This window comes from Curtobacterium sp. Leaf154, assembly GCF_001424595.1.
GTDB lineage: Bacteria > Actinomycetota > Actinomycetes > Actinomycetales > Microbacteriaceae > Curtobacterium > Curtobacterium poinsettiae.
The window spans coordinates 624,187-681,114 of record NZ_LMOS01000004.1; the positions used below are offsets into that span (position 1 = coordinate 624,187).

The 56,928-nt window shown below is 70.9% G+C and carries 55 protein-coding genes and 1 pseudogene (2 of these 56 cut by a window edge); 35 read left to right on the forward strand and 21 right to left on the reverse strand.

Features of this window, described 5'->3' with window-relative positions; genetic code table 11:
* From ASF75_RS09450 to ASF75_RS09470, 5 genes are all read left to right on the forward strand, one after another.
* Nucleotides 1–169 carry the 3' end of a BLUF domain-containing protein gene (locus ASF75_RS09450; protein ID WP_071251891.1) on the forward strand. Its footprint begins 272 nt before the window's first position, so only the last 169 of its 441 coding nucleotides appear in the window; its start codon lies beyond the left edge, outside the window; its stop codon occupies nt 167–169.
* A 150-nt stretch (nt 170–319) separates the two neighbouring features.
* Complete coding sequence (locus tag ASF75_RS09455) at nt 320–1,315, forward strand: Gfo/Idh/MocA family protein (protein ID WP_056070769.1); 996 nt, start codon at nt 320–322, stop codon at nt 1,313–1,315.
* A 73-nt stretch (nt 1,316–1,388) separates the two neighbouring features.
* The gene (gene dacB, locus ASF75_RS09460) at nt 1,389–2,900 is read left to right on the forward strand and encodes a D-alanyl-D-alanine carboxypeptidase/D-alanyl-D-alanine-endopeptidase (protein ID WP_056070772.1); all 1,512 of its coding nucleotides are present in this window, start codon (nt 1,389–1,391) and stop codon (nt 2,898–2,900) included.
* Between the two features lie 23 nt (nt 2,901–2,923).
* Entirely contained in the window at nt 2,924–3,544 is a 621-nt protein-coding gene (locus ASF75_RS09465) for an isochorismatase family protein (RefSeq protein WP_056070775.1), read from the forward strand.
* A gap of 56 nt (nt 3,545–3,600) precedes the next feature.
* The gene (locus ASF75_RS09470; protein WP_056071068.1) at nt 3,601–4,965 is read left to right on the forward strand and encodes an NAD-dependent succinate-semialdehyde dehydrogenase; all 1,365 of its coding nucleotides are present in this window, start codon (nt 3,601–3,603) and stop codon (nt 4,963–4,965) included.
* A gap of 52 nt (nt 4,966–5,017) precedes the next feature.
* Here the strand turns inward: ASF75_RS09470 and ASF75_RS09475 are convergent, their stop codons facing one another.
* The 10 genes and pseudogenes from ASF75_RS09475 to ASF75_RS09520 form a co-directional block, all read right to left on the reverse strand.
* Nucleotides 5,018–6,871, reverse strand: coding sequence for an ABC transporter ATP-binding protein (locus ASF75_RS09475; RefSeq protein ID WP_017888717.1), 1,854 nt, complete (start codon nt 6,869–6,871; stop codon nt 5,018–5,020).
* A 7-nt stretch (nt 6,872–6,878) separates the two neighbouring features.
* On the reverse strand, nt 6,879–7,094 hold the full coding sequence (locus ASF75_RS09480; protein ID WP_017888718.1) for a helix-turn-helix domain-containing protein: 216 nt from the start codon (nt 7,092–7,094) through the stop codon (nt 6,879–6,881).
* A 321-nt stretch (nt 7,095–7,415) separates the two neighbouring features.
* Entirely contained in the window at nt 7,416–8,795 is a 1,380-nt protein-coding gene (locus ASF75_RS09485; protein WP_056070778.1) for an MFS transporter, read from the reverse strand.
* A gap of 219 nt (nt 8,796–9,014) precedes the next feature.
* Nucleotides 9,015–9,644, reverse strand: a pseudogene (ribA, locus tag ASF75_RS09490) (GTP cyclohydrolase II); the annotation flags it as partial.
* 29 nt (nt 9,645–9,673) lie between these two features.
* Entirely contained in the window at nt 9,674–10,753 is a 1,080-nt protein-coding gene (gene ribD, locus ASF75_RS09495; protein WP_235517607.1) for a bifunctional diaminohydroxyphosphoribosylaminopyrimidine deaminase/5-amino-6-(5-phosphoribosylamino)uracil reductase RibD, read from the reverse strand.
* A 91-nt stretch (nt 10,754–10,844) separates the two neighbouring features.
* Nucleotides 10,845–11,399 carry a GNAT family N-acetyltransferase gene (locus ASF75_RS09500; RefSeq protein ID WP_052481769.1) on the reverse strand — a complete coding sequence of 185 codons (555 nt, stop codon included), beginning with the start codon at nt 11,397–11,399 and terminating at the stop codon, nt 10,845–10,847.
* Nucleotides 11,400–11,401: 2 nt separating this feature from the next.
* Nucleotides 11,402–12,412 (reverse strand): tryptophan--tRNA ligase, encoded by a 1,011-nt coding sequence (trpS, locus tag ASF75_RS09505; protein WP_056070784.1) that lies wholly within the window; start codon nt 12,410–12,412, stop codon nt 11,402–11,404.
* 41 nt (nt 12,413–12,453) lie between these two features.
* Nucleotides 12,454–13,296: an exodeoxyribonuclease III gene (locus ASF75_RS09510; RefSeq protein ID WP_017888724.1), complete on the reverse strand. Its 843-nt coding sequence runs from the start codon at nt 13,294–13,296 to the stop codon at nt 12,454–12,456.
* Nucleotides 13,297–13,424: 128 nt separating this feature from the next.
* Nucleotides 13,425–13,697 carry an HPr family phosphocarrier protein gene (locus tag ASF75_RS09515; protein WP_017888725.1) on the reverse strand — a complete coding sequence of 91 codons (273 nt, stop codon included), beginning with the start codon at nt 13,695–13,697 and terminating at the stop codon, nt 13,425–13,427.
* A 69-nt stretch (nt 13,698–13,766) separates the two neighbouring features.
* Nucleotides 13,767–14,537 carry a DeoR/GlpR family DNA-binding transcription regulator gene (locus ASF75_RS09520; protein WP_017888726.1) on the reverse strand — a complete coding sequence of 257 codons (771 nt, stop codon included), beginning with the start codon at nt 14,535–14,537 and terminating at the stop codon, nt 13,767–13,769.
* A 251-nt stretch (nt 14,538–14,788) separates the two neighbouring features.
* Between ASF75_RS09520 and ptsP the strand changes: the two genes are divergently transcribed.
* The 9 genes from ptsP (at nt 14,789) to ASF75_RS09565 (ending at nt 23,273) form a co-directional block, all read left to right on the forward strand.
* On the forward strand, nt 14,789–16,447 hold the full coding sequence (ptsP, locus tag ASF75_RS09525) for a phosphoenolpyruvate--protein phosphotransferase (protein ID WP_017888727.1): 1,659 nt from the start codon (nt 14,789–14,791) through the stop codon (nt 16,445–16,447).
* Nucleotides 16,448–16,514: 67 nt separating this feature from the next.
* Nucleotides 16,515–18,062 (forward strand): PTS mannitol transporter subunit IICB, encoded by a 1,548-nt coding sequence (locus ASF75_RS09530; RefSeq protein WP_056070787.1) that lies wholly within the window; start codon nt 16,515–16,517, stop codon nt 18,060–18,062.
* Between the two features lie 88 nt (nt 18,063–18,150).
* On the forward strand, nt 18,151–18,588 hold the full coding sequence (locus ASF75_RS09535; protein WP_017888729.1) for a PTS sugar transporter subunit IIA: 438 nt from the start codon (nt 18,151–18,153) through the stop codon (nt 18,586–18,588).
* Entirely contained in the window at nt 18,585–19,742 is a 1,158-nt protein-coding gene (locus tag ASF75_RS09540; RefSeq protein ID WP_056070791.1) for a mannitol-1-phosphate 5-dehydrogenase, read from the forward strand. Before ASF75_RS09535 ends, ASF75_RS09540 begins: the two co-directional genes overlap by 4 nt.
* A 90-nt stretch (nt 19,743–19,832) precedes the next feature.
* Nucleotides 19,833–20,765, forward strand: coding sequence for a quinone oxidoreductase family protein (locus tag ASF75_RS09545; RefSeq protein WP_056070794.1), 933 nt, complete (start codon nt 19,833–19,835; stop codon nt 20,763–20,765).
* A gap of 103 nt (nt 20,766–20,868) precedes the next feature.
* Nucleotides 20,869–21,414 carry a DUF805 domain-containing protein gene (locus ASF75_RS17350; protein WP_082509586.1) on the forward strand — a complete coding sequence of 182 codons (546 nt, stop codon included), beginning with the start codon at nt 20,869–20,871 and terminating at the stop codon, nt 21,412–21,414.
* Between the two features lie 82 nt (nt 21,415–21,496).
* Nucleotides 21,497–22,063 (forward strand): DUF805 domain-containing protein, encoded by a 567-nt coding sequence (locus ASF75_RS09555; protein ID WP_017888733.1) that lies wholly within the window; start codon nt 21,497–21,499, stop codon nt 22,061–22,063.
* Entirely contained in the window at nt 22,060–22,584 is a 525-nt protein-coding gene (locus ASF75_RS09560) for a DUF805 domain-containing protein (RefSeq protein ID WP_056070796.1), read from the forward strand. Before ASF75_RS09555 ends, ASF75_RS09560 begins: the two co-directional genes overlap by 4 nt.
* Nucleotides 22,581–23,273, forward strand: coding sequence for a DUF805 domain-containing protein (locus tag ASF75_RS09565; RefSeq protein ID WP_056070800.1), 693 nt, complete (start codon nt 22,581–22,583; stop codon nt 23,271–23,273). The genes ASF75_RS09560 and ASF75_RS09565 overlap by 4 nt, the downstream gene beginning before the upstream one ends.
* Before the next feature lie 64 nt (nt 23,274–23,337).
* Here ASF75_RS09565 and ASF75_RS09570 read toward each other — a convergent pair whose 3' ends face one another.
* The 6 genes from ASF75_RS09570 to ASF75_RS09595 form a co-directional block, all read right to left on the reverse strand.
* Nucleotides 23,338–23,979, reverse strand: coding sequence for a TNT domain-containing protein (locus ASF75_RS09570; protein ID WP_031260557.1), 642 nt, complete (start codon nt 23,977–23,979; stop codon nt 23,338–23,340).
* Nucleotides 23,980–24,029: 50 nt separating this feature from the next.
* A complete protein-coding gene (locus tag ASF75_RS09575) occupies nt 24,030–24,803 on the reverse strand; it encodes a succinate dehydrogenase iron-sulfur subunit (protein WP_017888736.1) in 774 nt (257 codons plus the stop codon).
* 1 nt (nt 24,804) lies between these two features.
* A complete protein-coding gene (sdhA, locus tag ASF75_RS09580) occupies nt 24,805–26,598 on the reverse strand; it encodes a succinate dehydrogenase flavoprotein subunit (RefSeq protein ID WP_042538838.1) in 1,794 nt (597 codons plus the stop codon).
* 49 nt (nt 26,599–26,647) lie between these two features.
* Entirely contained in the window at nt 26,648–27,094 is a 447-nt protein-coding gene (gene sdhD, locus ASF75_RS09585) for a succinate dehydrogenase, hydrophobic membrane anchor protein (RefSeq protein ID WP_056070803.1), read from the reverse strand.
* Between the two features lie 11 nt (nt 27,095–27,105).
* Nucleotides 27,106–27,555 carry a succinate dehydrogenase, cytochrome b556 subunit gene (gene sdhC, locus ASF75_RS09590; protein WP_017888739.1) on the reverse strand — a complete coding sequence of 150 codons (450 nt, stop codon included), beginning with the start codon at nt 27,553–27,555 and terminating at the stop codon, nt 27,106–27,108.
* Between the two features lie 78 nt (nt 27,556–27,633).
* Nucleotides 27,634–28,869 carry a glycosyltransferase family 4 protein gene (locus tag ASF75_RS09595; protein ID WP_056071072.1) on the reverse strand — a complete coding sequence of 412 codons (1,236 nt, stop codon included), beginning with the start codon at nt 28,867–28,869 and terminating at the stop codon, nt 27,634–27,636.
* A 187-nt stretch (nt 28,870–29,056) separates the two neighbouring features.
* Here ASF75_RS09595 and ASF75_RS09600 point away from each other — a divergent pair, with 187 nt between their 5' ends.
* The 14 genes from ASF75_RS09600 to ASF75_RS09665 all read left to right on the forward strand — a co-directional run bounded on the left by ASF75_RS09600 (nt 29,057) and on the right by ASF75_RS09665 (nt 44,086).
* On the forward strand, nt 29,057–30,172 hold the full coding sequence (locus ASF75_RS09600) for a mannose-1-phosphate guanylyltransferase (RefSeq protein ID WP_017888741.1): 1,116 nt from the start codon (nt 29,057–29,059) through the stop codon (nt 30,170–30,172).
* Between the two features lie 76 nt (nt 30,173–30,248).
* Entirely contained in the window at nt 30,249–30,806 is a 558-nt protein-coding gene (locus tag ASF75_RS09605; RefSeq protein WP_214518752.1) for a hypothetical protein, read from the forward strand.
* Nucleotides 30,807–31,040: 234 nt separating this feature from the next.
* On the forward strand, nt 31,041–32,105 hold the full coding sequence (locus ASF75_RS09610; RefSeq protein WP_017888742.1) for a BMP family lipoprotein: 1,065 nt from the start codon (nt 31,041–31,043) through the stop codon (nt 32,103–32,105).
* A 194-nt stretch (nt 32,106–32,299) separates the two neighbouring features.
* Complete coding sequence (locus tag ASF75_RS09615) at nt 32,300–33,820, forward strand: ABC transporter ATP-binding protein (RefSeq protein ID WP_056070810.1); 1,521 nt, start codon at nt 32,300–32,302, stop codon at nt 33,818–33,820.
* Between the two features lie 114 nt (nt 33,821–33,934).
* A complete protein-coding gene (locus ASF75_RS09620; protein WP_017888744.1) occupies nt 33,935–35,302 on the forward strand; it encodes an ABC transporter permease in 1,368 nt (455 codons plus the stop codon).
* Complete coding sequence (locus ASF75_RS09625) at nt 35,299–36,588, forward strand: ABC transporter permease (protein WP_017888745.1); 1,290 nt, start codon at nt 35,299–35,301, stop codon at nt 36,586–36,588. The genes ASF75_RS09620 and ASF75_RS09625 overlap by 4 nt, the downstream gene beginning before the upstream one ends.
* Nucleotides 36,589–36,697: 109 nt before the next feature.
* Nucleotides 36,698–37,180, forward strand: coding sequence for a cytidine deaminase (locus ASF75_RS09630; RefSeq protein ID WP_082509590.1), 483 nt, complete (start codon nt 36,698–36,700; stop codon nt 37,178–37,180).
* Between the two features lies 1 nt (nt 37,181).
* Nucleotides 37,182–38,480: a thymidine phosphorylase gene (locus ASF75_RS09635; protein ID WP_056070813.1), complete on the forward strand. Its 1,299-nt coding sequence runs from the start codon at nt 37,182–37,184 to the stop codon at nt 38,478–38,480.
* 120 nt (nt 38,481–38,600) lie between these two features.
* Nucleotides 38,601–39,713 (forward strand): adenosine deaminase, encoded by a 1,113-nt coding sequence (locus ASF75_RS09640; protein ID WP_056070815.1) that lies wholly within the window; start codon nt 38,601–38,603, stop codon nt 39,711–39,713.
* 3 nt (nt 39,714–39,716) lie between these two features.
* Nucleotides 39,717–40,163, forward strand: coding sequence for a PTS sugar transporter subunit IIA (locus ASF75_RS09645; RefSeq protein ID WP_056070818.1), 447 nt, complete (start codon nt 39,717–39,719; stop codon nt 40,161–40,163).
* Nucleotides 40,160–40,438, forward strand: coding sequence for a PTS sugar transporter subunit IIB (locus ASF75_RS09650; RefSeq protein ID WP_017888750.1), 279 nt, complete (start codon nt 40,160–40,162; stop codon nt 40,436–40,438). Before ASF75_RS09645 ends, ASF75_RS09650 begins: the two co-directional genes overlap by 4 nt.
* Before the next feature lie 29 nt (nt 40,439–40,467).
* Nucleotides 40,468–41,310, forward strand: coding sequence for a purine-nucleoside phosphorylase (locus ASF75_RS09655; protein ID WP_056070821.1), 843 nt, complete (start codon nt 40,468–40,470; stop codon nt 41,308–41,310).
* Nucleotides 41,307–42,983 carry a phospho-sugar mutase gene (locus ASF75_RS09660; RefSeq protein WP_056070823.1) on the forward strand — a complete coding sequence of 559 codons (1,677 nt, stop codon included), beginning with the start codon at nt 41,307–41,309 and terminating at the stop codon, nt 42,981–42,983. Before ASF75_RS09655 ends, ASF75_RS09660 begins: the two co-directional genes overlap by 4 nt.
* 383 nt (nt 42,984–43,366) lie before the next feature.
* Nucleotides 43,367–44,086, forward strand: a complete 720-nt coding sequence (locus ASF75_RS09665) for a hypothetical protein (protein ID WP_156463837.1) — start codon at nt 43,367–43,369, stop codon at nt 44,084–44,086.
* Between the two features lie 88 nt (nt 44,087–44,174).
* Here ASF75_RS09665 and ASF75_RS09670 read toward each other — a convergent pair whose 3' ends face one another.
* Nucleotides 44,175–45,962, reverse strand: coding sequence for an acetyl/propionyl/methylcrotonyl-CoA carboxylase subunit alpha (locus tag ASF75_RS09670; RefSeq protein ID WP_056070830.1), 1,788 nt, complete (start codon nt 45,960–45,962; stop codon nt 44,175–44,177).
* 79 nt (nt 45,963–46,041) lie between these two features.
* Complete coding sequence (locus ASF75_RS09675) at nt 46,042–46,836, reverse strand: Maf family protein (RefSeq protein WP_056070832.1); 795 nt, start codon at nt 46,834–46,836, stop codon at nt 46,042–46,044.
* 14 nt (nt 46,837–46,850) lie between these two features.
* Here ASF75_RS09675 and ASF75_RS09680 point away from each other — a divergent pair, with 14 nt between their 5' ends.
* The 4 genes from ASF75_RS09680 to ASF75_RS09695 all read left to right on the forward strand — a co-directional run bounded on the left by ASF75_RS09680 (nt 46,851) and on the right by ASF75_RS09695 (nt 51,311).
* On the forward strand, nt 46,851–48,110 hold the full coding sequence (locus tag ASF75_RS09680; protein ID WP_056070835.1) for a class I SAM-dependent RNA methyltransferase: 1,260 nt from the start codon (nt 46,851–46,853) through the stop codon (nt 48,108–48,110).
* A 176-nt stretch (nt 48,111–48,286) separates the two neighbouring features.
* Nucleotides 48,287–49,006 (forward strand): response regulator transcription factor, encoded by a 720-nt coding sequence (locus ASF75_RS09685; protein ID WP_017888757.1) that lies wholly within the window; start codon nt 48,287–48,289, stop codon nt 49,004–49,006.
* Between the two features lie 5 nt (nt 49,007–49,011).
* Complete coding sequence (locus ASF75_RS09690) at nt 49,012–50,265, forward strand: sensor histidine kinase (RefSeq protein WP_017888758.1); 1,254 nt, start codon at nt 49,012–49,014, stop codon at nt 50,263–50,265.
* The gene (locus ASF75_RS09695) at nt 50,262–51,311 is read left to right on the forward strand and encodes a hypothetical protein (protein ID WP_056071078.1); all 1,050 of its coding nucleotides are present in this window, start codon (nt 50,262–50,264) and stop codon (nt 51,309–51,311) included. Before ASF75_RS09690 ends, ASF75_RS09695 begins: the two co-directional genes overlap by 4 nt.
* Nucleotides 51,312–51,911: 600 nt before the next feature.
* Here the strand turns inward: ASF75_RS09695 and ASF75_RS09700 are convergent.
* On the reverse strand, nt 51,912–52,145 hold the full coding sequence (locus ASF75_RS09700; protein WP_235517597.1) for an acyl-CoA carboxylase subunit epsilon: 234 nt from the start codon (nt 52,143–52,145) through the stop codon (nt 51,912–51,914).
* Nucleotides 52,146–52,165: 20 nt separating this feature from the next.
* The gene (locus ASF75_RS09705; RefSeq protein WP_017888761.1) at nt 52,166–53,761 is read right to left on the reverse strand and encodes an acyl-CoA carboxylase subunit beta; all 1,596 of its coding nucleotides are present in this window, start codon (nt 53,759–53,761) and stop codon (nt 52,166–52,168) included.
* A 74-nt stretch (nt 53,762–53,835) separates the two neighbouring features.
* Here ASF75_RS09705 and ASF75_RS09710 point away from each other — a divergent pair, with 74 nt between their 5' ends.
* The 3 genes from ASF75_RS09710 (at nt 53,836) to ASF75_RS09720 (ending at nt 56,567) form a co-directional block, all read left to right on the forward strand.
* Nucleotides 53,836–54,636, forward strand: coding sequence for a biotin--[acetyl-CoA-carboxylase] ligase (locus ASF75_RS09710; protein WP_056070837.1), 801 nt, complete (start codon nt 53,836–53,838; stop codon nt 54,634–54,636).
* Nucleotides 54,637–54,640: 4 nt separating this feature from the next.
* Nucleotides 54,641–55,189, forward strand: a complete 549-nt coding sequence (locus ASF75_RS09715) for a PH domain-containing protein (RefSeq protein WP_017888763.1) — start codon at nt 54,641–54,643, stop codon at nt 55,187–55,189.
* A gap of 70 nt (nt 55,190–55,259) precedes the next feature.
* Nucleotides 55,260–56,567, forward strand: coding sequence for a UDP-glucose dehydrogenase family protein (locus ASF75_RS09720; RefSeq protein ID WP_042538819.1), 1,308 nt, complete (start codon nt 55,260–55,262; stop codon nt 56,565–56,567).
* Nucleotides 56,568–56,638: 71 nt separating this feature from the next.
* Here ASF75_RS09720 and ASF75_RS09725 read toward each other — a convergent pair whose 3' ends face one another.
* Nucleotides 56,639–56,928, reverse strand: the final stretch of a protein-coding gene (locus ASF75_RS09725) for a glycosyltransferase (protein WP_056070839.1). Its footprint extends 913 nt past the window's final position; the window shows 290 of its 1,203 coding nt (coding positions 914–1,203); its start codon lies beyond the right edge, outside the window — the gene reads right to left on this strand; its stop codon occupies nt 56,639–56,641.

Sequence of the window (56,928 nt, forward strand, 5' to 3'; positions counted from 1 at the left end):
GATGGCGTTCCACCGCGAGGTCGATGGCGACCTGCCCGACGGCTTCGACACGTTCCTCGCCCAGGGCGACGCGAGTGCGGACACCAGCCGCGCGCGCGAGCTCCTGCGCTGGTTCCGGAACCACCCGCTGGCCGCTCCCGACGCCGCGCTCGGCAAACACCGCCGCTGACGCACGGCACCGGCCGCACCGCGCAGCAGCCCAGCACCGCGCAGCACCGGCAGCCCCGCGCAGCAGCCCAGCACCGCGCAGCACCGGCAGCCCCGCGCAGCAGCCCAGCACCGCGAGGCGCCACCGCCGCGGCGCTGGTAGACAGGACCCATGACGGTTCGCTGGGGAGTCATCGGTACAGGCGGCATCGCACGCTCCTTCGTGGGTGACTGCACCGCGGCAGGCGTCGTGTTCACGGCTGTGGGCAGTCGCACCGGCGCGCACGCCGAGGCCTTCGCCGCCGAGTTCGGCGTCGAGCGGGCGCACGGGTCGTACGAGGACCTCGTCGCGGACGACCAGGTCGACGCGGTCTACGTCGCGACCCCGCACGTCCGGCACGCCGAGGACGCCCTGCTCGCGATCCGCGCGGGCAAGCACGTCCTGGTCGAGAAGGCCTTCACGATGACCGCGGCCGAGGCCCGGACGGTCGTCGACGCCGCGAGGCAGGCGGGTGTCGCGGTGATGGAGGCGATGTGGACGCGGTTCCTGCCCCAGATGGCGATGATCCGCGAGGTCGTCGCCGAGGGCCGCATCGGCCGCCCGATGGTCGTCGAGGCGACCCACCACCAGGCCCTGCCGACGGACCCCGACCACCGGCTGCGCGACCCGGCACTCGGTGGGGGAGCGATGCTCGACCTCGGGATCTACCCGGTGTCCTTCGCGGTGGACGTGCTCGGGGTGCCGACAGCGCTGGTCGCGGCGGGCACGCTGAGCGAGCAGGGCGTCGACGAGCAGATGGGCCTGGTGATGACGCACGAGGGCGGCGCACAGTCGATGATCCACTTCGGCATGGACCTGCGCAGCCCGAACACGGCGTCGGTCATCGGTGAGTCCGGCCGCATCGACATCGACTCCACCTGGTACACGCCGACCACCTGGCGGATCCGCGATCGAGACGGCATCGTGGTCGAGGAGTTCGACGGTCGCGAGGAGCTCGCCGGCTACGCGCACGAGGCGCGCGCCTTCGAGTCGATGATCACGTCCGGCCGCCACGACGGCGGCCCGATGGACCCGGACGAGACGGTCGCGATCATGGCCGTGCTGGACGAGGCACGTCGCCAGGTCGGGGTCCGCTACCCGGCCGACGGTCCCGTCTCGGCTCCCTGATGCGGCTCCCGTCCGCCACGGATCCCGGATCCGGCCTGGAGGCTCCTGCCGCAGTTCCGTAGGATCGGTCGCGATGTCCGAGCAGCAGCCCACCCCGCCTTCCGTCCCGGAGCGGTTCCGCGCCGCCGTCGCCGCGGTGCGTGCCTCCGCGGCGCGACGCCCGGTGCCCTGGATCGCGGGTGGGCTCGCGGCGCTCCTCGTGGTCGGCTCCGGTGGCGCCGTCGCCGTCGCGGCGGCCACGACCTCGGCCTCCCGGTCGGCCGCCGCGCCGAGCCCGACCCGGGGCGGGTCCTCGGCGCCGGACTCGACGACCACCACGAAGCGCCCGACGACGAAGCCGTCCCCGACCCCGACCGCGGCCGCCCGTGCGGTGCCGAAGGACCTGGCCGGCCCGTCCGCACTCCGGACCTGTTCGATCGCCACCGCCGCGTCGGCGAGCGGCCTCGGTGACTTCGAGGGGTACGTGATGGACGCGAAGACGGGCAAGGTCCTGTTCTCGAAGAACGGGGAGCGGGCTGCCCAGACCGGCAGCGTCATGAAGACCCTCACCTCGGCGACCGCGCTCTCGGTGCTCGGGGGCGACCACCGCATCCCGACGACGGTCGCACGGGAGTCCGCGAACACCGTCGCCCTGGTCGGCCACGGGGACGCCACCCTGTCCGCCGGTGGTGGCACGGTCTACCCGGGCGCCCCGACCCTCGCGCAGCTCGCGCAGCAGGTGAAGGCCAAGGTCGGCGACACCCCGATCACCACCATCGTCACCGACGACTCCTACTGGAGCGACGCCGACGCCTGGGACCCCACGTGGCCGGTGTCCGAGCGCACCATCGGGTACCAGCCGGAGGTCACCGCGCTGATGGTCGACGGTGACCGGGCGAACCCCGCCGCGGCGACCTCGCCCCGGTCGGAGGACCCCGTCGGTCGTGCCGGCGCCGCGTTCCGGACAGCACTGGCCAACGCGGGCGTCGCGGGCGCAGGTTCCGCGCAGATCGTCAAGCGTGCGACCACGGGTACCGAGACGATCGCGACGGTGAACTCGCAGCCGGTGTCGACGCTCATCGGGCAGATGATCCCGAACTCGGACAACACCCTGGCCGAGATGCTCGCCCGGATCTCGTCGAAGGAGTCGGGGTCGAACGGCTCGGCGGCCTCACTGACATCGGTGTACCAGTCGGCGCTCCGCTCGTACGGCCTCGACCCGGCCGGCATCACGATCAAGGACGGCTCGGGCGAGAGCGCCGCGAACGCCGTGTCGCCGGAGTTCGTCGCGCACCTCATGGTGCAGGTCGCCTCGGGCGCGAAGGGCCTCGGGACGCTCGCGAACGCCCTGCCGGTGTCCGGGCAGTCCGGCACCCTCGCCAGCCGGTTCACCGGGGCGAACGCCGTCGCGCGCGGCAAGGTGCACGCGAAGACCGGCTGGATCGACAGCGCGAACACCCTCGGCGGCTACATCGATGCTGCTGACGGCTCCCGGTTGACCTTCGCCTTCTACGCCATCGGTTCACCACGCGCGGCCGCCCTGCCGGCACTGGACGCGGTGACGGCCGCCACCTACTCGTGCGGGAGCAAGCTCACCGGCTCCTGAGCCGACGGGTGTTGGATGGATCCATGGCAAGAGCACTGCTCGTCGTGGACGTCCAGAACGACTTCACCGAGGGCGGTGCGCTCGCGGTCACCGGGGGAGCGGCGCTCGCGGAGCGCATCACCGCGTTCCTCGGTCGGCACGGGGACGAGTACGACCTGATCGTGGCGTCCCGTGACTGGCACCACGGCGACGACGACAACGGCGGGCACTTCGCCGGACCCGAGGGACCCGACTTCGTGGACACCTGGCCGGTGCACTGCGTCGCCGGCTCGCCGGGTGCTGACCACCATCCCGATCTCGACACCGCTCTGGTCGACGTCGAGGTCTTCAAGGGCCAGGGCACGCCGGACTACTCGGCGTTCCAGGCCCGGACCGAGGCGGGTGTCCCGCTCGCCGCAGTACTCGCCGAACGCCGCGTGCACACGGTCGACGTCGTCGGGATGGCGACCGACCACTGTGTCCGGGCATCGGCACTCGACGCCCGTGCCGCGGGCCTCGACGTCGCCGTGTACCAGGACCTGGTGGCCGGCGTCGACGCTGAGCGCAGTGCCCGGGCGCTGGACGAGATCCGGGCGGCCGGCGGACACGTCGACCGCAGCGACATGGACGAGGGCCTCGCGAACCCAGGAGGAGCACGACTGTGACCGAAACCACCACGAACGACACCCCCACCACCGACGCCGCGGACGACGCGCGTCTCGTGACGACCGTCGCGGACGAACACGTCCGCGTCCAGGGCGTCCCCACCGGCCTGTTCATCGGCGGCACCTGGCGTGCCTCGTCGAGCGGGTCCACCTTCGCCGTGCACGACCCGTCGACCGGCGCCGTGCTGGCCGAGGTCGCCGACGCCAGCGCCGAGGACGGCATCGCCGCGCTCGACGCCGCGGCCGCAGCGCAGGAGTCCTGGGCGGCAACGGCCCCGCGCACGCGTTCCGACATCCTCCGCCGGGCCTTCGACCTGGTGCACGAGCACACCGACGACCTGGCGGCCCTCATGTCGCTCGAGATGGGCAAGCCCCTGGCCGAGGCCCGGGGTGAGGTCGTCTACGGCGGCGAGTTCCTGCGCTGGTTCTCGGAGGAGGCCGTCCGCATCACCGGCGACTACCGCACGAACCCCGAGGGCACCGGCCGGGCGATCGTGCTGAAGCGTCCGGTCGGCCCCGTCTACGCCATCACGCCGTGGAACTTCCCGCTCGCGATGGCGACCCGGAAGATCGGCCCGGCGCTGGCCGCCGGTTGCACCGTGGTCGCGAAGCCTGCCGACCTGACCCCGCTGACGACCCTGTTCCTGGTCGAGCTGTTCCGCCGCGCGGGGCTGCCGGACGGTGTGCTCAACGTGATCCCGTCGAGCGACGCCAAGGGACTGTCCGGACCCATCATCGCCGACCCGCGCCTGCGCAAGCTCACGTTCACGGGTTCGACCCCGGTCGGGTCGGCACTGCTCAGGCAGGCGGCCGACAACGTGCTCAAGACGAGCATGGAGCTCGGCGGCAACGCCCCGTTGCTCGTGTTCGACGACGCCGACCTCGACACGGCTGTGGACGCCGCGATGCTCGCGAAGTTCCGGAACACGGGCGAGGCCTGCACCGCTGCGAACCGGTTCTTCGTGCAGGACGGCATCGCCGACGCGTTCGTCGACGACGCCGTCGGCCGGGGTGCGCGGCTCGTCACCGGCGGACACCGGATCGACCGTCCGGGCACGTTCTACGAGGCGACGGTGATCGACGACGTGCAGCCCGGCTCGGAGATCATGACGACGGAGATCTTCGGACCGGTCGCGTCGGTCACGCGCTTCAGCACCGAGGACGAGGGCATCCGGCTCGCGAACGACACCGAGTACGGCCTCGTCGCCTACGCCTTCACGACCGACTTCCGGCGTGGTCAGCGGCTCGCCGAGCGTCTGGAGACCGGCATGCTCGGCCTGAACACGGGCGTCGTGTCGAACGCGGCGTTCCCGTTCGGCGGCGTGAAGTCGTCCGGCCTCGGCCGTGAGGGGGCACATGAGGGCATCGAGGAGTACCTCGAGACCGTCTACGTGCTCACCCCGGACCCGTTCGCCGCCTGAGCCTGCGTGTGGTCCCACGGTGCGGCCGCGGTGGACGCGGCCGCACCGACGCTCACACCAGCAGCTGGTGCTTCGCCAGGTCGCGGTAGAGCGGGGTCGACTGCACGAGCTCGGAGTGCGTGCCGCTGCCCACGACGCGGCCGCGCTCGAGCACGACGATCACGTCGGAGTCGACCACGGTCGACAGCCGGTGGGCGATGACGAGGAGCGTGCGGTCCTCGGCGACGGCGTCGATCGCGAGCCGCATCTTCTGCTCGTTGACCCCGTCGAGGGACGACGTCGACTCGTCGAGCAGCAGGATCGGGGGAGCGGCGAGCAGCGCACGGGCGATGGCCAGGCGCTGCCGTTCCCCGCCGGAGAGCATCACGCCGTCCTCACCGACCTGCGCGTCGAGGCCGCGGGGGTCGCGGTGCAGGACCTCGCCGAGGTTGACCGCCTCGAGCACGCGGACGCAGTCGTCCTCGGTGGCGTCGGGCGACCCGAGCAGCAGGTTGGCGCGGATCGTGCCGGCGAGCACGGGTGCGTCCTGCTCGACGTAGCCGATCTGGGCACGGAGCTCGTCGCGGTCCATGCCGCGCACGTCGATGCCGCCCAGGCGGATGACGCCGTCGGTGGGGTCGTAGAACCGCTCGATCAGCGCCAGGGTCGTCGACTTGCCGGCACCGGACGGACCCACGAGTGCGACGCGCGACCCGCGCGGCACGCGGAACGACACGTCGTGGAGCACCACGTCGTCGACCGGTCGCTCGTCGTCGACGCGATCCGGGCCTCCTGGGTGATCCGCGGCGTCGGACGCGACCGCGCCGTCGGCACCCGAGGCGTCCGCCTGGCCGCGGTACCGGAACGACACGTGCTCGAACGCGATGGCGTCGTCGGTCGCGACCGCCGCAGCCGGCCGGACGGACGCGTCGTCCTGGGACTCGGTCGGCAGGTGCAGGATCTCCTCGATGCGGCCGAGGGCGCCGAGCGCCTGGGCGACGGCGACGACCGCGCCCATCGCCTGGCCGAGCGGCATGATCATCATGAAGAGCAGCAGGATGAACGTGATGAGCGTCGCGATGGTGATGGTGCCGGCCGCGACCTGCGCGCCGCCGACGCCCAGGACGGCGATGAACGCGACCTGCATGACGATGCTCGCGACGGGGACGACGAAGGCGGACATCTTGGCGATGTCGAGCCCCCGCTTGTACGCCTCGGTCGCGTGGCCGTCGACCTCGTGCACCTCGCGCTCGGTCGCGCCGGCTGCACGGATGGTGCGGACCGCGCCGATCCCGCGTTCGACCGCGGCGGTGAGGTCGCCGACCTTCTCCTGCGCGCGCTTCGACGCGACCCGGATGCGACGGCTCAGTCCGCCGACGACGACGATCGCGACCAGGACGATGACCACGACGATCACGAGCAACAGCGGGTCGATGACGGCCATCGCGATGACGGCGCCGACGAACGTCAGCGCGCCGCCGATCGACTCGATGAGCCCCTGGGTCAGGACGGCGCGCAGGAGCGTGGTGTCGCTGCCGACGCGGGACACCAGGTCGCCGGTGCGGCGGGTGTCGAACTCCGAGATGGGCAGGTTGAGGATGCGCGCGATGAGCTTGCGGCGGGTGGAGAGCACCACGCCCTCACCCGCGCGCTGCAGCAGGAAGTGCTGCACGCCGTTCAGCACGCCCGCGATCATGACGAGCCCGACCAGCAGCCACACGAGCGTGCTGAGGGTGTTGCCCTGCTGCACCGCCGTGATCACCTGGTTGACCAGCAGCGGCTGGGCGAGCGACGCCCCCGCGCCGAGGACGCTCAGCACGATGATGACCACCATCGCGGGCTTGTTCTCGAACAGGTAGGACAGCAGGCGACCGAACGTGGCGCGGGGGCCGTCGGAGGTCTTCGGGCGTGCGAAGGGGAAGCTCATCGTGCTCCTAGTTTCTGCCGTACTTCTTGTGCACTGCCTGTCGGCTGACACCGAGCAGCGTCGCGATCTCCTGCCACGATGCGCCGGCGGTGCGTGCACGGCGTGCGGCGAGTTCCTCGGCCCGGTCGAGCTCACGACGCAGCTCCCGCACGCTGGCGAGGGCGGAGAACGGGTCGTCCCCCGAGGCTCCGGCCGCGAGGCTCGTGATGGTCGGTCGGTCCACGCCTGTCAACGTACATTGACGCACCGACACTCGTCAATCTGGGTTGACGAGTGCTGGGTGCGGTGCGCAGACGCCGGCGTCTTCGTTCGACGCCGTCACTCGCGCGAGACGCCGCCGGATTCGGCGGCGTCTCGGCGGGCTTGCGGCGCCTTGCCGGTACGACGGCGTGTTGCGCAGGGCGGGGGCGCGAGGCACGCACACGACGGACGGGAGGCCCGGTGCCAGCTGGCACCCCTCCCTCGCAGGCTCGGTCGGCGCGCCCCGCGCAACGCTTCGCGTCGCTGCTGAGCGGGGGCCTCCCGTCCGTCAGGTGGTCGCCGATCAGGCGTCGGCGATGTCCTTCGACTTCGTCTCGCGCACGAAGAGCAGCGCGACCAGCGTCACGACCGCGGCGATCGTCAGGTACAGGCCGACGAAGAAGATGTCGCCGTCCGGCCGCCAGAGCGCTAGCGCGACCGTCGGCGCGAGCGACGCACCGAGGATCGACGCGACGTTGTAGGCGATGGCCGAGCCGGTGTACCGGACGTTCGTCGGGAACAGCTCGGGCAGCAGCGCACCCATCGGGCCGAAGGTCAGACCCATCAGGGAGAGCCCCACGATGAGGAACGTCACCACCGTGATCGGCCCGCTCGACGCCGCGAACCAGAACTGGAACGTCAGGCCGAACAGCGCGATGCCGATCGTGGTCGGGATGAGGGTCTTGCGGCGGCCGAACCGGTCGGCGAGCAGGCCCGCGATCGGCGTGAAGATCCCGAAGAACACGACGCCGATCATCAGCAGCGTCAGGAACTCACCGCGGGAGTACCCGAGACCGACCTTCGGCACGAGCGCGCTGTTCACGGTGCCGGTGGTGCCGTACTGCAGGGTGAACGTCGTCAGGAAGTAGAAGAGCACGTAGGTGGCGACCATGCCGAAGGTGCCGACGATGACGGCCTTCCACGAGGTGCGGAACACCCGGCCGAGCGGGACCTTCGCGACCGTGCCGGACTCCTGCACCCCGCGGAACACCGGCGACTCGACGAGCTTGAACCGCACGTACAGACCGATGATGACGAGCACCGCGGACAGCAGGAACGGGATGCGCCAGCCCCACGCCTGGAAGTCGGCGTTCGGGGTGCCGTCGGCACTGGCGGGCATCGCCGCGTTGATGGCGATGAACAGGCCGTTCGCGAGCAGGAAGCCGATGGGGGCACCGAGCTGCGGCATCGAGCCGAACACGCCGCGCTTGCCCTTCGGCGCGTTCTCGGTCGCGAGCAGCGCCGCACCGGACCACTCGCCGCCGAGGCCGACGCCCTGGGTGAAGCGCATCACGGCGAGCAGGACCGGAGCCCACACCCCGATGGTGTCGAACGTCGGCAGGCAGCCGATCAGGAACGTGGCCGTGCCCATCACGAGCAGCGACGCGACGAGGGTGGTCTTGCGGCCGATCCGGTCACCGAAGTGCCCGAAGATGATCGACCCGACCGGTCGGGCGAAGAACGCCAGGGCGAAGGTGACGAACGACGACAGCTGCGAGGCCGTCGGGTCCTCGTTGGGGAAGAACAGCGTGGGGAAGACGAGCACCGCGGCGGTCGCGTAGACGTAGAAGTCGTAGAACTCGATCGACGTGCCGACGAGGCTGGCGATGACGACGCGGGAGCGCGGGTTGCCGGCGGGGGCCGGAGCGGAGGTGGGCGTTGCGGGTGCCGGAGCGGCGGTCATGACAGGGCGGGGTCTTCCGTGCTGCGTGCTCCCGGGGGAGAGCACGAGGGTCCGGACGGCGGACACCGATCGGTTCGCGCGGGGTGGCGCGGGCACCGATCGGGTGCGTTCGGCTGAGGGGGACCGCTTGTGACGGAAGCCCGATCATACGACAGATGTCGTCTGGCTGCGAATCAGCCCAGAGTCAGCTGGTCGCGGCCGTCCGTTGCCCGTGCGCGCTCAGGCGCCGGCGCCGGCCCCGGCTTCGAGGTGCTCGGGCAGCTGGTGGCCCATCCGGTCGCGCTTGGTGTCGAGGTACCCGGCGTTCTGCGCCGAGATGCCGACGACGAGCGGCACGAGGGAGTCGACGGTGATGCCGTGCTCCTCGAGCTGGCGGCGCTTCTCGGGGTTGTTCGACAGCAGCCGGACGCGGGTGATGCCGAGGTCGGCGAGGATGCCCGCGGCACCACCGTAGGCACGGGAGTCCGCAGGCAGCCCGAGCGCGAGGTTGGCGTCGAGCGTGTCGAGACCGTCTTCCTGCAGGCGGTAGGCCTTGAGCTTGTTGATGAGACCGATGCCGCGGCCCTCGTGCCCGCGCAGGTAGATCACCACGCCGCCCTCGGCCGCGATGGTGTCGAGCGCCGCGTCGAGCTGGGGGCCGCACTCGCACTTCAGCGAGCCGAAGGCCTCGCCGGTCAGGCACTCGGAGTGCACGCGGACGAGCGCGCCGTCGGCGGGCAGCGAGCCGTCGGGCAGGGCGCCGATGATGGCGACGTGCTCCGCGCTCGTGACGAGGTCGCGGTAGGCGCGCATCTGGAAGGTGCCGTGGGTGGTCGGCACGTTCGTGGACACCTCGAAGTGGACTGGGCTCCCCGGCGTGGGCGAGGTCAGCGCGTCGGTCATGTGGTGCTCCGGTCGTTCGTGGGCCCGTCGTTCCCGAGCCCGGATGTCGCGTCGTGCTGCCGCTGCAGCTGGTGGTCGTGGTGCTGTGTCCGCTGCGGCCGGGCTCGGACCAGCAGGTCGGGGCCGAGGCTGGTGGTCGATAGTACGTCCAACCGGCGACGGTCGGAGATGCTTCCCACGCCCAGGTCGCCGAGGGCCACTCGGGGACCGCCGAGCAGGACCGGGGCGATGTACACGAGGTACTCGTCCACGAGTCCGGCGGCGATCAGCGCCGAGGCGATCGTCGGACCCCCTTCGACGAACACCGAGTGCACGCCGTGCCCACGCAGGGCTCCGAGCGACGTGGCCAGGTCGTGTCCGGGCAGGGCGATGAGTCCGCGCGGGTGCCGGCGGACCGCGGCGTCGTCGGGCACCGGGCGGTCGCCGAGCACCACGGCGAGCGGCTGGTCGGCGAGCAGCTCGCCGGCGTCGCCGCGGGCGGTCAGACTCGGGTCGTCCGCCAGGACGGTGCCGGTGCCGACGAGGATCGCGTCGTGGGCGGCACGCTGCTCGTGGACGTGCTGGCGGGCGGCGGCGCCGGTGATCCACTTGCTCGTCCCGTCGGCAGCGGCGGCACGCCCGTCGAGGCTGGACGCCCACTTCACGGTGACCCACGGGCGACCGAGCCGCACCGACAGGAGCCACCGTTCGAGGAACGCTTCGGCCTGGTCGGCCAGGACCCCGGAGACGACCTGGACCCCCGCTGCGCGCAGTCGGTCGGCGCCGCCGTGCACGTCGGCTCCGGGGTCGTCGATCGCGTACACGACCCGGGCGACTCCGGCGTCGAGCAGTGCCACGGCACAGGGGCCGGTGCGACCGACGTGGTTGCAGGGCTCGAGGGTGACGACCGCTGTCGCGCCGCGGAGCAGCGCCGGGTCGACCTTGGCCATCGCGTCGACCTCGGCGTGCGGGGTCCCGGCACCCTTGTGCCAGCCCTCGGCGAGGACCTCGCCGGTGGGGGACAGGATCACCGCGCCGACGCGTGCGTGGTCGCCGACAGCGGGTCCGAGGGCCGCGAGTTCGAGCCCGCGGCGCATCGCTCGGACCTCGGTGGGTCGTGCCGTGTCGCTCACGGGCCGAGCCTACCGGCGGCATTCGGGTGACGCGTCACCATGGTTGTGAGCGTGTTCAGACGACGGGCCACGGGAGGTCGGAGGCAGGTGCGCCGTCGGCGCGTCGGAGCGCCGTCCACGCCGCCGTGGGGCCCCCGTCCCGGTCCGGCACACGGGCTTCGCCGCGGCCCGTGTACGAGAACCCGGCCGCACGGGCGACAGCCGCCGACGCCGTGTTGCCCTCGTAGCACTCCCAGTAGACGTCCGGGGCGCCCTGCTCGAGCGCCCAGTCGACGACGAGCCGGACGGCGTCGTGCATGATCCCGGCGCCGCGCGCGGACGGCGCGAGCCAGAACCCGAGGTCGCGGCCGGCGGTGCGGTAGCTGATGATGCCCGCGAGCCACGTCGAGCCGGCGGGCCTGATCGCCCAGGTGTACTCACGGTCCGAGGCCCAGCCCGGGCCGACGAGCGCGTCGACGAAGGTGCGGGCGTCCTGTTCGCGGTACGGGTTCGGGACCGTGGTCCACCGGACGATCTCCGGGTCCTGGCAGGCTTCGGTGATCGCCGCGGTGTCGGCGCGGGTGGGCAGGTCGAGCCGGACGCGCGCCGACTCGAGCGTGACGGGCTGCACGCTCAGCCGCGCGACCGCGGGACGAACCCGATGCGGTCGTAGACGCGGGCCAGGGTGTCCTGCGCGATGGACTCGGCACGGTCGGCACCGACGGCGAGCAGGCGGTCGAGCTCGGCCGGGTCGTCGAGCAGTTCGAGCGTGCGGGCGCGGACCGGTTCGAGCTCGGCCACGACGGCGTCGGCGACCTCGCCCTTCAGGTCGCCGTAGCCCTTGCCGGCGAACGACTCCTCGAGCGCGGCGATCGACGTGCCGGTGAACGCCGACAGGATCGACAGCAGGTTCGTCACACCGGGCTTGGCCTGGCGGTCGGCCCGGATCTCGCGCTCGTCGTCGGTGACGGCCGACTTGATCTTCTTCGCGGTGCGCTTCGGGTCGTCGAGCAGGCGGATGAGGCCGTTCTCCGACGCTGCGGACTTGCTCATCTTGCTGGTCGGGTCCTGCAGGTCGTAGATGCGCGCGGTCTCGGTCAGGATCCGCGCCTCGGGCGTGACGAAGGTGTCGCCGAACCGCGAGTTGAAGCGTCCGGCCAGGTCGCGGGTCAGCTCGACGTGCTGTCGCTGGTCGTCACCGACCGGCACGACCCTGGTGTCGTACAGCAGGATGTCGGCGGCCATCAGGATCGGGTACGTGAAGAGCCCGACCGACGCCGCCTCGGCGCCCTGGCGCGCCGACTTGTCCTTGAACTGGGTCATCCGGCTCGCCTCGCCGAAGCCGGTCAGGGTGTTCAGCACCCAGGCGAGCTCGGCGTGTGCGGGGACGTGGGACTGCACGAACAGCGTCGCCTTCGACGGGTCGATGCCCGACGCGATGTACTGCGCGGCGGTGGCCCGGGTGTTCGCACGGAGCTCGGCAGGGTCCTGCGGGGACGTGATCGCGTGCATGTCGACGACGCAGTAGATGGCGTCGTAGTCGTCGAGCAGAGTCCTCCACTGCATGAGTGCCCCGACGTAGTTGCCGAGGTGCAGCGAGCCGGCGGACGGCTGGATGCCCGAGAAGATGCGGGTCTTGGTCATGGTGGTGCTCCGGTGCGTCAGGTGAAGCGAGAGAAGAGGGGTCAGAGTTCGTAGTCGACGACCACGGGGGCGTGGTCGGACCATCGCTGGTCGTACGCCGCAGCGCGGTCGACCGTGTACTCCGTGACCTTCGCGGCCAGGTCGGGCGTCGCCATCTGGTAGTCGATGCGCCAGCCCGTGTCGTTGTCGAAGGCCTGACCGCGCCACGACCACCACGTGAACGGCCCGTCGACGTCACCGGCCTGGGCGCGACCCACGTCGACCCATCCGAGGCCGGGACCCGTGGAGCCGTCGGCGCCCTCGACGGGCTCGCCGTCGGCACCGAAGAACCGCGAGAAGTAGGCACGCTCGCGCGGCAGGAAGCCGGCACGCTTGACGTTGCCCTTCCAGTTCTTGATGTCGCGCTGGTCGTGCCCGACGTTCAGGTCACCGACGACGACCGCGAGCGGGTTGTGCGCCCGGAGTGCGGGCAGCCGCTCGGTCATCGCGTCGAGGAACTTCCACTTCTCGTCCTGCTTGGGGGTGTCGACCTCGCCCGAGTGCACGTACGTCGAGACGACGGTCACGGTGGTGCCGCCGATCTCGTAGTCGGCTTCGAGCCACCGGCCGGCGGAGTCGAAGTCGTCCGGTCCGAGCGCGACGCGGTGGATCTGCGCCGAGTGTCGGGACGCGATGGCCACGCCGGCGCGACCCTTCGCGGTCGCCGGGTCGTGCACGATGTCCCACTCGTCGCCGAGCAGCGCCGTCAGGTCGTCGCTCGACGCGCGCACTTCCTGCAGGGCCAGCACGTCGACGTCACGGGTGGCGAGCCAGTCGCCCATGCCCTTGCGGAAGGCGGCGCGGACGCCGTTCACGTTGACGGATGCGAGGCGCAGGCGTGTCATGCAGAACACCTTATCGGCGGGTGCCGACAGCCCTGGACGCCCCCGACGGACGGACGGGAGGCACGGTGCCAGCTGGCACCGTGCCTCCCGTCCGCCCTGTGGTCGCGTGCAGGACGCGACCTGCGCGATCAGGCCGCGTCGTGGTCCGTCCCGAGGAACTCGACCAGGCTGTCCGCGGTGGTCTCGGCGTCGTCGCCCGAGACGGTGAGGGTGACCTCGTCGCCGTGCTCGATGCCGAGTCCGAGCAGGGCGAGGATGCTGCCGGCGTTCCCGGACTTGTCGCCCTTGGCGATCGTGACCTGGTGCCCCGACGCCGTCACGGTCTGGACGAAGAGGGAGGCGGGGCGAGCGTGCAGGCCGGATGCGCTGGCGACGGTCACGGTGCGGGTGGCTTCGGACATCGATGTACTCCTGTCGACGGGTGGTTGGCTCATGCTAGCGAGCGCTGGGTGGGCGGGAACGGGGCACGGTCAGGCTCGGCCGGGCCAGAAGACCTCGGTGCCGGCGGCCTCGACCTCGCGGACCAGGTCGAGGTTGACGGCGGGGTCGGTGATGATCGTGTCGATCGCGGCGAGCGGGGCGACGCGTCCGAACTCCTCGCGGCCGAACTTGGTGTGGTCGGCGAGCAGGATGCTCCGCCGTGCGGACTTGATCATCGCGCTCTTCACGGCGGCCTCGGCCACGTTGTGGGTCGTCAGGCCGCGCTCCGGCGTGATGCCGTTGATGCTGATGAAGGCGACGTCGACGCTGACCATGCCGATGAGCTGGTGCGTCCACGTGCCGACGCCGGCCAGCGAGTCGCTGCGGATGTTGCCGCCGAGCAGGTGCAGGTCGAGGCCCGGGCGGTTCGCGACGGCGGTGGCGACCGGCAGCGAGTGCGTGACGACCGTCAGGCCGCGGTCGGTCGGGAGCATCTCGGCCAGGCAGATGGTCGAGGTGCCGGCGTCGATCATGATCGAGCCGTTCTCGGGCAGTTCCGCCAGGGCGGCCTCGGCGATGACCATCTTCTCGGTCTGGTTGATGCCGCCGCGGTCACCGACGCCGGGGTGCAGGGTGATGCGCTCGACCGGGATCGCCCCGCCGTGCGCGCGCCGGACGAGGCCGCGGCGCTCGAGGCTCGTCAGGTCGCGGCGGATGGTCTCGGGCGTGACGGCGAGCAGCTCGGCCAGGTCCTTGACGTCCACCCGGCCCTGCGCGCGCGCCTGCTCGACGATGCGCTGGTGGCGTTCTGGTGCGTACATCGGACCTCGTCGTCTCGGGTCGGAACGGAACGGACATGTTCGGGCGCGACATCCGTGATGTCGGTGCCGTCGGTCGATCCGCCAGACGCAAACGGGCATCTGTTTCTGTATTTTTATCCCCGGATGTGTTTGTTTGTCAACGCTGATCGGGGTAGTGTGCTGATCAGCCGCACGGGCGTGGTCTGTTCCCGTGCCGCGTGTACCGAACGATCCACCCCACCGCAAGCGCGTGTGAGATGAAGGAGTCTCGAATGTCCGAACTGCTCGGCACCGGCGTCGGCCGTGGCGTCGCCCACGGCCCCGTGCTCCGGATGGCTGACCCGCTCGGCGAACCGTCGAAGGATGCCCTGGTGGGTTCTGCGGACGACGCGAAGCAGGCCGTGCACGACGCACTCGCCGCCGTGGCGGACGACCTCAACAAGCGCGGACAGCTCGCCGGTGGCGACGCCCAGGCCGTGCTCGAGGCCCAGGCGCTGATGGCGCAGGACCCGACGCTGCTCGACGACGTGCACGCCCGCATCGACGGCGGCACGAACGCCGAGCGTGCCGTGTACGAGGCCTTCGCACAGTTCCGCGACCTGCTCGTCGGCATGGGTGGCTACATGGGGGAGCGCGCGGCCGACCTCGACGACGTCGCCCAGCGCATCATCGCCAAGCTCCGCGGCGTGCACGCCCCCGGTGTCCCCGAGTCGGACACCCCTTTCGTCCTCGTCGCCCGCGACCTCGCACCGGCCGACACCGCCCTGCTCGACCTCGACAAGGTCCTGGCGCTCGTCACCCGTGACGGCGGCCCGACCTCGCACACCGCCATCCTCGCCCGTGCCAAGGGCATCACCGCAATCGTCGGTGTGACCGGTGCGGACGACCTGGTCGACGGCCAGTCCGTCGTGGTCGACGCCATCGCCGGCACGGTCGTGACCGACCCCGACGCCGCACTGGTCGCGGACGTCGAGCGCCGCATCGCCGACCGCCTCGCCGCCGCAGCGGCACCGCTCACCGCCGGTGCCCTCGCCGACGGCCACGTCGTGCCCCTGCTCGCGAACCTCGGCAGCCCCGCCGACGCCGCCGGCGCCGTTGCTCTCGGTGCGGAGGGCGTGGGGCTCTTCCGCACCGAGTTCCTCTTCCTCGACTCGCCCAAGGCCCCCACGGTCGACGAGCAGACCGAGTCGTACCGCCAGCTCCTCGCGGCGTTCCCCGGCAAGAAGGTGGTCGTGCGTGCGCTCGACGCCGGCGCCGACAAGCCGCTGCCGTTCCTCACCGACAAGGACGAGGAGAACCCCGCCCTCGGGCGCCGCGGTCTCCGTGCCCTGCGGAACCACCCCGAGGTCCTGCGCGACCAGCTCACCGCGCTCGCCCAGGCCGACGCCGCGACCGAGGCCGACCTGTGGGTGATGGCCCCGATGGTCGCCGACGCTGAGGAGACCGAGTACTTCGTCACCCTGGCGCGTGAGCTGGGCATCCGCACCGCGGGCGTCATGGCCGAGGTGCCGTCGCTCGCGCTGATGGCCGACCAGGTGTTCCAGAACGCCGACTTCGTGTCGATCGGCACGAACGACCTGACCCAGTACACGATGGCCGCCGACCGCATGCTCGGCACCGTCGCGTCCTACCAGGACCCGTGGCACCCCGCCGTCCTGCGCCTCGTCGCGCAGCTCGGCACCGCGGGCGCGACCGCCGGCAAGCCCGTCGGGATCTGCGGCGAGGCAGCAGCCGACCCGCTGCTCGCCGTCGTCCTGGTCGGTCTCGGCGCCACCACCCTCTCCATGACCCCCGCGGCCCTGGCCGACGTGCGCGCCGAACTCGGTCGCTACACGCTCGAACAGGCCCGCGAGATGGCGACGGCGGCACTCGCCGCGAGCACGGCGGCGGCCGCGAAGTCCGCTGCCGCGTCCGCGGTGCACGCCGCCTGACCCACCACTCCCAGCACCACCCTCCCAGCACCACGCAGCAGCTCCACCACACAGAAAGTCACCGCACATGACAACGTCGTCCGTTGCAGCGCCCGACGCACCCGCGAAGTCGCGGGGCGGCGCACGCGTCGCCGTTCAGAAGTTCGGCACGTTCCTCTCCGGCATGGTCATGCCCAACATCGCGATCTTCATCGCGTGGGGCATCATCACGGCCTTCTTCATCCCGGACGGCTGGACGCCGGTCGCAGCCCTCGGCGGGTCCCGCGACGGCAGCGTCGTGGGTGTCGTCGGCCCGATCCTGACGTACCTCATCCCGCTCGCGATCGCGTTCCAGGGTGGCCGCATGGTCTACGAAACCCGCGGTGCAGTCGTCGGCTCGATCTTCGCGATGGGCGTCATCCTCGGCTCCGACTCGACGATGATCCTCGGTGCGATGATCTGCGGGCCGCTCGGTGCGTACATCATCAAGCAGCTGGACCGTCTCTGGGACGGCAAGATCAAGCCGGGCTTCGAGATGCTGGTCAACAACTACGCCGCCGGCATCCTCGGGTTCGGGTTGTTCCTGGCCGGGTTCTTCTGGCTGTCGAAGGTCTTCACCGGGATCGCGACCGCACTGGGTGCAGCCGTCGAGTTCCTGATCAACCACTCCCTGCTCCCGCTCGCGAGCGTCTTCATCGAGCCGGCGAAGGTGTTCTTCCTCAACAACGCGATCAACCACGGCGTGCTCGACCAGCTCGGCGTGGACCAGGTCAAGGAGTCGGGCAAGTCGATCCTGTTCCTGCTCGAGGCGAACCCCGGCCCCGGCCTCGGCCTGCTGCTGGCGTTCACCATCTTCGGTGTCGGCATCGCTCGTTCGACCGCCCCCGGCGCGATCATCATCCAGTTCTTCGGCGGCATCCACGAGATCTACTTCCCGTACGTGCTGCAGAAGCCGGTCATGTTCATCGCGGTGATCCTCGGTGGCGGCACGGGCGTGCTGACGAACGTCATCTTCAACTCCGGCCTGACGGCACCTGCGTCCCCCGGGTCGATCTTCGCGGTGTTCCTGAACACGCCGCGGGACAGTTTCCTCGGCGTCATCCTGTCGGTCGTCCTGTCCGCGGCAGTCACGTTCGCGGTCGCGTCGTTCTTCCTCCTCGCCACCCGCAAGCGTGACCGCGAGATGGGCAACGACGGCGACATGAGCGCCGCGATGGCGAAGCTCCAGGCCAACAAGGGCCGCGACGTCAACGCCGCGACCGCCGGCCTGCTCGGCAACAACTCCCCGGCCAACGAGGAAGAGGCCGAGGCCTCCCTCGGCGGCGTCGGCTCGGCGAGCACGGCGACGGCGACGAAGGTCCAGAACCTGGTCTTCGCCTGCGACGCCGGCATGGGCTCCAGCGCCATGGGCGCCAGCGTCCTGCGCAACAAGATCAAGAAGGCGGGCATCGAAGGGGTCACGGTCTCCAACAAGGCGATCGCGAACCTGTCCGGTGACGAGGACCTGATCATCACGCAGGAAGAGCTGACGGACCGCGCGAAGCAGAAGAACCCGAACGCGCAGCACGTGTCGGTCGGCAACTTCATGAACGCGCCGCAGTACGACCAGGTCGTCGAGCAGCTGAAGAACCAGTAACGCCACAACCAGTAACGAAGTGCAGTATCGGAGGGGACGGGGCTGACCCGTCCCCTCCATCACGTCCTCAACACAAGGAGAACCCCCGATGCCCGTCCTGCAGGAGAGCCAGATCCGCATCCACACCGAGGACACCGCGCCGACCAAGTCTGAGGCGATGAAGGAGGCGGCCGAGATCCTCGAAGCTGCGGGCGCGGTCACGGCCGACTACTACCCGGCGATGCTCGAGCGCGAGAAGAGCGTGTCCACCTACATGGGCAACTTCCTCGCGATCCCGCACGGCACCAACGACGCGAAGGACGCCATCAAGTCGTCCGCCCTGTCGTTCATCCGCTACGCCAGCCCGATCGACTGGGACGGCAACCCCGTGCGCTTCGTCGTCGGCATCGCCGGCGTGAACAACGAGCACCTCGACATCCTGTCGAAGATCGCGATCGTGTTCTCCGACGAGGACGAGGTCCAGAAGCTCACCGACGCCGCCGACACCGCCGCGATCCTGGCGATCCTGGGCGAGGTCAACGAGTGAGCACCAGCACCGCCGTCCACTTCGGCGCCGGCAACATCGGCCGTGGCTTCGTCGGGCTCCTGCTCCACCAGGCCGGGTACGAGGTCGTCTTCGCCGACGTCGCCGCCCCGCTCATCGACGCCCTGGCCGCAGCCGACTCGTACACCGTGCACGAGGTCGGGTCCGGCGCCCAGGACCACGAGGTCACGGAGTTCCGCGCGCTGAACAGCGCGCAGGACGAGGACGGCGTGGTCGCCGAGATCGCCACGGCCGCGATCGTCACGTGCGCCGTCGGCCCGAACGTCCTGAAGTTCATCGCCCCGGTCATCGCACGCGCGCTGGTCGCCCGTGACGCGGACGCCGCACCGATCGCCGTGATGGCATGCGAGAACGCCCTGAACGCCACGGACCGCCTGCGCGAGTTCATCGTCGCTGCCCTGCCCGAGGACGGCCGCGACGCCGCCCTGGCGAAGGCCGTGTTCGCGAACACCGCCGTCGATCGCATCGTGCCCGCGCAGCCCGAGGGCGGCGGACTCGACGTGACCGTGGAGACCTACTTCGAGTGGGCCATCGACCGCACACCGTTCGGTGGGAACGAGCCGGAGATCCCCGGCGCGCACTACGTCGACGGCCTCGCCGCCTCGATCGAGCGCAAGCTCTTCACGGTCAACACCGGACACGCCACCGTCGCGTACCACGGCTTCGTCGCCGGGGCCGACAAGATCTCGGACGCCATCGCGATCCCCGCCGTGCGCTCCGAGCTCGAGTCCGTACTCGCTGAGACGAGCGATCTGCTGGTCCGCCGGCACGAGCTCGACCCCGAGGTGCACCGCGCCTACGTGCAGGCGATCATCGGCCGGTTCGAGAACCCGCACCTGCCCGACACGGTGACGCGCGTCGGCCGACAGCCGCTCCGCAAGCTGTCGCGTGACGAGCGGTTCGTCTCGCCCGCCGCAGCGCTGGCTGAAGACGGCACCGAACCGACCGCGCTGCTCGACGCGATGGCAGCTGCGCTCCGCTTCGACGTCGCGGACGACGAACAGAGCGTCGAACTGCAGGCCCTCCTGGCCTCGGACACGTCGGACGCCGACGTGGCCACGCAGATCACCGGTCTCGGTGCGGAGCACCCGCTGCACGCCGCGTTCGCCGACCGGATCCGGTCCGCACGCGCCTGACGACGTCAGCACCGACGAACGGGAGGCCCGTCACCAGCTGGTGACGGGCCTCCCGTCCGTCCCGGGGCCGCGACGCGTAGCGTCGCCCGCATGACGAAGTACTGGGTGGCCCCACGGTTCGGCGGCAGCGAAGTCCTGGAGTACGTCGACACCGAGGTGCCGGCGCCCGGCCCCGGCGAGGTCACGATCGCCGTCCGCGCCGCCGGCATGAACCCTGCTGACACGAAGCACACCCGCCAGGGCGACCCCGCGGACCTGCCGATCGCCGTCGGGTACGAGGTCGCCGGTGTCCTGTCCGCCGTCGGCCCCGACACCGAGATCGCGTCCGGCGGGGGAGTGGTCGGCGACGAGGTCCTCGCCTTCCGCATCAGCGGCGGGTGGGCCGAGTCGGTCACGGTGCCCGCTGCCGACGTCTTCGCGAAGCCCGCCGCGCTCGGTTTTGCGGAGGCCGCCAACCTGCTCCTCGCCGGCTCGACCGCCGCCGACATGCTCCGCGTCACCCGCGCCGAGGGGCGCGACACCGTCCTGGTGCACGGCGCCTCGGGCGCGGTCGGCGTCAGCCTGCTCCAGCAGCTGCGGCTGCTGGGCACGCGCGTCATCGGCACCGCGTCGCAGCGTGGTGCGGACGTCGTGCGACGCTTCGGTGGCGAATGGGTCGCGTACGGCGACGGCCTGGAGGCGCGTGTCCGTGATCTCGCCCCCTCCGGCATCGACGTGGCACTGGACTGCGTCGGCACCGACGAGGCCGTCGACGTCTCGCTCGCGTTGGTCGCGGACCGGTCACGGATCGTGACGATCGCCGCGCAGGCGCGGGCCGCATCGGACGGCATCGCCGCCGTGGGTGGGGCGCAGCCGGCCAGCAAGGCGTTCCGGGACTCGGTGCGGCAGCGGCTCATCGACCTCGCCGGTGCCGGAGGGCTCGAGGTCCCGGTCGCGCGGACGTTCCCGTTGTCCGAGGCGAAGGCGGCGGCGGAGTTGCTGGAGTCCGGGCACCCCGGCGGCAAGCTCGCCCTCCTGCCCTGACGCGAGACCGAGCCGGGTGTCGTCCCCGCGGATGACGCTCGCCGGCTCGGGGGAGTGCCACACTCTGTGTGGACCGACAGCCCGCGCCGGAAGGAACGCACGCATGAGTGACCAGTACCCACCCAGGGACCCGTACGGGCAGCAGCCGGGTCAGTCCGGCCAGCAGCAGTGGGGGCAGCCGGGTCAGCAGCCTCCAGGGCAGTACGGGCAGCCCGGTCCGGCTCAGCCGAGTGGTGGGAGATCCGAGCCGCCGCTCTGGGCGCCCTGGTACGGCATCCCCTTCCCCCAGGCGTTCCTGCGGTTCTGGAAGAAGTACGTGCGCTTCGACGGTCGGGCCAGCCAGTCGGAGTACTGGTTCTGGGCGCTCTGGTACCTGATCGGCTCGGCGGCCGCCGGCATCATCGGCAGCGGGTTCGACGTGTTGCCGTTCGTCAACGACGGCTCGGACGGACTCGGCAGCCTCTGGAGCCTCGCCTGCGCCCTCGGGTTCATCGCGTTGACCGTGCGCCGGCTGCACGACGTGAACCTTAGCGGCATGTTCGCGCTGTTCTTCATCATCCCGCCCATCGGCATCCTGTTCTCGTTGATCATCGGCCTGATGTCGACGAACCCGCAGGGGCAGCAGTACGACCGACCGCAGCAGGGGTAGCGCGGCGGATCGGCCCTGCCGCCCGCTCGGGAGTTCTGGTTGACTCGGACGTGTACATCAGCCAACACTCGAGGGGGACCACGTGAGCGACCAGTACCCGCAGGATCCGAACAACCAGCCGAACGCCCAGTTCGGTGGCACGCCGCAGTACGGCCAGCAGCCGCCGACCGGGCCCGACGGGGAACCGCCGCTGTGGGCACCGTGGTACGGGATCTCGTTCGGCAAGGCCGTCGGCCGCTTCTTCAAGAAGTACGCGACCTTCAGCGGTCGCGCCAGCCGGAGCGAGTTCTGGTGGTGGTACCTGGCCAACGGGATCATCGGCATCGTCCTCGGCATCCTGTACGGCATCGGCATCGCCACCTCCGAACGCTCGACCGTGTCGATGTCGACTGCGACGTCCACCAGCGTCCAGTCGACCGTCACCGAGCCGTCCGCCCTCTTCGTCATCGTCGGCATCGTCGCCCTGCTCTGGGGCCTGGCGATCATCGTCCCGACGCTCGCCCTCGGCTGGCGCCGACTGCACGACGCGAACCTCCCCGGTGCGCTGTGGATCATCGCGCTCTTCGTCGGCATCGTCGGCATCGTCTTCGGTCTGCTGCCCTCGAACCCGCAGGGCGCGCGGTACGACCGTCCGCAGGGTGTCCGATGACCGAGAGCACGCAGCAGTGGACGCCCGCGGAGCAGACCGGTCAGTCGACCGGCGCCGCGGGCGTCCCGCCGCGATGGGCTCCGTGGTACGGCATCTCGTTCCCGAAGGCCATCGCCCGCTTCTTCGCGAAGTACGCCACGTTCAGCGGTCGTGCGAGTCGGAGTGAGTTCTGGTGGTGGTTCCTGGCGAACACGATCGTCACCGGGGCCCTGGTGACCATCGGCGCCGTCATCCGCCTCACCACGCTCAACGCCCGGACGGTCGACTACTACGGCACTGCGTACCAGGTGGTGGACCCGGTCCCGCCGATCTTCTGGGTGGTGCTCGTCCTGCTGGTGCTCTGGGGCCTCGCGACCCTGGTGCCGTCGCTCGCCCTGGGCTGGCGACGCCTGCACGACGCGAACCTGTCCGGTGCACTGTGGATCATCGCGCTGTTCATCGGCGTCGCCGGTGTCGTCTTCGGACTGCTGCCGTCGAACCCGCAGGGCGCTCCGTACGACCGTCCGGACACGAGCCGATGAGCAACGACGGGACGCCGCAGTGGGGCCAGCCGGGCGGCGACCAGCCGCAGGGGCAGCCCGGGTACGGGCAGCAGCCTGGGTACGGGCAGCAGCCGGGCTACGGGCAGCAGCCCGGGTACGGGCAGCAGCCTGGGTACGGGCAGCAGCCTGGGTACGGGCAGCAGCCGTACGCCCAGCCCTACGTCGACCCGTACCCGCAGTTCGCGCAGCCGATCCCGCTCGGGCCTGATGGCACCCCGCCGCTCTGGGCGCCGTGGTACGGCATCGGGTTCCTCGATGCGTTCACGCGGTTCTTCAAGAAGTACGCCCGGTTCGACGGGCGCGCCAGTCGGAGTGAGTTCTGGTACTTCGTCCTCGCCAACGCCATCGTGACCATCGTGTTGTTCGGCGGGTTCTACGCCGTTCTGTTCGCGACGGTCGGGGCGAGTAGCGGCGTCGACGAGTACGGCAACCCCACGGGGAGCAGCGCTCCGTCGCCGTTCGCCTTCGTGCTGCTCGGCCTCTCCTTCCTGTGGTGGCTCGCCACGATCGTGCCGGGCATCGCGCTGGGCTGGCGTCGCGTGCACGACGCGAACCTGGCAGGCCCGTTCTGGCTGATCGCGCTGTTCGTCAGCGCGGCTGCGATCGTGTTCGGCTGCCTGCCGTCGAACCCGGCCGGCGCGCAGTACGACCGCCCTGACCTGCGGTAGCTCCACGAACGAGAACAGCCCACCCCACGCATCGAGCGCAGGGTGGGCTGTTCTCGTTGGACGGTCAGACCACCCGGAGACGGACGAGCGCGCCGTCGACGACCAGGTCGCGCACGGTGGCGGACGGGTCGGCGATCTGGAAGCGCAGGGCACCGCCCGGCTGCTCGAACCACGGCTGGACGAAGCGGACGTTCACCAGGAACGGCCGGTCGACGACGTAGCGGTGCGTCTCGGGCGACGAGGTCACGTGCGGCGGCAGCGAGCGGCTGGGCAGCGGGGTGTCGAGCGGGTGGAGCAGGTAGCCGTCCGGGCCACCGATGCGGTCGACGGGGACGCCGGCCGGGATCTGGATGGTCAGGCCCTGTTCGCCCGCCTGGGAGACCTGCTGCGCGAGCTGCGGGTAGGTCGACGCCGCACGGTCACGGAGCCCGTCGAGCTCGTGGCGGGGGATGTCGCGCGGCTGCGGGAACGGACGGTTCAGGAACCGGCGCAGCATCTCCACGGCGTCGTCCTCGCCCGTCGCCTGCGCGAGCCGACGAGCCGTGCCGTAGTCGACGACCTCGAGCGCGTAGTCGGAGGCGTCGGTCTGGACGATGCGGAGCGCCCCCTCGACCGGCGGTTCGTGCAGGGTCTCACCGGGGAGCTGCACGTACCGGGTCGTGTAGCCGAGCTGGTCGAGGATGGGGCGGGTGTCCGCGAACGTCATGGTCGGGAGCCTATCGGTCGGCGTGGTGCGGAGCTTGGACGGAGCCGGGACTACGCCCGACCCCGCATGATCGCCTGCTTGACCTCGGAGATCGCCTTCGTCACCTGGATTCCGCGAGGGCACGCGTCGGTGCAGTTGAAGGTTGTCCGGCAGCGCCAGACGCCTTCCTTGTCGTTGAGGATGTCGAGACGGACGTTCGCGGCGTCGTCGCGGGAGTCGAAGATGAAGCGGTGGGCGTTCACGATCGCGGCGGGGCCGAAGTACTGCCCGTCGGTCCAGAACACCGGGCAGGACGACGTGCACGCCGCGCAGAGGATGCACTTCGTGGTGTCGTCGAACCGGGCGCGGTCGGCGACGGACTGCACACGCTCCTTGCCGGGCGTCGGGGCCGACGAGGACTGCAGGAACGGCTGCACCTCGCGGTAGCTCTGGAAGAAGGGCTCCATGTCGACGACGAGGTCCTTCTCGAGCGGCAGGCCCTTGATCGCCTCGACGTAGATCGGCTTCGAGACGTCGAGGTCCTTGATCAGGGTCTTGCACGCCAGACGGTTCCGACCGTTGATGCGCATCGCGTCGGAGCCGCAGACACCGTGCGCGCAGGAACGCCGGAAGGTCAGCGACCCGTCCTGCTCCCACTTGATCTTGTGCAGGGCGTCGAGGATGCGGTCGGTCGGCAGCATCATGACGTCGAAGTCCTGCCAGCGCGGCTCGTCGTCGACGTCGGGATCGAAGCGACGGACGATGACCGTGACGGAGAAGGATCCGGGAGGGGCGTCCTGCACGGTGTCGGTGCGGGGTGCTTCGGAGACCAGGGTGTCGGTCATCTCAGTACTTCCTCTCCATCGGCTGGTACCGCGTGATGACGACAGGCTTCCAGTCGAGCGTGATGTGGTCGTCGGCGAGTGACGAGTGCGGGTCGCCCGTCAGGTACGCCATGGTGTGCTGCATGTAGTTCTCGTCGTCGCGCTTGGGGTAGTCGTCGCGCATGTGTCCGCCGCGGCTCTCCTTGCGGTTGCGTGCGGAGTAGACGACGACCTCGGCCAGGTCGAGCAGGAACCCGAGCTCGACGGCCTCGAGCAGGTCGGTGTTGAACCGCTTGCCCTTGTCCTGCACGGAGACCTGCATGAAACGGTTGCGCAGTGTGTGCAGGGTCTCGGTGACACGGGCGAGCGACTCGTCCGTGCGGAACACCTGCGCGTTCTTGTCCATCTCCTCTTGCAGTTCCTTGCGGAGGGCAGAGACGCGCTCGGTGCCGGTGGAGGCGCGGAGCTGGTCGAGCATGCCGCGGACGCCGGCAGCCGGGTCTTCCGGCAGCGGGAGGAACTCGGCGGTCTGGACCCACTCGGCGGCGTTGTTGCCCGAGCGCTTGCCGAAGACGTTGATGTCGAGCAGCGAGTTCGTGCCGAGACGGTTCGAGCCGTGCACGGAGACGCAGGCGCACTCGCCGGCGGCGTACAGCCCGGGGACGACGGTGGTGTTGTCGTACAGGACCTCGGCCTTGACGTTCGTCGGGATCCCGCCCATCGCGTAGTGCGCGGTCGGCATGACGGGGACCGGCTCGACGACGGGGTCGACACCGAGGTACGTCCGGGCGAACTCGGTGATGTCCGGCAGCTTCGTCTCGAGGACCTCGGCACCCAGGTGCGTGCAGTCGAGCAGCACGTAGTCCTTGTTCGGACCGGCGCCGCGACCTTCTGCCACTTCCTGCACCATGCAGCGCGCGACGATGTCACGCGGAGCGAGGTCCTTGATGGTGGGGGCGTACCGCTCCATGAAGCGCTCACCCGAGGCGTTCCGGAGGATCGCGCCCTCACCGCGGGCACCCTCGGTCAGCAGGATCCCGAGCCCTGCGAGGCCGGTCGGGTGGAACTGGAAGAACTCCATGTCCTCGAGCGGCAGGCCCTTGCGCCAGACGATGCCGACGCCGTCGCCGGTCAGGGTGTGCGCGTTCGAGGTGGTCTTGTACATCTTGCCGAAGCCACCGGTCGCGAAGATCATCGCCTTGGCGTGGAAGACGTGGAGCTCACCGGTCGCGAGCTCGAACGCGACGACGCCGGCCGGCTGCTGGCGGGTGACGCCGTCCTCGCCGACGACGTCGACCATGATGAGGTCGAGTGCGTAGAACTCGTTGTAGAACTCGACGCCGAGCTTCACGCAGTTCTGGAACAGCGTCTGCAGGATCATGTGCCCGGTGCGGTCGGCGGCGTAGCAGGCCCGGCGGACCGGGGACTTGCCGTGGTCGCGGGTGTGCCCACCGAAACGACGCTGGTCGATCTTGCCCTCGGGCGTGCGGTTGAACGGCAGGCCCATGTTCTCGAGGTCGATGACGGCGTCGATCGCCTCTTTCGCGAGGATCTCGGCGGCGTCCTGGTCGACCAGGTAGTCGCCGCCCTTGATCGTGTCGAAGGTGTGCCACTCCCACGAGTCCTCTTCGACGTTCGCGAGGGCTGCGGCCATACCGCCCTGCGCCGCACCGGTGTGCGACCGGGTGGGGTAGAGCTTCGAGATGACGGCCGTCTTCGCCTTCGGGCCGGCTTCGATCGCGGCTCGCATGCCCGCGCCTCCGGCGCCGATGATGACGATGTCGAACTGGTGGTGGTGGACGGTGGTCTCGGTCACAGGGGTCTTTCCGTAGACGGTGGGAACGCGGGCAGCAACGGTGGTGGTGCTACTGCGCCGGGCAGAAGGACGGCAGGTCGGCGGCAGCTGCGCCGGCGGGGCACGGGTCGAAGGTCCAGCAGACGAGGAGCCCGAGCACGATCAGCACGACGCAGGCGGCCAGGATCGCGATGAGGAGCGTCTTGCGGATGCCCGGCTTCGACACGTAGTCGTTGACGATGGTGCGCATGCCGTTCGAGCCGTGGATGAGGGCGAGGACCAGCATGAGCGAGTCCCAGACCTTCCAGAAGGGGTTGGCCCACTTGCCGGCGACGAAGGCGAAGTCGATCTGCTTGACGCCCTCGCCCGCCACCATGTTGACGAAGAGGTGGCCGAAGATCAGCACGACGAGCAGGACGCCCGAGGCGCGCATGTAGATCCAGCCCCACTTCTCCCAGTTGGTGGTGCTCCGGGCGGCCGCTGCCGAGCGGGGAGGTTCGACGATCTGCGTGGTCATGTCCGTGCCCCTCAGTTGAAGTCCGCGACGAGGTTCATGAGCTGGCGGGGCAGGAAGCCCGCGATCGCCACCGCCCACAGGACCATGACGATCCAGAACATGGCCCGCTGGTACTTCGGGCCCTTGGACCAGAAGTCGATCAGGATGATCCGCAGGCCGTTGAACGCGTGGAACACGATGGCCATCACCAGCGCGATCTCGCCGAGGTTCATGATCGGGGTCTTGTACGTGCCGATGACGGCGTTGTAGGCCTCGGGGGAGAGCCGCACGAGTGCCGTGTCGAGGATGTGCACGAGCAGGAAGAAGTAGATCGCGACGCCCGTGATGCGGTGGAGGACCCACGACCACATCCCGATGGATCCGCGGTAGAGCGTGCCCTGTGGCGTCCGAGAAGCCCTGGGCGCTTCGATCGAGACGTCGGGCACCGCCGTCGCCGTACCCCCGCCGGTGTGCTCAGCCATGAGCTCGTCCTTCCATAGGACGGGCTCGCCCGATCGGCGAGCCCTTGCCGTTCGTGTTCGTGTGGAACACGACCCATCCTATGCGCGAGCGCTGACCTTCTCGTCCCGACCTGCCCGGAGGCCCCGTCCGACGGGCGGCGCGCCGATGGTCCGGGCCGTGTCGTGGTGGTCGAGGAGCTGGTCGCCGACGGCCTCCCACGTGGTCCCCTCGACGCGGAGCCGACCGGCAGAACCCATCCGCTCGGCCAGGGCGCGGTCGTGGTGCAGCCGCAGGACGGCGTGCCGCAGGGCCTGGGGTGCGTCGGCGTCGTAGAGCTCCCCGTCGAGCCCCGGGGCGACCAGGTCGAGCGGGCCGCCGGACGCCGGTGCGATCACCGGTAGGCCGGAGGCGTGGGCCTCCTGCAGGGTCTGCCCGAAGGTCTCGGCCGGACCGGTGTGCACGAACAGGTCGAGTGCTGCGTACGCGTCGGCGAGGGCGTCGCCGCGCAAGGGGCCGGTGAAGGTGACGTCGAGGTGCCGGAGCCGCCGCTCGAGCATCGCCCGCGACGGACCGCCGCCGGCGACGACGACCCGGATGCCGGGGACACCACCGAGTTCGGCGAGTCGCTCGACCTCCTTCTCCGGGGCGAGGCGACCGACGTACCCGACGATCGTCTCGCCGTTCGGGGCGAGCCGGCGGCGGAGCGCCCGCACGTGCCCCGACGTCCGGCGTGCGGGGTGGAACAGCTCGGTGTCGACGCCGCGACCCCAGCGGGCGACGCGCGGTACGCCGTCCTCGGCGAGCATCGCGGCCGTCGCGCTCGACGGGGCGAGCGTCAGCGAGGCGCCCGCGTGGATGCGTCCGAGGATCTTCCGCACCAACGGGATGGTCGCGGTCAGGCCGTTGCGGCGGGCGAACCCGGCCACGTCGGTCTGGAAGACGGCGACGGAGGGGATGCCGAGCCTCCCGGCCGCCGTGATCGCGCGCCCACCCAGCAGGAACGGACTCGCGGCGTGGAGCACGTCGGCGCCGGAGGCGGCGAGGATCGTGTCGAGCACCGGGTGGGGGAGCGCCACCGGGAACTGCCGGTAGGCGACCGCAGGGACACGGTGGACGTCGAAGGAGCGGTAGCGCTCGACCGCGCTGCGCGAGCGGAACTGCGCGAGTCCGGGGGTGTCCGGGGCGATCACGACCGCGCGGTGACCACGTCGTTCCAGGTGGTCGAGGACCGCCAGGACACTCGTGGTCACGCCGTTGAGGGTGGGCAGGAAGCTCTCGGTCACGACGGCGACGGTCCGGGGGGACGTGCCGCGCTCCACGCTGCGTGCGCTCATGGTGCTGCCCATGCTCCGGGCGTGACGTGACCCGACGGGGCCGACGACGTGAACGGGACGCGCGCGCCGGGTGAACAACGCGACGCCCTCCGGTGCGGACGCCGGACGGCGCCCTGCGGGAGGCCGCATGCGGGAATCGTGCGGAGACCACCCAGGATCCGCCCGGCGGGGGCGGTACGGTGAGCGCGTGGCTGACGCTCTCGAAGACTTCTACGCGATCATCCCCGCAGGGGGCATCGGATCGCGCCTGTGGCCGTTGTCGCGCGCGGACGCACCCAAGTTCCTGCACGACCTGACGGGTTCCGGCACCTCGCTGCTGCGGCAGACCTGGGACCGCCTGGCGCCGCTCGCCGGCGACCAGCGGATCATGGTCGTCACCGGCCGTGCGCACCGCGTCGCGGTCGAGTCGCAGCTGCCCGGCGTCGAGGACCACAACGTGGTGCTCGAGAGCGAGCCGAAGGACTCGACGGCGGCCATCGGCCTGGCCGCGGCGATCCTGGTGCGCCGCGAGCCCGACGTCGTCATCGGGTCCTTCGCGGCCGACCACGTCATCGGCGACGCACGCGGTTTCCGCCGTTCGGTCCGCGAAGCCGTCGCCGTCGCACGCGCCGGCTACGTCACGACCATCGGCATCACGCCGACGGAGCCCGCGATCGGCTTCGGCTACATCCACGCGCACGGCGACACCCTGGACATCGAGGGCGCACCGACCGCGCACGCCGTCCGGTCGTTCGTCGAGAAGCCCGACCTGGACACCGCCCGCTCGTACGTCGAGCAGGGCACGTACCTGTGGAACGCGGGCATGTTCATCGCCCGCGCCGACGTGCTGCTCGAGGAGATCGGCCGGAACAACCCGACCCTGCTGGCCGGCATCAACGAGCTGGCGGACGCCTGGGACACCTCGGCGCGCGGCGCGGTCGTCGACGCGGTCTGGCCCACGCTCGAGAAGATCGCGATCGACTACACAGTCGCCGAGCCCGCTGCTGCTGCTGGTCGCATGGCCGTCGTGCCCGGCGACTTCGACTGGGACGACGTGGGCGACTTCGCCTCGCTCGCCAAGCTGCAGTCCGGTGGGCGACCGAACAACCTCGCGGTGCTCGGGGATGGTGCGCGCATCCTGGCGGACTCGTCGAGCGGCATCGTGATCTCGCACAGCCAGCGACTCATCTCACTCATCGGCGTCGAGGACATCGTCGTCGTGGACACCCCGGACGCCCTGCTCGTCACCACGAGCGCGAACGCCCAGCGGGTGAAGGGTGTCGTGGATGCCCTGAAGATCAGCGGCCGCGGCGACGTCCTGTAGGTCCGAGCATCCGCAACCGGCCGGTGATGTTCCAGGTGTGACGCGACTCCCTGCAATCCGAAGCCGCCGACTGCCCGTGACCAAGAACGCCTCGACTGCCTCGACCCCTGATCGGAGAACGATGATCGCCGATCGTTGCACCACGATCCGCCGGACCGTCTCGGGCTTGCTCGCACTGGTGGTGATCTCCACGACCCTGGCGGGTTGCGTCCTGCATGAGCCGGACACTCGAGACCCACGACGAACGGAGCCCCCGGTGAGTGAGAACGCCGCGAAGCGACAGATGGTCGAAGCGGTCGATGACGCGACAGGGCGACTCGGCGGTGAATGGAAAGCACGCACCGGGCCGGACTACGCGGAAGGCTGCGTCCTCGAGGACGGCGAGCGAGGTGCGCACTGGCGCTACCTCACCGGGAGCACGATGACCGGGCGGCCCGATGCCGACGCCGCCCGGATGACGGAGCACTGGGAAGGTCAGGGGATGCGGGTCACCCAGCATGATTCGAGCGACGGGCCTGCCATCTTCGGCGACGGCGCAGGGAAGGTCGTCTCGATCAGCGTCTACGCCTACTCGGGGAACTACACCGTCCAGGCCGTCTCGCTGTGCTTCCCGGGTGACCCCGACGAACTCTGACCTCCAGAGATCCGCTCTCGCGGCGACGTCCTGTAGCGCTCCACCGACAAACCCCTCGAACTGGGGGTGAGCGGGCGACCCCGCGTTACGGGCGCGTTTCGGCGGGGTCGCGATCCCGTAACCGATCCACGGGACCCCCGCAACGGGTCCTGTACCGACCCGACGGTCGTGTACTGTCGCCACGATCGCCCGGAACGCACGTGGTCCGGGCACGCTCCCCGGAGGAACCAACCCGTGACATCTCGTACCCGACAGGTCGTCCTCAGCGGCCTCGCGCTCGCCGGCACCGTCGCCGTCCTGGCCGGCTGTGCCTCGGCGCCGTCCACCACCGAAACGGCGAAGAAGACCGACTTCCGCCCCTGCATGGTCTCCGACGCCGGTGGGTTCGACGACAAGTCGTTCAACCAGCTCGGCTACGAGGGCATGAAGGACGCCGCCAAGGACCTCGGCGCCACCTACAAGGAAGCCGAGTCCAAGGACGCCACCGTCTACGACTCGAACATCGAGCAGCTCATCGGCCAGAACTGCAACCTCGTCGTGACCGTCGGCTTCAACCTGGCCGACGCCACGAAGAAGCAGGCCGCTGCGAACCCCGACACCGACTTCGCGATCATCGACGACAACTCGATCGACGCCAAGAACGTCAAGCCGATCACGTTCGACACCTCGCAGGCCGCGTTCCTCGCCGGCTACGCGGCGGCGTCGTACTCGAAGACCGGCGTCGTCGGCACCTTCGGCGGCATGCAGATCCCGACCGTCACCATCTTCATGGACGGCTTCGCGGACGGCGTGAAGTACTACAACGAGCAGAAGGACAAGGACGTCAAGGTCGTCGGCTGGAACGTCGACACCGGCAAGGGTTCCTTCACCGGTGGCTTCGAGGCCGGCACGCAGGCCAAGTCGGTCGCGCAGACGCTCCTCGACCAGGACGCCGACGTGATCCTGCCCGTCGGTGGCCCGATCTACCAGTCCGCTGCCGAGGCCATCAAGGACGCCGACAACGGTTCCGTCCTGATCGGCGCGGACAGCGACCTCTACGAGGCCGACCCCCGCTACAAGGACATCGCCTTCACCTCGGTCGAGAAGGGCATGCGCCCGGCCGTGAAGGACGTCGTCGAGCAGGCGGCTGACGACAAGTTCTCGAAGGAGCCGTACGTCGGCACCCTGAAGAACGACGGCGTCGGCATCGCTCCGTTCCACGACTTCGAGTCCAAGGTCGACAAGGGCCTGCAGGGCGAGCTCGACGACGTGAAGGCCGGCATCATCGACGGCTCGATCAAGGTCAAGACCCAGTCCTGACCCGGTGAACGCGGGCGGGGGAGCATCCCTCGCCCGCGTTCTCGTGCGCCCAGGTGGCGCACCCCAGACCGTGCATCCCCAGGGTGCACCCCAGACCGTGCACCCAAGGGTGCGCGCCAGACCGTGCTTCCGCAGGGTGCACGCGACACCGTGCGCCCGCGTGGCGCGCGCGAGACAGAAATAGACTCCCGAACATGAAGCTCGAACTCCGCGGCATCACCAAGCGGTTCGGCGCCCTGGTCGCCAACGACCACATCTCGCTCACCGTCGAGCCGGGTGAGGTCCACTGCCTCCTGGGTGAGAACGGCGCCGGCAAGTCCACCCTGATGAACGTCCTGTACGGCCTGTACGACGCCGACGAGGGCGAGATCCTGCTCGACGACGTGGTGCAGGACTTCGACGGCCCCGGTGACGCCATGCGCGCCGGCATCGGCATGGTGCACCAGCACTTCATGCTCGTGCCCGTGTTCACGGTCGCCGAGAACGTGATGCTCGGGCAGGAGCAGACGACCTTCGGTGGCCGTCTCGACCTGGCCGGTGCCCGCAAGCGCGTGCAGGAGATCTCGGACCGTTTCGGGTTCGACGTGGACCCGGACGCCAAGGTCGAGGACCTGCCCGTCGGTGTGCAGCAGCGCGTCGAGATCATCAAGGCGCTGTCCCGCGATGCCTCCGTGCTGGTGTTCGACGAGCCGACGGCCGTCCTCACCCCGCAGGAGACCGACGAGCTGATGGGCATCATGCGCCAGCTCCGCGCAGCCGGCACCGCCATCGTCTTCATCACCCACAAGCTCCGTGAGGTGCGCGAGGTCGCCGACCGCATCACGGTCATCCGCCTCGGCAAGGTCGTCGGCGAAGCTTCGCCGACCGCCACGAACAACGAGCTGGCCGCGCTGATGGTCGGCCGCGCCGTCTCGCTCGTGGTCGACAAGGAACCCTCGACCGGTGGCGACGACGCCCTGGTCGTCGAGCACCTCACCGTCACCGACCCGTCCGGCATCGTGCTCGTCGACGACGTCTCCTTCACGGTGCGTCGCGGCGAGGTCCTGGCGATCGCCGGGGTGCAGGGCAACGGGCAGACCGAGCTCACCGAGGCGATCATGGGCCTCGAGCCCGCGCACGGTGGCCGCATCACCCTGGACGGCAAGGAACTCACCGGCCGGAGCGTCAAGCAGGTGCTCGACGCGGGCGTCGGCTTCGTCCCCGAGGACCGCAAGGAGGACGGCCTGGTCGGCGAGTTCACCATCGCCGAGAACCTGATGCTCGACCGCGCCGACCACGCCGAGTTCGTCCGCGCCGGCACCATCCGGTCGGCGGAGCGTGACGCGTTCGCCGACGAGAAGATCGCCGAGTTCGACATCCGGACGCCTGGTCGCACCACCGCTGCCGGTCGGCTGTCCGGCGGCAACCAGCAGAAGATCGTCCTGGCGCGCGAGCTGAGCCGCGAACTGCGGCTGTTCGTCGCCGCGCAGCCCACCCGCGGCATCGACGTCGGCTCGATCGAGTTCGTCCACAAGCGCATCGTCGCCACCCGCGACACCGGTGTGCCGGTCATCGTCGTCTCCACCGAGCTCGACGAGGTCGTCGCACTGGCCGACCGCATCGCCGTGATGTACCGCGGTGGCATCGTCGGCATCGTCCCCGCGACCACCCCCCGCGACGTCCTCGGCCTCATGATGGCCGGGGAGATCCCTGAAGGAACGGAGCTGGCCGCATGACCGGTTCGGCCGGCGAGATCCACGCCACACCCACGACCGGAACGGAGCTGGCCGCATGACCGGTTCGGCCGGCGAGATCCACGCCACACCCACGACCGGAACGGAGCTGGCAGCGTGACCACCCCACCGCCAGACAACACGCAGCAGCCGGCCCCGGCGGCGAACGACACCGCCGACGCCCCGCTCACCGACGACCGTCTGCAGGAGGTCGAGTCGACCCCGCACCTGATGACGGACTCGGCAGCGGACACTGAGCGCCGCAACGGCGCCGGCGGTGACCGCTGGCACGCCGCCCTGCAGGGGATCCTGAACGGCTCCGTGCTCGTCACGGTGCTCGCCGTCGTCCTCGCGCTGGTCGCCTGCGGCATCCTCATCGCGGTGACGGACGAGAACGTCCGTGCCACCGCCGGGTACTTCTTCGCCCGCCCGACGGACATGCTCCAGGCGGTCGGCACCGCGGTCGGCGGCGCGTACGCCTCGCTGTTCCAGGGCTCGGTGTTCAACTTCGGCGCGGACTCGTTCCAGCAGGCGATCGGGCCGCTCACGCGCTCCGTCGACTACTCGGTGCCGCTCATCGCCGCGGGCCTGGGGATCGCGCTGTCGTTCCGCGCCGGACTGTTCAACATCGGCGGTCAGGGCCAGATCCTGATGGGGGCCGCGGCCGCCGGGTGGGTCGGGTTCTCGTTCGACGGCCCCGCCGCGGTCCACATCCCGCTCACGATCCTCGCCGGCATCGTCGGCGGCGCCGTGTGGGGTGGCATCGTCGGGGTGCTGAAGGCCCGGACGGGTGCGAACGAGGTGGTCGTCACGATCATGCTCAACTACGTCGCGCTCTACCTGGTCAGCTACCTGCTCCGCACCCCGGGCCTGCTGCAGGCTCCGGGCAGCAGCAACCCGATCTCGCCCCCCACGAAGGACAGCGCCCTGCTGCCGCAGCTCTTCGGCGTCCGGTACGGCGTGGACCTGGGGTTCATCGTCGCGATCATCGCGGTCGTCGTGGTCTGGTGGCTCGTCAACAAGTCGTCCCTCGGCTTCCGGTTCCGCACCATCGGTGAGAACCCCCGTGCCGCCCGCGTGGCCGGCATGAGCGTCCCGTCGCTGACGATCTGGGTGATGCTGATCTCCGGTGCCCTGGTGGGCATCGCCGGCGCCTACCAGGTGCAGGGCGCCGTCACGTCGGGCTTCACCTCGGGCATCGACGCCGGCATCGGCTTCGACGCCATCACGGTGGCCCTGCTCGGCCGTTCCAAGCCGTGGGGCGTGTTCTGGGCGGCCATCCTGTTCGGCGTGCTGAAGAACGGTGGCTACGCCATGCAGGCCGCCAACGGCATCCCGATCGACATCGTCGGGGTCATCCAGGCCCTCATCGTCCTCTTCATCGCGGCGCCGCCGCTCGTCCGCGCGATCTTCCGGATCCCGCAGCCGGGTGCCCGCAAGCGCACGAAGACGAACAAGACCAGCAAGAAGGCGGTCGCCGCATGAGCACCCTCAGCCCCACCGCGGCCCCCGCGTCGCCGCTCGCGGACCGTCCGCTCGAGACCACCAGGAGCTGGAAGCTCCCGATCGGGTACGGCGTGTTCACGCTCATCGCGATCGTGCTGTTCGGCCTGCTGCCGCGTTCCGGCACCACCACGTTCCGCCTGGCGAACGCCGGTGACTTCTTCGCGCTGCCGAACGTCCCCTTGCCCGCGCTCGGGACGGGCATCGTCGTCATCGTCCTGCTCGCGATCCTGACGGTCTACGCGTTCATCGAGACGCGTGCGCTGCGCCGGGTCGCGCTGTGGGTCACGTCGGTCTTCGCGGTGGTGTTCGTCGTCGGGTTCCTGACCTGGGCCGCCGCCGGTTCGTCCCTGCCGATCCCCGGCCTGCTGCTCGGCGCGCTGAGCCTGAGCGTGCCGCTCGTGTTCGGTGCCCTGGGCGGCGTCATCTCCGAACGGGTCGGCGTCGTGAACATCGCGATCGAGGGCCAGTTCCTCGCCGGTGCGTTCAGCTCCGCGATGGTCGCGTCGATCACCGGGTCGCCCTGGGTCGGCCTCGTCGCCGCGCTCGTCGCCGGCATGCTCGTGTCGTTCGTCCTCGCGGCGTTCAGCATCAAGTACCTGGTCGACCAGGTCATCGTCGGTGTCGTCATCAACGCGTTCATCTCCGGCCTGACCGGCTTCCTGTACTCGCAGGTGCTCTCCCCGAACGAGGAGACGCTCAACATCGGCATCCGGTTCCCGAAGGTCGAGATCCCGCTGCTGCACCAGATCCCGGTCATCGGACCGGTGTTCTTCGAGCAGACCGTCGTGGTCTACCTCGCCTACATCGCCGTCGCGGTGGTCACCTTCGGGCTGTTCAAGACCCGCTGGGGGCTGCGGCTCCGCGCCGTCGGCGAGCACCCGCAGGCCGCCGACACGGTGGGCATCAACGTCACGAGCACCCGGTTCTGGAACGTCTCCCTCGCCGGTGCGATCGCCGGTCTCGGCGGGGCGTACTTCACGCTCGACGCGGTCGGGCCGTTCACGAAGGACATGACCGCGGGGGCCGGCTACATCGCCCTGGCCGCGGTCATCTTCGGCCGGTGGGATCCGATCAAGGCGACGCTCGCGGCGCTGCTGTTCGGCTTCGCGTCGAACCTGCAGAACACGCTCGGGGCGATCGACTCGCCCGTGCCGAGCGAGTTCCTGCTGATGCTGCCGTACGTGGTGACGATCTTCGCCGTGGCAGGCCTGGTCGGGCAGTCGCGCGGGCCCGCCGCGTCCGGCAAGCCCTACATCAAGAGTTAGTTCCCTTCCGCAAGACACCGGTGTTCGTGCTCCGCACCGCGGTTCGCGGGTGTTCGATCGACGAACACCGGTGTTTTGCGGACCACCCACCGGCCTGGAGGCACGACACATGACCGACACGCACGCTGCGGGTGACCAGGGGGTCACCGCCACCGACCTGAAGGACGCGGCCACGGGCCTCCCGGCCGACGACGTGGACTGGGGCGCCCTTCGGGACGCCGCCACGGCCGCGATGCGGCGCGCCTACGCGCCGTACTCGTCGTTCCCGGTGGGCGCCGCGGCGCTCACCGACGACGGCCGGATCGTCTCCGGCTGCAACATCGAGAACGCGAGCTACGGGGTGACGCTCTGCGCCGAGTGCTCGCTCGTGTCGCAGCTGCACATGACCGGCGGCGGCAAGCTCGTCGCGTTCACGTGCGTCGACGGCGACGGGGCGACCCTGATGCCGTGCGGGCGCTGCCGCCAGCTGCTGTTCGAGCACTCCACCGAGGGCATGCTCCTCGAGACGCTCTCCGGCATCCGCACCATCGACGAGGTCCTGCCGGACGCCTTCGGGCCGCGCACCCTCGCCACCTACCAGCAGGAGCACTGACATGGCAGTCGAGCCGTTCGACACCGTCGACCTCATCCGTACGAAGCGCTCCGGCGGCGCGCTGAGCACCGCCGAGGTGGACTGGCTCGTCGACGCGTACACCCGCGGCTACGTCGAGGACCCGCAGATGGCCGCGATGGCGATGGCGATCTTCCTGAACGGCATGGAGCGGCGCGAGATCAAGGACCTCACGCTCGCGATGATCGCGTCGGGGGAGCGGATGTCGTTCTCGTCGCTCGGCAAGACGACGGTCGACAAGCACTCCACCGGCGGGGTCGGCGACAAGATCACCCTGCCACTGGCACCCCTGGTGGCGTCGTTCGGCGTCGCCGTGCCGCAGCTGTCGGGCCGCGGACTCGGGCACACGGGCGGCACGCTCGACAAGCTCGAGTCGATCCCCGGGTGGCAGGCGTCGATCTCGAACGACCGCATGATGCAGGTGCTGCAGGACGTCGGCGCGGTCATCTGCGCCGCCGGGTCCGGGCTGGCCCCCGCGGACAAGAAGCTCTACGCGCTCCGCGACATCACCGGCACCGTCGAGTGCATCCCGCTCATCGCGTCGAGCATCATGTCGAAGAAGATCGCCGAGGGCACCGGAGCACTCGTGCTCGACGTCAAGTTCGGGTCCGGCGCGTTCATGCCGACGTACGAGGCGTCGAAGGAGCTCGCGCAGACCATGGTCGACCTCGGCAACGACGCCGGGGTGGCGACCTCGGCGCTGCTGACCGACATGGAGGTCCCGCTCGGGCTGACGATCGGCAACGTGCTCGAGGTGCGGGAGTCGGTCGAGGTGCTCGCCGGTGGCGGACCGGCCGACGTCGTCGAGCTGACCGTGGCACTCGCGACCGAGATGCTGACGCTCGCCGGACTGCCCGACGCCGATCCCGCTGCGGCACTCGCCGACGGCCGGGCCATGGACACGTGGCGTCGGATGATCGAGGCGCAGGGCGGGGACCCGTCCGCGGCGCTGCCCGTCGCCCGGGAACAGCACGTCGTGACCGCGCCGACGTCCGGGGTCCTCACGCAGCAGGACGCGCTGCCGTTCGGCGTCTCGGCCTGGCGGCTCGGAGCCGGTCGTGCCCGTGCGCAGGACCCGGTGCAGGCCGGTGCGGGCATCGAGCTGCACGTCAAGCCGGGGGACACCGTGACCGAGGGGCAGCCGCTGTGGACGCTGCACTCCGATGACACGTCGCGGATCCCGCGCGCGCTGGAGTCGCTCGAGGGGGCGTGGGCGATCGGCTCGGCGGACTCTCCCGCCGCAGCACGTGGTCCGATCGTGCGCGAGCGCATCGGGTCCTGAACCCGGGCACCCGGCCGACCGGAGGCTCCCTGCACAGCTGTGGGGAGCCTCCAGTGTCTTCCGTTGTGGGTTGTGCACAGGTCCCTGCGCGGCGGCGGTGACCACCGATAGCCTGGGGGAATGAGCGCCGACGCCCCGACCTACCGCCTGCCCGACGCTGGGGCGGTCATCAACGACCTGCCGAAGGTCTCGCTGCACGACCACCTCGACGGCGGCCTGCGTCCCGCGACCATCATCGAGCTCGCAGCATCCGCGGGTGTCACGCTCCCCACCACCGACCCGGGAGAGCTCGGGCAGTGGTTCGCCGACCAGTCGAACTCCGGCTCGCTCGTCGAGTACCTGAAGACGTTCGACGTGACCACGTCCGTCATGCAGACCGCACCGCAGCTCACCCGCGTCGCCCGCGAGTTCGTCGAGGATCTGGTCGCCGACGGCGTCGTCTACGGCGAGGTCCGCTGGGCGCCGGAGCAGCACCTGCAGGGCGGGCTGACGCTCGACCAGACGGTCGAGGCGGTGCAGGCCGGCATCGAGGAAGCCGTCGACGCCGCCGGTGGGCGCATCCGTGTCGGCCAGCTCGTCACCGCGATGCGGCACGCCGACCGGTCGCTCGAGATCGCTGAACTCGCCGTCCGGCACCGCGACGCCGGGGTCGTCGGCTTCGACATCGCCGGTGCCGAAGCCGGGTTCCCCGCCTCGAACCACCGCGCAGCCTTCGACCACCTGGCCTCCGAGCTGTTCCCGGTCACCGTCCACGCGGGCGAAGCCGACGGACTCGCCTCGATCCGCTCCGCGCTCGTCGACGGCCGGGCGCTCCGCCTCGGACACGGCGTCCGCATCTTCGAGGACGTCGCCCTGTCCGACGCCGGGGACGGCTCGACGCTGGCCTCCCTGGGCGAGGTCGCCTCGTGGGTCCGTGACCGTGAGATCCCGCTCGAGGTCTCGCCGTCGTCCAACCTGCAGACCGGGGCGATCGCCGCGTGGGGCGACGACCTCGCCGACCACCCGTTCGACGTGCTCTACCAGCTCGGCTTCCGCGTCACGGTGAACACCGACAACCGCCTGATGAGCGGCACCTCGCTGTCGAAGGAACTCGCACTGCTCGCCGGCACGTTCGGCTACGACCTCGACGACCTGGCGGCGTTCCAGATCAACGCCGCGCTCGGCTCGTTCCTGCCGCTCGAGGACCGCGAGGAGATCATCGCCACCATCACGGCCGGGTACCAGGAGGCCTGACGCATGGGACTGCCGCCGCTGCCGGACACCGCCGTCCTCCTCGGTGCGGACGCGCACGCATGGCGTGACGCGATGCGCCTGGTCGGCGGTGCGCTCGTCGCGTCGGGCGCCACCACCGACGAGTACACCGACGCCATGATCGGCATGGTCGAGGAACACGGGCCGTACATCGTCATCTCGCCGGGGCTCGCGTTCGCGCATGCCCGGCCCGGTGGCGCCGTGGTGCGGGACGGACTCGCGGTCGTGACGCTCGCATCGCCGGTGGCGTTCGGCCACCCGCACAACGACCCCGTCCGTGTCGTGCTCGGGCTCGCGGTGGCCGAGGTCGGCACCCACCTGGAGTCGATCGGCGAGATCGCGAACCTGTTCAACGACGCCACCGTCACCGGGCGGATCGCGGCGGCGACCACGGCGGACGAGGTCCGCGCGATCATGGGGGTCTCCGCGTGAAGATCGTGACCATCTGCGGTGCCGGCATCGGGTCGAGCGGCATCCTCAAGGTGAACGCCGAGAAGGCGCTCGACACCCTCGGGCTGTCGGCGTCCGTCGTCGCTGCGGACGTCGCATCGGTGCGGGACGTCTCCGACGACGCCAACGTGATCCTGACGAGTCAGGAGTTCGTCGAGGCGATCGGGGACACCTACGCCGAGGTGATCGTGATCAAGAACCACTTCGACCAGGGCGAGATCACGGCGGCGGTCGACCGGGCGCTCGGCGAGCACTGAGCGCGTAGTGCGCCCTTTAGAGTTGGGGCATGAGCACCGAGAACCCGCTGAACGACCCCGCTGCCGACCCGTTCGAGGTCGCGCGGGACGCCGCCGCCGTCATCGCCGAACAGTCAGGCATCGAGCGGCACGACATCGCACTGACCCTCGGTTCGGGTTGGGGCAAGGCCGCCGACATCATCGGTGAGACCGTGTCCGAGATCCCGGCCGACCAGGTCCCCGGCTTCAGCGCCTCGGCCGTCCCCGGACACTCCGGCACGATCCGGTCGATCCGCCTCGCCGACGGCCGCCACGCGCTCGTCATCGGCGCCCGCACGCACTACTACGAGGGTCACGGCGTCCGCCGGGTCGTGCACAGCGTCCGCACCGCCGCGGCGACGGGTGCCTCGATCATGGTGCTGACCAACGGTGCCGGTGGCATCAAGGAACACTGGACGCCCGGCACCCCGGTGCTCATCAGCGACCACATCAACCTGACCGCCGACAGCCCACTCGAGGGCGCGACGTTCATCGACCTGACCGACCTGTACTCGGCGCGCCTGCGTGAGATGGCCCGGACGGTCGACCCGTCGCTCGACGAGGGCGTGTACACGCAGTTCCGCGGCCCGCACTACGAGACCCCGGCCGAGGTCCAGATGGCGAAGGCCATCGGCGGGCACATCGTCGGCATGTCGACCGCGCTCGAGGCCATCGCTGCCCGCCAGGCCGGCATGGAGGTCCTCGGGTTCTCGCTCATCACGAACCTCGCCGCCGGCATCCAGAAGACGCCGCTGTCGCACACCGAGGTGCTCGAGGCGGGCAAGCAGGCGGAGCCGGTGATCGCGGACCTGCTCGCACGCGTCGTCACCGCACTCGGGCAGCCGGCGTCGTGAAGCTCGACCTCGACCGGGTGCTCGGCGCCGCGCGGGCGTGGCTGGCGCAGGACCCCGACCCGGAGACCCGCGACGAGCTGGCCGCGGCGATCGACGAGGCCGCCGACGGTGACGGTCCCGCGGTCCGGGCGCTCGCCGAGCGGTTCGACGGGCGACTGCAGTTCGGCACCGCCGGACTCCGCGCCGAGCTCGGCTGGGGCCCGCTGCGGATGAACCGCGTCGTCGTGACCCAGGCGGCGGCGGGGCTCGCACGGTTCCTGATCGAGACCGGGCGTTCGCCGAGTGTCATCATCGGCTACGACGGCCGGGTGAACTCGGACGTCTTCGCGCGCGACTCCGCCGAGGTCATGCGGGGTCTCGGACTCGAGGTCACCCTGCTGCCCTCGGCCCTGCCGACGCCGGTGCTCGCGTTCGCCGTCCGGCACCTCGACGTCGGTGCCGGCGTCATGGTGACGGCGAGCCACAACCCGCCGCGGGACAACGGGTACAAGGTCTACCTCGGACAGGACGACGACGGTTCGCAGATCGTGCCGCCCGTCGACGGCGAGATCGCGGCCGCCATCGACGCGGTCGCCGCTGGTTCGGTCGCCGATCTGCCGCGCGGCACCGACTACACCGTGGCGACGTCGGCCCTGGTCGATGCCTACGTGACCGCCACAGCCGCGATCGTGCCCGCTCCGGCGCTCCCGGTCGACGAGCAGCCGAAGGTCGTCTACACGGCCATGCACGGCGTCGGGTGGGAGACCGCGCGTGCGGTGTTCGCCGCGGCCGGGTTCGCCGAGCCGGCGGTCGTCCCGGAGCAGATCGATCCCGACGGTGCGTTCCCCACGGTGTCCTTCCCGAACCCCGAGGAACCGGGCGCGATGGACCTGGCGATCGCCCGCGGTGTCGCCGTCGGTGCCGACCTGGTGATCGCGAACGACCCCGACGCCGACCGGCTCGCGCTCGCGATCCCGACCGCCTCGGACGCCGGTGCGCCGTCGTACCGTCGGCTGTCGGGCAACGAGGTCGGCTGGTTGCTGGGGTGGCGGGCCGCTGCACGGGCGTCCGAGTCCGGCGCGACCGGCACCCTCGCTGCGTCGATCGTCTCGTCGCCAGCGTTGGCCCGGGTGGCTGCGCGCCACGGGCTGGAGTACCGCGACACCCTGACCGGCTTCAAGTGGGTGTCGCGGGTGCCCGGGCTGCTGTTCGGCTACGAGGAAGCCCTGGGCTACCTGGTCGACCCGTCGGTCGTGCGCGACAAGGACGGCATCTCGGCGGCGCTGGAGCTGCTGTCGTTGGCGTCGGACCTCGCCGCGGCCGGATCGTCGATCGCCGGGCAGCTCGACGCCTTCGCCGCCGAGTTCGGGGCGTTCGCCTCGGGGCAGGTCGCGACCCGGGTCGACGACCTGTCGCGCATCGGCGAGGTCATGGCGTCGCTCCGGTCCACGCCGCCTGCGTCCCTCGGTGGCCTCGACGTGCACACGGTGACGGACTACTCGGACGGGGTGCAGGGCTTCCCGCCGTCGGACATCCTGCGCTACGACCTGGCCGGCGACGCACGGGTGATCGTCCGCCCCAGCGGGACCGAGCCCAAGGTGAAGGTCTACATCGACACCGTCGCGAACACCCCCGCCGAGGCCCAGCGCCTGGTCGACGCCATCGCCGACGCCGTGCGCCCCTTGGTGTCCTAGGGCGGGGTGGGCTTCCGCAAAACACCGGTGTTCGCGCTCTGAACACCCGCACAACGCGGTGCAGAACGCGAACACCGGTGTTTTGCTGTTCCTCCACAGGGGGTGGGGGAGCGCGGGCTGCTCACAAGGAGGGGGAGGCCGTCGTGTAGGCCGCGCGGAGCCGTGACGGTTGGGCCATGGCTCACATCACGGTGTTCGGCGCGGCTCCGAGCGATCCCGATCCGAGAGCGCACCGACGGCTTGCAGATGCCGCGCGCCGCGGGACCCTCATCCGCCTGACCGCGGGTCGGTACGTTGAACGAGAGGCGTTCGAATCAGCGAGTGCAGCGGAGCGCCATCGTGCACGGGTCGAAGCGGTCGTGCCGAACATCCACCCTGCCCTCGTGATCTCCCACGAGTCGGCTGTGGCGATGCTCGGACTCCCGTGGCTCGGGGAGTTCCCCACGCACGTCGTCGCCACCGATCCGCGTCGAGCCACCGGTCAACGTCGCGCGCACCTGCAGAAGGTCGGAGGGGCGGGTCGCCCCATCGCCTGTGCGAGCGTCGGCGGCCTGCCCGTCACGACCCTCGTGGTCACCGGGGTCGACGTCGCGCTCCGAGCGTCGTTCCGCACGGCGGTGGTCGTGTTGGACGCGGTCCTGGCCCGAGGAGTGCCGCAGGACGCGCTGCTCGCCGAACTGCGCAGCAGGGAGCCCCGTCCGCGGGCGTCCACCCGTGCGCGACGCGCGATCGAGTTCGCGGACGCTGCTGCTGACTCGCCGGGTGAGTCGGTGGCGCGGCTGTGCTGGGCAGAAGCGGGGTTCCCGCCGCCGGTGCTGCAGCAGGAGTTCCGCGATGCGGCCGGCCTGATCGGCCGCGTGGACTTCTGGTTCGAGGACGCCGGCGTCGTGGTGGAGTTCGACGGGCTGGTCAAGTACCGCGACCGGACGATGCGCGCTGGTCGATCGCCCGAGCGCGTCGTCATCGACGAGAAGCTCCGGGAGGACCGCCTCCGTGCGCATCGCCACGTCCGTCGGGTCGTCCGCGTGACGTGGCTGGACGTGGAGCCAGGCGGCAACGGCCCCGTGGCACTCGAGGCAGCCGGAGTGCGCCGTGTTCGATGAAGCAAAGCACCGGGGTTCACGAGCCGAACCGCGGCATGCACGTGTTCGACCGGCGAACACCGGTGCTTTGCGGGAGGGAACCCGCGCGCTACGCGAGCTCGAGCAGCACGTGACCGGACGAGACCGTCTGGCCGACCGGGGCGTTCAGCCCGGTGACGACACCGTCCTTGTGGGCCTGCACGGGCTGCTCCATCTTCATGGCCTCGAGCACGACGAGCAGGTCGCCCTTCACCACGGTGTCACCCTCGGCGACCGCGAGCTTCACCACGGTGGCCTGCATGGGCGACGCCACGGACGACCCGGACTTCGCCAGACCGCCACGGACGGCCGACGAGCGGCGCTTCGGGGGAGCGGTTGGCCCGGCGGGACGACGACCGGCGACACCGGCACCGGCAGCACCGCCACCGACGATCGACGGCATGGTGACCTCGATGCGCTTGCCCTGCACCTCGACGACGACGCTGTCGCGCGCAGCCGGGGCCGGCAGTTCCTCGGGGGAGCCGCTCCACGCCGGGATCTCGTTGACGAAGTCGGTCTCGATCCACTGCGTGTACACCGAGAACGGCGAGGAGTCGTCGGTCGCGAACGCCGGGTCGGACACCACGGCACGGTGGAAGGGGAGCACGGTCGGCAGGCCGGTGACCTCGAACTCGGCCAGTGCGCGCCGGGAACGCTCGAGCGCCTCGGCACGGGTGGCGCCGGTGACGATCAGCTTCGCGAGCATCGAGTCGAACGAGCCGGACACGACATCACCCGCGACGACACCCGAGTCGACGCGGACGCCGGGGCCGGACGGTGCGTTGAACGCGTGCACGGGGCCGGGCGCGGGGAAGAAGTTGCGGCCCGGGTCCTCGCCGTTGATGCGGAACTCGAACGAGTGTCCACGCGGTTCCGGGTCCGAGTAGTCGAGCACGCCGCCCTCGGCGATGCGGAACTGCTCGCGCACCAGGTCGATGCCGGTGACCTCTTCGGACACGCAGTGCTCGACCTGCAGGCGGGTGTTCACCTCGAGGAACGACACGGTGCCGTCGGCGCCGATGAGGAACTCGCAGGTGCCGGCACCGACGTAGCCGACCTCGCGCAGGATCGCCTTCGACGACTCGTACAGCGCGGTCTGCTGCTCGGGCGTCAGGTACGGCGCCGGGGCTTCCTCGACGAGCTTCTGGTGGCGACGCTGCAGCGAGCAGTCGCGGGTGGAGACCACGACGACGTTGCCGTGCTCGTCCGCCAGGCACTGGGTCTCGACGTGACGCGGCTTGTCCAGGTACTTCTCGACGAAGCACTCGCCCCGACCGAACGCGGCGATCGCCTCGCGCGTGGCGGACTCGAACTGCGAGGCGACCTCGTCGCGGGTCCGCGCGACCTTCAGCCCGCGGCCACCGCCACCGAACGCCGCCTTGATGGCGACCGGCAGGCCGACCTCGTCGGCGAACGCGATGACCTCGGAGGCGTCCTTGACGGGCTCGATGGTGCCGGGAGCGAGCGGCGCGCCGACCTTCTCGGCGACGTGGCGCGCGGAGACCTTGTCGCCGAGGCGCTCGATCGAGTCCGGCGACGGTCCGATCCAGACGAGCCCGGCGTCGATGACGGCGCGGGCGAAGTCGGCGTTCTCGGCAAGGAACCCGTAGCCCGGGTGCACGGCGTCCGCACCGGAGCGGCGGGCGACCGAGATGATCTTGTCGATGACCAGGTAGGTGTCGGCGCTCGTGGTGCCGTTCAGCGCGTAGGCCTCGTCGGCGAGGCGGGCGTGCTGGGCATCGCGGTCCTGGTCGGCGTAGACCGCGACCGACGCCTTGCCCGCGTCGCGGGCCGCGCGGATGATGCGGACGGCGATCTCGCCGCGGTTCGCGATGAGGACCTTGCTGATACGGGGCATGACACAGCAGCGTATTCGTGCGGCGTGCGTGCGTTTTGACTGACGCCCACAAAGAAGCACCCGGATCAGGTGCGGATGTCTACAGTGCCCACAGATCGTGCCAGTCGATGCCGAAGCCACGCAGGAGCATCGAGCGCAGCATCGGCAGGGACATCCCGATCACCGCGGACGGTGCCCCGTCGATCCGCGTGATGTACGCGGCGGCCCGGCCGTCGATGGTGAACGCGCCGGCGACCTCGAGCGGCTCGCCGGTCGCGACGTACGCGTCGATCTCGTCGGGGGACACGTCGTCGGCGAAGGTCAGCACCGCGCTGTCGACGGCGACCACGCGGTCGCCGTCGGCGGCCAGCGCCGACCCGCCGGGGGCGACGTCGCCGAGCTCGGGGACGCCGGCGGCGGACGTGACCAGGGACCGGACGGGAGGCACGGTGCGGGCCGGTCCCGTGCCTCCAGGCCGTCCCGTGGTCGGCTCCAGGTCCGGGCGCCGGTCGTCCCGTCGCCGGTCGATCACGCAGTGCCCGCTCCACAGCGTGCCGCCGCCGGCGGCCAGCATCTGCCGCCAGCGCTCGCGCGCGACCTCCGGGTCGTGCGGCTTGCCGTACAGCTGCCCGTCGACCTCGAAGGCGGAGTCGCCGCCGAACACGACCCCGTCGACCGGCGACCCGGCCACCGTGGCGTCCGCGACGGCCGACGCCTTCGCGACGGCGAGGAGCGAGACGAGTTCCGGACCGGTCAGGTCGCGGCCGAGCGATGCCGCGGCGGCGGCGCCGACGGCGTCCTCGTCGACCCCGGGGGACACGAGGACGGGTTCGATCCCGGACTGGGCGAGGAGTGCTCGGCGGGCGGGGGATGTACTCGCGAGGTACAGACGCATGGGACCATCTCACCATGGGTGAATCCGTCGGCACGCTGCTCGAACTCGACGTCACCGGGATCGCCCACGGCGGCATCTCGGTGGCACGGCACGAAGGACGGGTGGTCTTCGTCTCGGACGCGATCCCCGGGGAGCGCGTCGTCGCCCGGGTGACCGAGGACCGCAAGAAGTCGTTCTGGCGCGCCGACACGGTCCGTGTCCTGACGCCGAGCGAGCACCGCGTCGACCACGTCTGGCCCGAGGCAGCCCTCGATCGCGACCCCGAGACGCGCCCGGGCGGTGCCGAGTTCGGCCACATCGCCCTCGCACACCAGCGCACGCTGAAGCACGACGTCCTCGTCGACTCGTTCGCACGCTTCGCGCGGATGGACCTCGCCGAGGTGCTCGGCCACGACGTCGTCGTCGAGGCCGCGCCCGGCGACGACGCGGCGAACGGGCTCGGCTGGCGCACCCGTGTCCGACTGCACGTCGACGAGCAGGGCACCGCCGGCCCCTTCGCTGCCCGCTCCCACTCCGTGATCCCCGTCGCCAGCCTGCCGCTCGCGACCGCCCTCGTGCAGCAGAGCGCCCCGCTCGGCCGTGGTGCGCTGCCGGGCTCGTCGGTCATCGACGTCCTCGCGCCGAGCGGTTCCGAGGGGGCACGGCTCGTCATCGACGACCAGAAGCCCACCGTGGTGAGAGAGGTCGTGGGGGAGCGCACCTTCCAGGTCGACGACAACGGGTTCTGGCAGGTGCACCGTGCCGCCGCTTCCGTGCTGACCGAGGCCGTGCAGGACCTGGTCGACCGCGACCGCCTCGACCCCGAGGGCACCCACCTCGACCTGTACGGCGGTGTCGGTCTGCTCGCCGCCGCACTCGGCGACCTGGTCGGCCCGAAGGCGCGCATCACGAGCGTCGAGAGCGCCGCCCGTGCCACCGAGCACGCGCAGGAGAACCTGTCCGAGTGGCTCGGCGCACGTGCCGAGACCGGCCGGGTCGACCGCTGGCTGACGAACACCGTGGCCAACGCCTCGCGCGCCGAGAAGGACCGCTTCCGCGCCGGCACGGTCGTGCTCGACCCGCCGCGCTCCGGCGCCGGGCGGGACGTGGTCGTGCAGATCGCCGCGCTCCAGCCGGAGCAGGTCGTCTACGTGGCGTGCGACCCGGTGGCACTGGCACGCGACGTCGCGACGTTCGCCGACCTGGGGTACCGGCTCGAGGCCCTGCGGGCCTTCGACCTGTTCCCGCACACCCACCACCTGGAAGCCGTCGCGCGCCTGGTCCCCACGCGCTGAGGGCCGGGGCTCGTTCGACCGCCGTTCCTTGCGTGTCGGGGTGTCCACCAATAGGCGGACCGACCAGCGTGGCGCGGCCGAGAAGCCCCGCACCTGAGTCCGGGCTGGGTATCCTGGGTCGTTGATGGCACTCCGGTTTCAGGGGCCGGCGTCGCGCATCGGAACGAGAGGCCACAGTGGCAGCAGGAACGACAACCACCAGCACCGAGACGTCAGGGGCGGCCACCAGGCCGGTCCGGGTCGCGATCGTCGACGACCACGAGTCCGTCCGACTCGGGATCCAGGCGGCGTGCCAGAACGAGGGGTTCGAGGTGGTGCTCACCGCCGCCAGCGTCCCCGAGTACGTCCAGAACCTCGACGGGCGAGAGGTCGACGTCGTCGTCCTCGACCTGTCCCTCGGTGACGGCTCGACCGTCACCGAGAACGTCAAGGGCGTGCAGGGGACGGGATCGGCGGTGCTCGTGCACTCCATCGCGGACCGGGTCGCCAACGTGCGTGAGGCGCTCGCAGCAGGGGCTGCCGGCGTCATCCCGAAGTCCTCCGCCACCAAGACGGTGATGGCCGCGGTCGCCACCGTCGCACGGGGCGACGTGCTCAACAACCTCGAGTGGGCGAGCGCCATCGACGCCGACCGTGACTTCGCGAAGGCGCAGCTCGGACGCCGCGAGCGCGAGATCCTGCACCTCTACGCCTCGGGGCTCCCGCTCAAGCTCGCCGCCCAGCAGCTCGGCATCGGCTACTCGACGGCGCGTGAGTACCTCGACCGGATCCGGGTGAAGTACGTCGAGGTCGGCCGTCCGGCCCCGACGAAGGTCGACCTGCTGCGTCGGGCCGTCGAGGACGGGATCCTCCCGGGGCTCGACTCGGGCATCGACCCCGACGGCGACGGTCGCTGACACGGATGGTCACCGCGGCTGAGCCGGGGCGGACGGCCGTCGAACCGGCACCGTTCGGTGCCGATCCGGCGCGCAGCGTCCGCGCCTCGATCACGCAGGCATCGGTGGAGCGGGCGTTCGCGATCCTCCTGGCGATGGCCGCGATCGGGCTCGGCATCGTCGACGCGCCGGCGGTCGTGCAGCAGCTGCCGTACCTCGACCCGTTCTGGGGGCCGACGCTGATGCTCGCGCTCGCGGCGTCGTTCGTGCTCATCGGCGTAGCGGCCTTCGTGCAGCGGGTCGCCCAGATGGCGCAGATCATCTGCGCGCTGCTGTTCCTCGTCGCGCTCGTGACGTGGACGGCGACCGTGCAGGAGCCGATCCCGTCGTCGCAGCAGCCGTGGCCGTGGTGGTTCTGCACGGTCGGCTGCACGGCGGCGGCGATGGGCTTCGCCACGTGGCGTGCGACGGTCTACACCGCGCTCGTGCCGGCGGTGTACGTCGTCGTCCGGCTCAGCCCGCTCGGCGGCGACGTCGGCGTCCTCGCGGTGCTGCTCGACGGGGTCTACACGGCGCTCCTCAGCGGCGCGGTGCTCGTCATCGCGGTGGTGCTGCGCCGCGCGGCCACGGCGGTCGACACGGCGCAGTCCACGGCCGTGCGGCGGTACTCGCTCGCCATCCGGGAGCACGCGACGGAGGTCGAACGGGTCCAGGTGGACGCGATCGTGCACGACAGCGTCCTGACGACGCTGCTCTCCGCTGCACGTGCCGACACGCTCGAGGCCAAGACCCTCGCGGCGCGGATGGCCCGGAACGCGATCGACCACCTCGAGGCCGCGGCCACCGACGGCCCGGGCGACGTCGAACCGGTCGCGCTCGGGGAACTCCGGGCGCGCATCCGCGAGGGGATCGGCGCCCTCCCCGCGCCTGTCCGCCTCGTCCCGACGACGACCGGGTCGGTCCGCCTGCCCGCGTCGGTCGCGGACGCGCTGGCCTCGGCGGCGCTGCAGGCCGCGGTGAACAGCGTGCAGCACGCCGGCGACTGCGACGTCTCCCGCTGGGTCAGCATCGAGCAGCAGGGGCAGGGCGTGCGCGTCGAGGTCGGCGACGACGGCCGCGGGTTCGACGTCGCGGCCATCCCCGCTGAACGCCTGGGGGTCCGCCGCTCCATCGTCGAGCGGATCGCGACCGTCGACGGGCACGCCGAGGTGCACACCGCGCCGGGCGAGGGCACCCGCATCGTGCTCACGTGGTCGCCGGCTGCGAGGACGACCGCATGAAGGTCTCCCTGCCGGCGAGCATCGCCCTCGGACTCGCGTCGCTGTTCTCCGTCTACCACCTGGTCCTCGCCGCGGCCACGCTCCCGCGCGTCGACCAGGTCGCCCCGATCATCGCCTGCATGGCGCTCTACGCCGCGGCCACCGGCCTCGCACTGTTCGTCCCCGGCAAGGTCCTGCCGGTCTGGACGGCCTGCTTCTCCCTCGCCACCGCGATCGTGATGCCGGCGATCGCCGCCCCGGTCGTCGTCGAGGGTCGCGGACCCGGCTCCGCCACCTGGTGGATCGCGGCGATCGGCACGCTCATGGTCGTGCTCGTCGTGCGCGGCCGGGGTCCGTTCGCGTGGGCCGGCGTGCTGTTCCTGACCGTGTACACCGTCGCCTGGGCCGGCCTCGGCTCGCTCGGAGGCCTGGGCGTGGTCGGCAGTGTCGCCTGGGTCGCGATCGCCACCGTCTTCGCGGCCGCGATGAGCCGCGCCATCCGCAACACCCGTGAGCTCGTCCTCGCCGAGCAGGAGACCGCCGACTGGCAGGCTGCGCAGGACGCCCACGTGTTCGAGCGGCAGTTCCGGCTGAGCCAGACCACGCGGATGGCCCTGCCGATGCTCCAGCGCATCATCGACTCCTGCGGGGACCTGGACGATGCCGACCGTGCCGAGTGCCTGCACCTCGAGCAGGCCATCCGTGACGAGATCCGCGGCCGGTCGCTGCTGTCGGACGACGTCCGCGACGAGGTGATGCGCCTGCGTCGCCGTGGAGCGACCGTCCAGCTGCACGACGACGGCGGGCTCGACGACCTGGATGCCCCGGACATCCGTCGCATCCACGCCCGCGTCGCCGAGGCGCTGCGGCAGGCCCGCGACGCCGACAACGTCATCGTCCGGACCGTCAGCGAGGGCTCCGACTCCGCGGTGACCGTCGTCGGGCTCCGCCTCGACGTGGCGGCGAGCGAGTCGGCCGCGCTCGGAGCGGGGCTGGACGACGACGACGGTGACGAGGACGACTCCGTCGCGCTCTGGCTCGAGATCCCGCGGCACGAGCCGGCGTAGCGCGCGGCCACGCGGCCGCGCGCGTGTCGCGACGATGCACCACGTGATCGACGCGTGGATCGTCGCGAACGTGGTGCGGACGCGCACTGCGGTGGGCGCGATGGGGGACAGCCGGGAGGCGCGCGGCGGCCCCGGCACGAGCCTCCCGGCCGTCAGGGGGGGCGCGCCGGGCTGGCGCGTGCGAGGAAGCGACCATGTCGTCGTCGCGCGACGTCGGCGCTGTCGTTCTGCATCGGCCCCGCGAGCCGCACCGACGCCCGCCAGCACGCGCTGGACGCCCCCGGGAACGGGGAACGGGCCGGTCGGATACCGACCGGCCCGTTCGCGACCCGAGGCTGAGCGACAACCCGAATGTCGCCCTGCCCCGCAGCGGGCGGTGGCTTCGTACCCTAGTCGGCCACCGACCAGCGATGTCTTTCGTTGAAGGACACCGAACACCAACTACTATGCCCACGCACCAGCTGCATGTCAGTCGTCATTATGGGGGACAATTTCGGCATTTCCGGGCCGCATCCGCAGATCGTGTCCCCCGAGCGAGGGGATACCGACCGGGAAGTGCGCCCCGTGACCGTCATGATCGGCCGCGCACCGAGGGGTACATCAGCGGAGCGATCGGCCCCAGGCGCCCGGTCCGTCCTCGAGCGGGCGGCGGAGCCCCCGAGCCGCCACGTCCCAGCCGGTGCGCGGTTCGACGACGACGGCAGCGCGTCCGGCCGCCGCGGCCTCGTCGGCCTGCCGCTGCAGGACGGCCACGACGGCGGCGAGCTCCTCGGGGGTGGGTTCGCCGGAGACCACCCGGACGTCCGCCACCGAAGCGGGCTCGTCCGAGGGCACGGGTGCTGCGTGGCGTCCCATCAGAGCGGGATGTTCCCGTGCTTCTTCGGCGGCAGCGTTGCACGCTTGCCCCGCAGCGACCGGAGGGCCTTGATGACCGACACGCGGGTGGCGTGCGGCTGGATGATGCCGTCGAGCTCACCACGCTCGGCCGCCAGGTACGGCGACGCCACGTTGTACGTGTACTCGTTGGCGAGCTTCGTCCGGACCGCGGCGACGTCCTCGCCGGACTCCTCGGCCCGCTTGATCTCGGCGCGGTACAGGATGTTGACGGCGCCCTGACCGCCCATCACGGCGATCTCGGCGGTCGGCCACGCGAGGTTGATGTCGGCGCCGAGCTGCTTCGAGCCCATCACGATGTACGCGCCGCCGTAGGCCTTGCGGGTGATGACGGTGACGAGCGGGACGGTGGCCTCGGCGTAGGCGTAGAGCAGCTTCGCGCCGCGGCGGATGACGCCGGTCCACTCCTGGTCGGTGCCGGGCAGGTAGCCGGGCACGTCGACCAGGGTCAGGATCGGGATGCCGAAGGCGTCGCAGAACCGCACGAAGCGGGCGGCCTTCTCGCCGGCGTCGATGTTCAGCGTGCCGGCCATCGCCTGCGGCTGGTTCGCGATGATGCCGACCGTGCGGCCCTCGACCCGGCCGAAGCCGATCAGGATGTTCGGCGCGAAGAGCGGCTGGACCTCGAGGAACTCACCGTCGTCGACGATGTGCTCGATGATCGTGGTGACGTCGTACGGCTGGTTCGTGGAGTCCGGGATCACGACGTCGAGCTCGTGGTCGGCGTCCGTGGTCTCGAGCTCCGGGGCGACGTCGTACGCGGGCGGGTCGGACAGGTTGTTGTCCGGCAGGAACCCGATCAGCGAGCGGGCGTAGTCGAGCGCGTCGGTCTCGTCCTCGGCCATGTAGTGGGCCACACCGGAGACCGCGTTGTGCGTCTGGGCGCCGCCGAGCTCCTCGAAGCCGACGTCCTCGCCGGTGACGGTCTTGATGACGTCCGGACCGGTGACGAACATGTGGCTGGTCTTGTCGACCATGATCACGAAGTCGGTGAGGGCGGGGGAGTACACCGCACCGCCGGCCGCCGGGCCCATCACGATGGAGAGCTGCGGGATGACGCCGGAGGCCTGGGTGTTGAGGCGGAAGATCTCGCCGTACTTGCCGAGCGCGACGACGCCTTCCTGGATGCGGGCGCCGCCGGAGTCGAGGATGCCGATGATCGGCACGCCCGTCTTGAGCGCGTGCTGCATGACCTTGATGATCTTCTCGCCGGCGACCTCGCCGAGCGACCCGCCGAAGACCGTGAAGTCCTGCGCGTACACGGCGACGTTCCGGCCGTGGATCGTGCCGACGCCGGTGACGACCGCGTCACCGTAGGGGCGCTTGGCGTCCATGCCGAACGACGTGGTGCGGTGCCGCACGAACTCGTCGAACTCCACGAAGGAGTTCGGATCGAGCAGCTGCTCGATGCGTTCGCGAGCGGTGCCCTTGCCCTTCGCGTGCTGCTTGGCGATGGCGGATTCGCCCGCGGCGGTCACGGCCTCGTGGTACCGGTCGCGGAGGTCGGCCAGCCGGCCGGCCGTCGTCGACAGATCGGGGGTGTCTCCTGAAGTCACCCGCTCACCCTACCGGCGGGTGGGACGCTGCCGGTTGGAGGACCCCCACGGTTCCTGCCCGTACATTTGCGTGCATGTCCACATCCCCGTCGCCGTCGTTCCCCGCCACCAGCGAGGCGGTCCGGTCGACGGGCGCGACCATCACCGCCCCCGCCGAGACCGGGTCCACCAACGCGGACCTGCTCGCCGCAGCGCCCGAGCAGCAGCACGGCAGCGTCGTCGCGACCCTGCACCAGACCGCGGGGCGGGGCCGGCTCGACCGCACCTGGACCGCTCCGGCCGGTGAGACGCTCGCCGCCAGCGTGCTCGTCCGCGCCGACCTCGACGACCACGACCGCGGCTGGCTGCCCCTGGTCGCCGGTGCGGCGATGCGCGACGCGATCGCGTCGGTGCTCCCCGCCGGCGCGGACGTCGTCGTGAAGTGGCCGAACGACGTGCAGGTCGGCGGGCACAAGGTGTGCGGGATCCTCTGCCAGGTCGCCGCCGACGGCAGCGTCGTGGTCGGCGCCGGCGTCAACCTGACGATCCCGGCCGACCGGCTGCCCACCCCCACGTCCACCTCGCTCCTGCTCGCGGGCGCGGCCGACGACGCACCCGCCCTGGCCGACGCGGTCCTGTCCGCGTTCCTGCGCTCCGTCCTTGAGGCGGTGGCCGGCCTGGTCGCGGGTGGTCACGCCGCCGAGACGGTCCGGACCCACGTCCGCGCCGCGTGCGGCACGATCGGTCGCCGCATCCGTCTCGAGCTGCCGGACGGCAGCGTCGAGGAAGCCGACGCGACCGGCATCGACGACGCCGGTCGCATCACGATCCGGGACCAGGCGGGGCGCACCAGGGGCGTCGCGGTGGGGGACGTCACCCACCTGCGGTATGCATGACGGCATGACCGCCGAGCCCCCGCCCGAACGTGTCGTCGCACGCCTGCGACCGCACGCCCGTCGGCTGGTGCGCCCGGCGGTGTTCGTCGTGCTCGTCACCGCGGCCGGCGGGTTCGGCTTCGGCGTGTTCCAGGCCCAGCTGGCGTGGCTGAACGCCGTCGTCGCGCTCGTCGTCCTGGTGCTCGTCGTGTTCGGCGGCGCGGTCCCGCTGTTCCGCTGGATGTCGGAGCGGTACGTGGTCACCACCCGTCGTCTGGTCGTGGTGGGCGGCCTCGGCACCCGGACGCGGCGGGAGCTCCTGCACTCCCGCGGCTACGACGTCACGGTGCGGCGTCGGGGCCTGCAGGGCCTGTTCCGCTCCGGTGACGTGCTGGTGTTCCCCGGGGACGACCCGGCGGTGGTCCTCGCCGACGTGCCGCACGCCGACCTCGTCGTCGCCGTGCTGCACGACCTGGTGGAGGCGTACGAGGCCAGGCGTCGGCACCGTGAGCCGGACTGGGACGAGATCGTCGGCGGTCCGGACCGTCCGCCGTGGGGCGACGTGCGGGCCTGACCGCGGACGCCGCGACACCCCCTGGGGAGCAGTGGTGAGACTTCGGCGAGAAACCGGTACCGTCTTCGACGTGCGTATCTCTGTCATCGGCTGCGGCTACCTCGGTGCCGTGCACGCCGCCTCCATGGCCAAACTCGGACACGAGGTCGTCGCTGTGGACGTCGACCCCACCAAGATCGAGCGGCTCGCTGCCGGCGAGGCCCCCTTCTTCGAGCCCGGCCTGCCCGAGATCCTGACCGAGGCCCTCGAGTCCGGTCGGATCCGCTTCACCACCGACATGGCCGAGGTCGCCGGTGCCCGCGTGCACTTCCTCGCCGTCGGCACCCCGCAGGGCCCCACCGGCGCCGCGGACCTGACCTACGTGAACGCCGCCGTCGCCGCGCTCACCCCGCACTTGGCCGCCGGCGAGTTCGTCGTCGGCAAGTCGACCGTGCCCGTCGGCACCGCGGCGCGCCTGGCCGCCGAGGTCAGCGAGGCCGTCCCCGGTGCCACGCTCGTCTGGAACCCCGAGTTCCTGCGTGAGGGCTTCGCGGTGCAGGACACCATCGCGCCGGACCGCTTCGTGTACGGCGTGCCCGACGGTGCGGCCGGCGAGCAGGCCGTCGCCGCCCTCGACGAGGTCTACGCCGAGGCACTGTCCACCGGCACGCCCCGACTCGTCGTCAACCTGCCCACCGCCGAGCTCGTGAAGATCAGCGCCAACGCGTTCCTCGCCACGAAGATCTCCTTCATCAACTCGATGGCCGAGATCGCCGAGGTCGCCGGTGCCGACGTCACGGCGCTCGCCGACGCGATCGGCCACGACGCCCGCATCGGCCGCAAGTTCCTGAACGCCGGTCTCGGCTTCGGTGGCGGATGCCTGCCGAAGGACATCCGCGCGTTCCAGGCGCGGGCGAACGAGCTGGGCGTCGGGGAGTCCCTGGCGTTCCTGGCCGACGTCGACGCCACGAACCTGCGCCGTCGCGCGCACGTCGTCGAGCTGGCGCAGGAGCTGCTCGGTGGGGTCGTCAGCGGCAAGCGCGTCGCCGTGCTCGGCCTGGCCTTCAAGCCGAACTCCGACGACGTCCGCGACTCGCCGGCACTCGACATCGCCGCTCGCCTGCACGAACTCGGCGCCGTCGTCTCGGCGTACGACCCCGAGGCCGTCGTCACCGCGCGCCGCGTGCACCCCGAGCTCGACTACGTCGAGAGCGCTGCCGAGGCGCTGGGTGGAGCGGAGCTCGTGCTCGTGCTGACCGAGTGGACCGAGTTCCGCGAGCTCGACGCGACGGCCGCTGCCGCGCTCGTTGCGTCGCCCGTCGTCATCGACGGCCGCAACTGCCTCGACCGCGAGGCGTGGACCGCCGCCGGCTTCACGTACCGCGGCATGGGGCGCTAGCCGCGACCGACAGGAGGCCCGGTGCCGGTCCGTGGGACCGGCACCGGGCCTCCTGTGCGTTCATCGCGTCGTCAGCCGATGGCTGCGCGCAGCACCGCGCGGTACCGCTCGCCGATCCGTTCGGTGGAGAACTCCGCCGCCGAGACGACGGCCTGCTCCTGGTAGCGCGTCCGCGCCGTGTCGTCGGTGAGCACGCGCTGCAGTGCCGCGCGGAGTGCCGGGACGTCGCCCGGGGGTACGAGCACGCCGGACACGTCGTCCTGCACGACGTCCCGGATGCCGGGCAGGTCGCTCGCCACGATCGCGGCGCCGACCGCCGCGGCCTCGAGCAGGGTCACCGGCAGGCCCTCCTGGTCGCCGT

Bases quoted from the DNA above. Each gene is read 5' to 3' on its own strand.
- ASF75_RS09455 (WP_056070769.1), top strand. From the start codon at position 320: ATGACGGTTCGCTGGGGAGTCATCGGTACAGGCGGCATCGCACGCTCC.
- dacB (WP_056070772.1), top strand. From the start codon at position 1,389: ATGTCCGAGCAGCAGCCCACCCCGCCTTCCGTCCCGGAGCGGTTCCGC.
- ASF75_RS09465 (WP_056070775.1), top strand. From the start codon at position 2,924: ATGGCAAGAGCACTGCTCGTCGTGGACGTCCAGAACGACTTCACCGAG.
- ASF75_RS09475 (WP_017888717.1), bottom strand. From the start codon at position 6,871: ATGAGCTTCCCCTTCGCACGCCCGAAGACCTCCGACGGCCCCCGCGCC.
- ASF75_RS09485 (WP_056070778.1), bottom strand. From the start codon at position 8,795: ATGACCGCCGCTCCGGCACCCGCAACGCCCACCTCCGCTCCGGCCCCC.
- ribD (WP_235517607.1), bottom strand. From the start codon at position 10,753: ATGCGCCGCGGGCTCGAACTCGCGGCCCTCGGACCCGCTGTCGGCGAC.
- trpS (WP_056070784.1), bottom strand. From the start codon at position 12,412: ATGACCAAGACCCGCATCTTCTCGGGCATCCAGCCGTCCGCCGGCTCG.
- ASF75_RS09510 (WP_017888724.1), bottom strand. From the start codon at position 13,296: ATGACACGCCTGCGCCTCGCATCCGTCAACGTGAACGGCGTCCGCGCC.
- ASF75_RS09515 (WP_017888725.1), bottom strand. From the start codon at position 13,697: ATGTCCGAAGCCACCCGCACCGTGACCGTCGCCAGCGCATCCGGCCTG.
- ASF75_RS09520 (WP_017888726.1), bottom strand. From the start codon at position 14,537: ATGTACGCACCAGAACGCCACCAGCGCATCGTCGAGCAGGCGCGCGCG.
- ptsP (WP_017888727.1), top strand. From the start codon at position 14,789: ATGTCCGAACTGCTCGGCACCGGCGTCGGCCGTGGCGTCGCCCACGGC.
- ASF75_RS09530 (WP_056070787.1), top strand. From the start codon at position 16,515: ATGACAACGTCGTCCGTTGCAGCGCCCGACGCACCCGCGAAGTCGCGG.
- ASF75_RS09535 (WP_017888729.1), top strand. From the start codon at position 18,151: ATGCCCGTCCTGCAGGAGAGCCAGATCCGCATCCACACCGAGGACACC.
- ASF75_RS09545 (WP_056070794.1), top strand. From the start codon at position 19,833: ATGACGAAGTACTGGGTGGCCCCACGGTTCGGCGGCAGCGAAGTCCTG.
- ASF75_RS17350 (WP_082509586.1), top strand. From the start codon at position 20,869: ATGAGTGACCAGTACCCACCCAGGGACCCGTACGGGCAGCAGCCGGGT.
- ASF75_RS09560 (WP_056070796.1), top strand. From the start codon at position 22,060: ATGACCGAGAGCACGCAGCAGTGGACGCCCGCGGAGCAGACCGGTCAG.
- ASF75_RS09565 (WP_056070800.1), top strand. From the start codon at position 22,581: ATGAGCAACGACGGGACGCCGCAGTGGGGCCAGCCGGGCGGCGACCAG.
- ASF75_RS09570 (WP_031260557.1), bottom strand. From the start codon at position 23,979: ATGACGTTCGCGGACACCCGCCCCATCCTCGACCAGCTCGGCTACACG.
- ASF75_RS09575 (WP_017888736.1), bottom strand. From the start codon at position 24,803: ATGACCGACACCCTGGTCTCCGAAGCACCCCGCACCGACACCGTGCAG.
- sdhD (WP_056070803.1), bottom strand. From the start codon at position 27,094: ATGACCACGCAGATCGTCGAACCTCCCCGCTCGGCAGCGGCCGCCCGG.
- sdhC (WP_017888739.1), bottom strand. From the start codon at position 27,555: ATGGCTGAGCACACCGGCGGGGGTACGGCGACGGCGGTGCCCGACGTC.
- ASF75_RS09595 (WP_056071072.1), bottom strand. From the start codon at position 28,869: ATGAGCGCACGCAGCGTGGAGCGCGGCACGTCCCCCCGGACCGTCGCC.
- ASF75_RS09615 (WP_056070810.1), top strand. From the start codon at position 32,300: ATGAAGCTCGAACTCCGCGGCATCACCAAGCGGTTCGGCGCCCTGGTC.
- ASF75_RS09625 (WP_017888745.1), top strand. From the start codon at position 35,299: ATGAGCACCCTCAGCCCCACCGCGGCCCCCGCGTCGCCGCTCGCGGAC.
- ASF75_RS09630 (WP_082509590.1), top strand. From the start codon at position 36,698: ATGACCGACACGCACGCTGCGGGTGACCAGGGGGTCACCGCCACCGAC.
- ASF75_RS09635 (WP_056070813.1), top strand. From the start codon at position 37,182: ATGGCAGTCGAGCCGTTCGACACCGTCGACCTCATCCGTACGAAGCGC.
- ASF75_RS09640 (WP_056070815.1), top strand. From the start codon at position 38,601: ATGAGCGCCGACGCCCCGACCTACCGCCTGCCCGACGCTGGGGCGGTC.
- ASF75_RS09645 (WP_056070818.1), top strand. From the start codon at position 39,717: ATGGGACTGCCGCCGCTGCCGGACACCGCCGTCCTCCTCGGTGCGGAC.
- ASF75_RS09655 (WP_056070821.1), top strand. From the start codon at position 40,468: ATGAGCACCGAGAACCCGCTGAACGACCCCGCTGCCGACCCGTTCGAG.
- ASF75_RS09670 (WP_056070830.1), bottom strand. From the start codon at position 45,962: ATGCCCCGTATCAGCAAGGTCCTCATCGCGAACCGCGGCGAGATCGCC.
- ASF75_RS09675 (WP_056070832.1), bottom strand. From the start codon at position 46,836: ATGCGTCTGTACCTCGCGAGTACATCCCCCGCCCGCCGAGCACTCCTC.
- ASF75_RS09680 (WP_056070835.1), top strand. From the start codon at position 46,851: ATGGGTGAATCCGTCGGCACGCTGCTCGAACTCGACGTCACCGGGATC.
- ASF75_RS09690 (WP_017888758.1), top strand. From the start codon at position 49,012: ATGGTCACCGCGGCTGAGCCGGGGCGGACGGCCGTCGAACCGGCACCG.
- ASF75_RS09695 (WP_056071078.1), top strand. From the start codon at position 50,262: ATGAAGGTCTCCCTGCCGGCGAGCATCGCCCTCGGACTCGCGTCGCTG.
- ASF75_RS09710 (WP_056070837.1), top strand. From the start codon at position 53,836: ATGTCCACATCCCCGTCGCCGTCGTTCCCCGCCACCAGCGAGGCGGTC.
- ASF75_RS09715 (WP_017888763.1), top strand. From the start codon at position 54,641: ATGACCGCCGAGCCCCCGCCCGAACGTGTCGTCGCACGCCTGCGACCG.